We start from the raw sequence: 54,429 nt of genomic DNA, 5'->3' as shown, positions 1-54,429 counted from the left end.
GAGCCCGTCCCGGTAGCCGCTCGCATCCGCGCGGCAGGCGTGATTCCCTCCAGGGATGCCGAAGACCTTTCGCCCTTGGCGACGTGGATCAGAGCTGGCTGCTGCCACCCTCGGCGCACGAGTTGGTGCCGCCCGGGCACCTCGCGCACTTCGTCCGCGACACCGTGCGCGAGGCGCTCGACCTCTCCGCCATCCTCGCCGCGTTCGACGAGGAGCGCGGCTACCCGCCCTACCGCCCGGGGATGATGGTGGCGCTGCTGCTCTACGCCTGTTGCCGCGGCGTCTACTCCTCGCGGCAGATCGCCAGGGCGTGCGAGGAGCGGGTCGACTTCATGGCGGTGACCGGGCTGCAGCGGCCGGACTTCCGCACCGTGGCGGCCTTCCGGCGTCGCCACCTCCCGGCGCTCGCCGACCTGTTCGGCCAGGTGCTGCGGCTTTGCCGCGCGGCGGGCCTCGTCCGGCTCGGCCATGTCGCCATCGGCGGGACGAAGCTGAAGGCCAACGCCTCGCGCCACAAGGCGATGAGCTACGGCCGCATGGCGCAGGCCGAGGCTGCGTTGGCCGCGGAGGTGTCGAGATGGCTGGGCGAGGCCGAAGCGGCCGACGCCGAGGAGGATGCCCGCCACGGCCCCGACCGGCGCGGCGACGAGATGCCGGACTGGGTGGCCGACAAGGCGCGTCGGCTCGCGCGCATCCGGGCGGCGAAGGCGGCGCTGGAGGCCGAGGCGGCCGCGCCGCCTGCGCCGGACGGCGAGGATGGCCCGGGCCCATCGTCGGGCATGCGGCGGCAAGGGCGGCCACTGCGTGCCAAGGGCGGCGGCCCGCCGAACCGGGCGCAGCGCAACTTCACCGACCCCCACAGCCGCATCCAGCCGACGCGGGACGGCTTCATGCAGGGCTACAACGCGCAGGCTGCGGTGGACGCCGAGAGCCAAGTCATCGTCGCCCAGCGCCTCGTCTCCGGACCGGCCGACCACCCGCGCCTCGTGCCGCTCATCGACCAGGTGCGCGACCGCTGCGGGCGCCGCCCGCGCGAGGTCTCGGCGGATGCCGGGTTCTGCACGGAAGCCAACCTCGCGGCGGCGCAGGAACGCCGCATCGCGGCCTACATACCGTCCGGGCGGGCCCGGCACGGCGAGGCGAAGCCGCTCGCCATGGCCATGGCGGCGAGGCTGCGCCGCGCCGGACGACGGAGCCGCTACCGGCTGCGCAAGCAGACCGTCGAGCCGGTGTTCGGCCAGATGAAGCACGCCAGGGGCTTCCGGCCGTTCCTGCTGCGCGGCCTCGACAAGGTACGGGGGGAGTGGGCGCTGCTCTGCACCGCCCACAACCTCCTCAAGCTCGCCAGGGCCGCCGCGGCCTGAACTCGCCGCAGCCCGCGCCGTGCTGCCGACGCACCCGTCGCCGACACCAAACGGCGTTACCAGGACGGGCTCCTAGGCGGGGCCGTCCCGGACCTGCGCATGGAGCGATGCCTTGGCGCTGAAGGCGTGGTACGCCCGGTGGCCCGGGGCGTGCCGATGGACCAAGCTCACGAGGCGCCGGGCGGGCGCTTGCCAAACGCAGGGCGCTGCCAGGTCTGCGCTTCGAGCGGGCCGGCCAGGCCTCGCCCTCAATCCACCCGCACCACCAGCTTGCCGAAGTTGGCGCCCTTGAGCAGGCCGATGAAGGCCTGCGGCGCGGCGCGCAGGCCGTCCACCACGTCTTCGCGCCACCTCATCCGCCCGTCGCGCATCCAGCCGAGCATCTCCGCGCGGAACCGCCCGTAGCGCTGCCAGCCGCTGTCGCTGACGATGAAGCCCTGGATGCGCAACCGCTTGCGCACGCAAGCCATGAGGTTCGGCCCCGGTCTCGGGCTGGCGTCGTTGTATTCGGCGATCATGCCGCACATCACCATGCGGCCGAAGTCGTTGAGGCGCGGGAACACCGCGGCCTGCACCGCGCCCCCGACGTTCTCCCAGTACACGTCGATGCCGTCCGGGCAGGCGGCTTCGAGTTGCGCCTTGAGGTCGCCCCGGTGGTCCACGCAGGCGTCGAAGCCCAGTTCGCCGGTGACGAAGTCGCACTTGGCCTTGCCGCCGGCGACGCCCACCGCGCGGCAGCCGCGTATCTTCGCGATCTGCCCGACCACCTGCCCCACCGCGCCGGAGGCGGCCGAGACCACCACCGTCTCGCCGGCCTTGGGCTGGCCGATGTCTTCCAGCCCGACCCAAGCCGTCAGCCCCGGCATCCCGAGCACGCCGAGCGAGGCGGAGAGCGGCGCCTCGTCCGGATCGACCTTGAACAGCCGCGCCGCCGGCACCGCGGAGAAGCGCTGCCAGCCGAAGCCGCCTAGCACCGTGTCGCCCGGCGCGAAGCCCGGTGCGCGGGACGCGACCACCTCGCCCGCCGTCTGCCCCTCCATCACCGCGCCGATCTCCACCGGCTTGGCGTAGGATTTCGCGTCGGACATGCGGCCGCGCATGTACGGGTCCAAGGACAGGAAGCGGGCGCGCACCAGCACCTCGCCCTCCGCCGGCTCCGGCGCCGGCGCTTCGCGGATCTCGAAATCGTCCGGCGTCGGCTCGCCCTGCGGGCGGCGGCGCAGGAGGACTTGCAGGTTGGTCTCGGCCACGGCGTCGCTCCCGTTCGTTTCCCGTGGGAAGCAGCATGGCGAGGGCCGGGGCGGCTGGCGACCCCCGGCGCGGCGCTTCGGCCCTCGCTAGGCGCCATCGCCGGACGATCCAGCGCCGGCGTGCCCACAATCTTAAGTAGTTTCATATGTTGTGTGATAGAATACAATAGTTGTAGCTTCTCGGGGTACGTGGGGTGGCGGCGGACAGCGTTTCCCATGGCTCGCCCATCGGCCGAGAGCCCACCCCGGCCGCTGCGCCGAAGCGCTCCGGGTTCCTGCGCAAGGTTTGGCGCCTCGCCGCCGCCTACTACGGGTCCGAGGAGCGGCGCTCGGCTTGGGCGATAACGGCCGCCGTGGTCGGCCTCACCCTGCTCCAGATCGCGGTGCAGGTGCGCCTCAACATCTGGAACCGCGACTTCTTCGACGCCCTCGACAAGCGCGACCACGACCGCTTCCTGGCGCAGATGGGCGTCTTCGCCGTCTTGGCGCTGGCCGGCACCGCCGCCGCGGTGTCGCAGACCTGGGCGCGCCAAACCCTCCAGGTGTGGTGGCGCGACTGGCTGGTGCGGCACCTGCAACGCCGCATGCTCGCGGGCTCCGCCCACTACCGGATGCAGTTCATCGAAGGCTCCGCCGACAACCCGGACCAGCGCATCGGCGAGAACGCCCGGTGGGCGACGTCCATCGCGGTGGACATGGCCGTGGGGCTTCTCCACTCCGTGCTGCTGCTGGTGTCCTTCGTCGGCATCCTCTGGACGCTCTCCGGCCCGCTGACCCTGGCGGTGGCGGGCCGGGAGGTGGAGATCCCCGGCTACATGGTCTTCGCCGCGTTGCTCTACGCTGCGGCCGCGGCGGGCGCGACCTGGCTCGTCGGCCGGCGGATGCCGGGCATCAACGCCCGCCGCAACGAGGCCGAGGGCGACCATCGCTTTGCCCTCGTCCGCCTGCGGGAGAACAGCGAGGGCATCGCCATGATCCGCGGCGAGGCCGACGAGGAGCGCGGCCTGAAGCGCGCCTTCGGCCGCGTCACGGCCGTCATGCACGAGCTGAACCGGGCCGAGCGGAATTTGGCGGGGCTGTCCTCGGCCTACGGGATGGTGACGATGGTCTTCCCGATCCTGGTGGCGTCGCCGCGCTACTTCGCCGGCGCCATCACCCTCGGCGTGCTCATGCAGGTGGGCTCGGCCTTCGGCGAGGTCACGCGGGCCTTGAACTGGTTCATGGACAACTACCCGCGGCTGGCCGACTGGACCAGCCATGTGGACCGTGTGGTCGAACTGGAGGACGGCATCGAAGCCGCGGGCTGCATCGACCGGGAATGCGCGCTGGAGATCGAAGAAGGACCCGGTCCGGACGGCGAGGAGGTGGTGGCGTTCCAAGGCGTCGCCGTCGCAACGGCCGACCGCAAGCCCCTGGTGCGGCAGGCGGACGCCGTGATCCGCCCCGGCGAGCGGGTGCTCATCCAGGGCGAGAGCGGCACCGGCAAGTCCACGCTGTTCCGAGCCCTGGCCGGGGCTTGGCCGTGGGGTGCGGGACGCATCCGCGTGCCCGAGCGCGGCGCCTCGATGTTCCTGCCCCAACGGCCCTACCTGCCGCTCGGCACGCTGCGCGCCGTCCTCGCCTACCCCGCCCCGGCCGAGGCCTTCGACGGAGAGGCCATGGCGGCGGCGCTGCGGCGGTGCGGTTTGGACGATCTGCCGGGGCGTTTGGACGAGGAGGAGCGCTGGGATCGCACCCTGTCGCTCGGCGAACAGCAACGCTTGGCCTTCGCGCGCGCGCTGCTGCACCGCCCGCGCTGGATCTTCCTGGACGAAGCGACCGCCGCGCTCGACGAAGAGAACCAGGACGCGATGATGGAGATGCTGCGCGAGGAGCTGCCGGAGAGCGCGGTCGTGTCCATCGGCCACCGCCCCGGCCTCGACCGGCACCACGACCGCGTCCTGGTGCTCGAACCGTCGCCCGAAGGCGCCGTGCTGGGTGACACCGATGGCGGGGGGGCGGGCGACGTATCGCCGGGCGGAAAGACCGGCCGAGAGCCGGCGGAACGGGGCTTTCTGGCCGGTTTGCGCCAAGCCTTGTCGCGTCGGCCCGGCTGAAAGCGCCCCTGGATGAGCGGGTCACGGGGATGCCCACGCTTGGCCGTGGGCCGCCGGTGGGCTTCCCGGTCAGTCCGGCTTGATCCCCACCGCCTTCACCAGCGCCGTCCAGCCCGCCAGTTCCCGGTCCACCCGCGCCTTGAGCGTCGTGGGGTCCTCGAAGCGTGCGAAGGCGCCGGCTTCCAGGGCGCGGTTCGCCACCGCGGGCTCGGCCAGGACGGCTTCCACCTCGCGGGCGTAGCGGGCGATGATCTCGGGCGGCGTGGCGGCCTGCGCGAACAGGCCGAACCAGGCCTCGGCCGAGTAGTCCGCCAGCCCCGCCTCCGCCGTGGTCGGCACGTCCGGCAAGGACGGGTGCCGGCGAGGCCATGGCGATGGCGCGCAGCTTGCCGTCGCGGATGGAGGTCAGCACGGGCGGCGGCGTGGTCATGTAGAACTGCAACCGCCCGGACAGGAAATCCGCCATCGTCTCGCCGGTGCCGCGATAGGAGACGTGCAGCAGGTCGATGCCCGTGCGATGCTTCAGCAGTTCCGTGCCGAGGTGCTGCAGGGACCCGTTGCCGGAAGATCCGTAGGCGAGCTGCCCCGGACGCGCCTTTGCGTAGGCGATGAATTCCGGGAGCGTGTTCACCGGCACCGAGGGGTGCACCATCATCACCTGCGGCGCCTCCGTCAGCAGGGCGATGGGCACGAAATCGCGCTGCGGATCGATGTCGGCGGTGCCGCGCACCGGCGGCCAGCCGGTGATGGTGCCGGAGTAGCCGACCAGCAGCGTGTGGCCGTCCGGCCGGGCCCGGGCCGCGTGCTGCACGCCCACCACACCGGCGCCACCGGGCCGGTTCTCCACCACCACCGGCACGCCGAGGCGGGCGGACAAGGGCTCGGCCACCAGACGCGCCGAGAAGTCGGTGCTGCCGCCGGCAGGCGAGTTCACCACCAGCGTCACGGGGCGGCTCGGCGCGAAGCCGCCGCCACCCGTTTGCGCCCTCGCCGCGCCCGCGATGCCTAGCGCCGTGCCGCCGAACAGGAAGCGGCGGCGCCCCGGCCGCCGAAGCGCGTCACCCATGCTGCCCAGCCTCCGTAGAAGACACGACGCCGGACGCGGCCAGCGCCGCGATCTCGCCGCCGTTGAAGCCCGCCTCCGCCAGCACCTCGGCCGAATGCTCGCCGAGGCGCGGCGGCTGGCGCGACAGGGTCGCGCGGGCGCGGTCGGCGCCGAATTCCAGCGGCAGGTTCGGCAGCCCCACCGCCTCGCCCCCGCCCATCGCGGCGATGGCGGTTTGCAAAAGCCCGCCCCCGGCCAGCAAGTGCGGGTCGGCGAAGAGGTCGGCGGGCCGGCCGACCGGCGCCCAGGAGATGCCGGCCGCCTCGCAGCGGCGCGCCACCTCGTCCTGCGGCAGCGCCGACGTGACCTCGCCGAGCGCCGGTATCAGCCATTCGCGCGCGGCGGCGCGCAGCGCGTTGGTGGCGAGGCGCGGGTCCTCCGCCATCGCCGCGAGGCCGAAGGCGTCGCAGAAGCGGTGCCACTGCGGGTCGCTGGTGACGCCGATGAAGATCTGGCCGTCCCCGGCGGTGGCGAACACGTCGTAGACGCCCCAGGCGCCGCGCCGCGCCGGCATGGGCGGCGGCGGTTCGCCGGTGGCGGCGAGGCCGGCCATGTGGCTGCCCATCAGGAACGCCGCGCTTTCGAACAGGGCGCTGGACACGCGCTGGCCCTTGCCCGTCGCGTCGCGCTCCCGCAGCGCCGCCAGCGCCGCGGCCACGCCGAAGACGGCGCCCAGGATGTCGATGATCGAAGCGCCGGCGCGCAGCGGCCGCCCCGGTGGCCCGGTCATGTAGGCGAGCCCGGCCTGGAACTGCACCACCTCGTCCAGCGCCGGCCGGTGCTCGTACGGACCGGCGAGGAAGCCCTTCAATGCCAGGTAGACGAGGCGCGGATTGGCGGCGCAAAGCCTCTCCCAGCCGCAATCGAGGCGCTCCATGGTGCCCGGCCCGTAGTTCTCCAGCACCACGTCCGCCCGCTGCGCCAGCCGGTGCGCCACCGCTTGCCCTTCCGGCCGCTTGAGGTCCAGGGCGAGGCTGCGCTTGTTGCGGTTGAAGCAGGCGAAGAAGCCGGAAGCGAAGCCTGGCAGGCGGCGGGTGTGGTCGCCATCCGGCGCGGGCTCCACCTTCACCACCTCGGCGCCGAGGTCGGCCAGCACCATCCCGGCGCAGGGGCCCATGATGGTGTGGCTGAACTCCAGCACCTTGAGCCCGGCGAGCGGCCGAGGCTCGGCGCCCGGCTCCTCTCCCGCCCGGTCGTTCGCCACGGTCCGGACCGCACCGAGCTGCACGACGTTGCCGCTGTCATCCGCCGGATCGCTCACGCCGCTTGCTTCCGGCGGAAGGCGTCGAGGCTGCCGGCGCGCAACAGCTCGCTCGGCAGGGCGTGGCCGACGATGCGCTCGGCCATGCGCCCCACCTCGATCAACGCGTCGAGGTCCACGCCGGTGCGGACGCCCATCTCCTCGCAGAGCAGCACCAGCTCCTCCGTGCAGATGTTGCCCGCCGCGCCCTTCTGCCCGGCGAAGGGGCAGCCGCCCAATCCGCCCACCGTTGAGTCGAAGCGGTCCACGCCGAGGCGCAGCCCCGCGTGCGCGTTGGCCACGGCGAGGCCGCGCGTGTCGTGCAGGTGCAGGCCGATGCGGAGGTGCGGCCAGCGCTCGCGCACGGCGCCGACGCCGCGCTCGATGCGGGTGGGCGTCGCCCAGCCCATGGTATCGGCGAGGGAGACGTCGGCGATCGTCTCGCCCGCTTCCTGCGCCACGGCGAGGCCGTCGGCCACCGTCCGCACGACCTGCTCCGGCAGGATGTCGCCCTGGTAGTTGCAGCCGAAGGCCGCCATGACGCCCACCCGCGTCACCGGCACGCCTGCCGCCTTGTGCACCGCCGTCATCCTGCGCATGGCGTCGAGGTTGGCGGCGTGGTCGCGGTTCAGGTTTTTCACCGAGAAGGCGTCGGAGGCGGAGAGCGACACCGAGCCTGTGATCGACAGCCGGTCTCGGAAGGCCAACGCCCGCTTGAGGCCGTTCTCGTTGAACCAGAGCGCCGCGTAGCGGACGCCTCCGCGCGGCGAGAAGCCCGCCGCCACCGCTTCCGCGTCCGCCCAGCCCGGCACCAGCTTGGGGTTGACGAAGGAGCAGACCTGGATGTGGCGCAGGCCGGTCGCGGAAAGGGCGTCGATTAAAGCCACCTTGTCGGCGGTCGGGATCGGGCCGGGTTCGATCTGGAACCCTTCGCGAGGGCCTTCCTCGGCGATCTCCACGCGCTCCGGCAGATCCGCCATGCGGCGCCTCCTCCTCCGTCGTTCTCCCGATGGTGCCCCCGGGGGCGCCGCCGCGCCAGCGCCCTTGCCCGCCCGCCGCCCGCCCCGCACATAGACCCGGCGATGGGAAGGACGTGCCGATGAGCGCCGCAGCCGAGACGCAGGCCGAGACCGCAGGCGCCGTGCCGAGCCTCGCCGTGGAGGGCGCGCGCGCTACGATCCGGCTCAACCGGCCCCGGCACATGAACCGCATCGAGCCGGATGACATCCCGGTCCTGTTGCGCCTGCTGGACACGGTGGACTCGACCCAACCCGTGCGGGTGCTGGTGCTGACCGGCACCGGCCGCGCCTTCAGCGCCGGCTACCACCTCGGCGACCTAGCGGACCAAACGGAGGGCGGCGGCAGCGACGCCGGCGTGCCCAGCTTCGAGGCGCTGACGGTCCGCCTGGAAGCTTGCCGGGTGCCGACGATTTGCCGGCTGAACGGTGGCGTGTACGGCGGCTCCACCGATTTGGCGCTGGCCTGCGACTTCCGCATCGGTCATACTGGCATTGAAATGTTCATGCCGGCCGGGCGGCTGGGCGTGCATTATTACGAAGCCGGGATGCGCCGCTACGTGTCCCGGCTCGGGCTCAATGCCGCCAAGCGGCTGTTCCTGACGGCGGAGCGCGTCGACGCGGCCGAGATGCTCAGGATCGGCTACCTGACGGAGTTGGCGCCGCCGGAGGAGTTGGACGCGCGGGTGGACGCCCTCGCCGAACGGATCGCCGAGATGGCGCCGCTCGCCGTGCAGGGCATGAAGCGGGCGCTGGACGAAATCGCGCGCGGGGAACTGGACCGGGTGATGCTCGAAGCCCGGCAGGCCGCGTGCGGGGAGAGCGAGGATCTGAAGGAAGGCCTGCGCGCCTTCCGGGAAAAGCGGAAGCCGGTGTTCCAGGGGCGCTGACGAGCGGCGCCCCGGGCGCCTCCGGCGACCGGCGGCAGGGGAACGATGGACGAGTTCGATTGCGTGGTGGTGGGGGCCGGCGTCGTCGGCTTGGCGGCGGCGCGCGCCTTGGCGCTCGACGGGCGCGAGGTGCTGGTGCTGGAGGCGGCCGAGGGCATCGGCACGGAAACCTCCTCCCGCAACTCCGAGGTGATCCACGCCGGCATCTACTACCCGGCCGGCAGCCTGATGGCGCGCGCCTGCGTCGAGGGCAAGCGCATGCTCTACGAGTACTGCCGGGAGCGCGGCGTGCCGCACGCCAACTGCGGCAAGCTGATCGTGGCGACCAGCGAGGAGGAAGCGGGCAAGCTGGAGGCCATCAAGGGCCGCGCCGCCGCCAACGGCGTGCCCGACCTGCGCCTCCTGTCGCGGGGGGAGGCGCTGGAGATGGAACCGGCGCTGTCCTGCACCGCCGCCCTCCTCTCGCCCTCCACCGGCATCATCGACAGCCACGCCTACATGCTCTCCCTCCAGGGCGACGCGGAGAACGCCGGAGCGGTGTTCGCCTTCCACGCTCCGGTGACGGCCGGGCGCGTCGGTGCCGACGGCATCGAGATTGAGGTCGGCGGCACCGAACCAATGGCGTTGCGCTGCCGCACCTTGATCAACTCGGCCGGGCTGCATGCGCCTCGCCTCGCCCGCACCTTGCGAGGCATGCCTGAGAAGGCCGTGCCCGGCGCTTGGTACGCCAAGGGCAACTACTTCACCCTCACTGGGCGCAACCCTTTCTCTCGGCTGATCTACCCCGTGCCGGTGCCGGGCGGCCTCGGCACGCACCTGACGATCGACCTAGGCGGGCAAGCGCGGTTCGGGCCGGATGTGGAATGGGTGGACGGCATCAACTACGACGTGGACCCGCGCCGAGGTGAGGGCTTCTACGCCGCCATCCGCCGCTACTGGCCCGGGCTACCGGACGGCGCGCTCGCCCCGGGCTACTCCGGCATCCGGCCCAAGACGGTCCCCCAAGGCGCGCCAGCCCAGGATTTCGTGGTTCAAGGCCGAAGCCAGCATGGCGTCCCTGGGCTTATCAACCTCTTCGGGATTGAGTCGCCCGGATTGACCGCATCGCTTGCATTGGGGCGAATGGTAAGTCATATAGCGCGGGCTTGATGATCGTTGCGATTTCAATCAGGTCCTGCGCCCGCTCAGGTTGCGAAAGGGTCATGTGCCTGTGATGGATCGGACCGGCCTCTTCAGGCATCTCATCTAATGCAAGAAGAGGGTTCGGGATGTCGGGCGAGATGGGTGTGCTCACATACCTGACGGACGCGACGGAGTCCCACCCCGGGGAAGGCGCGCTGTGCGTGGGAGACCCTGTGGTGCTGCGGCAAGGCCGCAGGGGCGGGAAGCTGGAAGCTTGGTCAGCGAACGGGCGCCGGCTCGGCGCCCTACCGCCGGCCGAGAGCGAGGCCCTTTCCGGGTTGCTGACCGGCGACAACGACCGCTTGCGCGGGCACATCGCCGCTCTCGTCCCGAGGCCACGGCTGACGGGACCGGGCCGCATCCACATCCGGGTGATCGAGCAAGGTTGACGGGCCGCGTCGCTGGGGCGGGCCACGCCAGCGCGGAGCCGAGCGAGCGAAGATGCCCGGAAGATGCCCGCAAGAGCGACGAGCTAAAAAGGACCGCTGACCGGACACGACGGTCAGCCTAGGCGTGGCCAAGCCTCGGGAGAACGTGCGCCACGCCCGGTCGGCGCGTCCTCGGCAAGGCGAGACTGCCCTGCCGCCCACTGGCGCGCCTCCTCCGATTCGGCTCCAGCCCCGCCACGAAGCCGGCGGCGCCGCGGACCGGCGACCGGTTTTCCGGGGCAGGTCCTCCACCGTCACCGCCTAATTACGCGCCGCGCCGCCGTCGGGAGTCGCCGCCGCCCCTGCGTCCGTTTTGCACGCCACAATAAGGCCGCAACCGAGTCGCAATCCGGCGCCGCCCCGGGAGGAACATGCCTCCTGACCGAGACTCGCTCGGGGAACGAACGCCGCGCCCTGACGACGCGCGGCGAGACAGGAGATCAGAGGTTGGCCATGCTCGGCGTGGAAGCTTCCAGTGCCTTGAGCCCCCAAGCGGCCGGGCACGTGGCGCCCATGGCGACGCCCCGCGTCGTCGCCGTGCCGGCCCGGTCGGGGCGGCCATCCGCGGGAACACGCCAGCGTTTGCCCGCGGCGCTGCGCCCGGCGCTGAAGCGCCTGCTCGACATCGCCGGCGCCCTCGCCTTGCTGGCGGCGCTGCTGCCGGTGTTGCTCTTCATCGCGGCCCTGGTCAGGGCGGACGGCGGCCCGGCGCTCTTCGCGCACGAGCGGATCGGCCGCGGCGGCCGCCGCTTCGGCTGCCTCAAGTTCCGCTCCATGGTGACGGACTCGGCCGAGCGCCTGGAGGCGCTGCTCGCCGCGAGCCCGGAAGCGCGGGCGGAATGGGACGCCACCCGCAAGCTGAAACGCGACCCGCGCGTCACGGCCTTCGGGCGCTTCCTGCGCGCCAGCAGTCTCGACGAGTTGCCGCAGCTTCTCAACGTGCTGCGCGGCGAGATGAGCCTCGTCGGGCCGCGGCCGGTGCAGGCGGCGGAACTCGCCGAGCACTACGGCCCCGCCGCCGCGGCGGAGTACGCTTCCGCCCGCCCGGGCATCACCGGGCTGTGGCAGGTGAGCGGGCGGTGCGAGACGAGCTACGCCGCGCGGGTGGCGCTGGACCTGCGTTACCTGGCCAATCCCAGCTTGCGCGAAGACCTCCGGATCTTGCTGAAGACCCCGTCCGCCGTGCTGGCGCGCCGCGGCGCCTTTTGAATGGCGCCCGGTCCACGAAGCCCGGCGGCGCCCTCCTCCCGGCTCAGAACGTGAAGGACCACGAGGAATCTTCCATGGGCGACTCCCAACTCCGGCCGGCCGGGGCGCGCTCCATGGTCGCGGGGGTGGCTTGGAACGCCGCAGGCCGCGGCCTGCCGCTGCTCCTCGCGCTGCTCCTCACCCCCGTCCTGATCGGCCAGCTCGGCACCGAGCGCTGGGGCTTGTTCACCTTGGCCCTGGCCATGGTGGGCGTGTTCGGTGTGTTCGACCTGGGTGTGGGCCAAGCCCTGACCCGCACCCTCGCCGAGCGGATCGGGGCCGGGCGTGCCGACGAGGGCGCGGAACTGGTGGGCGCGGCGCTCGTGCTCCTCCTCGGCGTCAGCTTCGCCGCCGCCGCCACCCTCTGGTTGTGCGTGCCGGCGCTGGTGGAGCGGGTGCTGCTGGTGCCGCCCGCCTTGCGGGAACAAGCCGTGGGCGGGCTGCGCGTGCTGGCCGCGGCGGCGCCGCTGGTCGTGGTGAACGCGGCGCTCTGGGGCGTGCTGGCGGCGCACCGGCGCTTCCGCGAGGCGAACCTCGTCACCATTCCGGTGAGCATCTTCTATTATCTGGGCCCGGTGCTCGTGCTCCTGGTTTGGGACAGCCTGACGGCGGTGATGCTGGCCCTCGTCGCTTGCCGCTTCGCCAACACCGTGTCTTACCTCTGGTTGGCGCGGCCGTTGCTGCCGGGCCTGTTCCGGCGCCTGCCGCGCCTCGCCCCCGCCCTGCCCCTGGTGCGGATGGGGGGATGGATGACGATGTCCGGCATCACGACCCAGGCCCTCGTTTACGCCGACCGGTTCTTGATCGGCGCGCTGCTGTCGCTCGCCGCCGTCGCGTACTACGCCACGCCGCTCGACCTCGTGCTCCGCGCCTGGATCCTGCCGGTCGCGGTAGCGCAGACCATGCTGCCCGCCATCGCCGCGAGCTTCGCCGCCGACCCGTCGGAAGCCGCGGCGCTGCTCCGGCGCGGCGCCCTGCTCGTCATGGCGCTGGTGCTGCCGGCTTGCCTCCTCCTGGTCGGCGGGGCACGGGAGGTCTTGTGGCTCTGGCTCGGCGGGGAGTTCGCGGAGAACGGCGCCGGCGTGCTGCGCATCCTCGCCGTCGGCATCTTCTTCAGTTGCGTCGCCTTCGCGCCGGCGGCCCTCCTCGACGCCATCGGGCGGCCGGACGCCACGGCGCTGCTGTCGCTCGCGGAAGCGGCGGTGTTCCTGCCGCTCTGCGCCGCGCTGCTCCTCGCGGCTGGCATCGAGGGCGCGGCCGTCGCCTGGGCGTTGCGCGCGGCCGTGGACTGCGGGGCCAAGCTGGTGCTGGCGGCCAAGCTCTATCCGCCGGCGGCGGAGGCGGCGGGGCGCGTCATCGCGCCGCTCGCGGGCGCCGGTGCGGGCCTCCTGGCGCTTCTCGCCGCGGCGGCTTTCGCGCCCCATGGCATCCGCATCGCCGCCCCGTTCGCGGCGGGCGGCTTGGCGCTGGCCGGCTTCGCACTGCTCGCCTTGCGCGCGCTGGACACCGAGGAGCGGGCCTTGCTGCGGCGACCCGCTGCACTCCTTCGCCCCCGCCGCGCGGCCGGGCACCTGCCGTCGTGAGCCCCGTCGCCATCAACGGCCGCTTCTTGACGCAGCGGACCACCGGCGTGCAACGCTTCGCCGCCGAGATGACGGCCGCCTTGGACCGCATGGCCGCGGCGGGCGCCTGCAAGCCGCTGCGGCTGCTCGTGCCGTCCGGCGCCGACGCTTCGGCCTTCCCGCACCTCGCCGTGGAGCGTTTCGGCCGGTTGCGCGGCCAAGCCTGGGAGCAAGCGGAGCTGCCGCGGCGCGCCGGCGACTCGGTGCTGGTCAGCCTTGGCAACACGGCGCCGCTGCTGGCGGGCAGGCGCCAAGCGGTGGTGATCCACGACGCCGGGGTGTTCGACACGCCGGGCTCGTACTCGAAAGCGTTCCGGGCGTGGTACCGCGCCCTACACCGCGCCTTGCCCCGCTGCGGCGCGCGGCTGCTCACCGTGTCCGAGTTTTCGCGTTGCCGCATCGCGTACACCCTCCGCATCGATCCCGGGCGGATCGGTGTGCTGCCGGAAGGCGCCGAGCACATCTTGCGCGAACCGGCCGAAACCGCCGTGTTGGCGCGGCACGGCCTGGAGCCGGGACGCTTCGCGCTCGCGGTCGGCACGCGGGCGGCGCACAAGGGGCTGAACGTGTTGTCCGAGGTGGCGGCGACTCTGTCTATGGAGGGAATGCGGCTGGCGGTGGCCGGCGCGGCCGACCCCGGGGTGTTCCGCAACGCGGCCGACCCATCCGGCGAAGCTGTGGTGGCCCTCGGGCGGGTGACGGACGCGGAGCTGCGCGCGCTGTACGAGGCGGCGCTCTGCCTCATCTTCCCGTCGCGTTACGAAGGATTCGGGTTGCCGCCGCTGGAAGCGATGGCCTGCGGCTGCCCGGTGCTCGCCGCCACCGCCGGAGCGGTGCCGGAGGTCTGCGGCGACGCGGCGCTGTGGTTCGACGCCGCGGGCGGACACCCCCGCCCCGCGGAAGCATTGGAGCGGCTGCTGCGGGAGCCCGGCTTGGCGCAGGATCTGCGCCGCCGCGGCTTGGCGCGCGCCGCGGGGTTCTCTTGGCACGCCGCTGCGGAGCGGCTGCTGGCGTTGTTGCCGACGGGATCGGCGGAGGCGGGACGATGAAGGTCGCGGTCGTTCACGAGTGGCTCGATTGCTATGCGGGCTCCGAGCGCGTGCTCGAGCAGCTCCTGGAAATCTGGCCGGAGGCGGACCTCTTCGCCGTGTGCGACTTCGTGCCCGCGGGCGAGCGCGCCTTCCTCCGCGGCAAGCCGGTGCGCACCACCTTCATCCAGCGCCTGCCCTTCGCGCGCCGGTGCTTCCGGATGTTCCTGCCGCTGATGCCGTTGGCGATCGAGCAGCTCGACCTTTCCGGCTACGACCTCGTGGTGTCCTCCTCGCACGCGGTGGCCAAGGGCGTGCTGACCGGGCCGGGGCAGCTCCACGTCAGCTACATCCACAGCCCCATGCGCTACGCCTGGGACCTGCAGCACCAGTACCTGCGCCAATCCGGGATGGAGCGCGGGTTGAAGGGCGCGCTGACGCGGCTGCTGCTGCACGGGCTCCGCATCTGGGACCGCAGCTCCGCCGCCGGCGTGGACGTGATGGTGGCGAATTCTGGCTACATCGCCGACCGCATCCGCAAGGCTTGGCGGCGCGAGGCGCTGGTGGTGCATCCGCCGGTGGACGTCGCGGGCTTCCCGCCGAACGGGGCGCGGCGGGGCGACCATTACGTCGTCGCCTCGCGCATGGTGCCGTACAAGCGGGTGGACCTGGTGGTGGAGGCGTTCCGGGCCATGCCCTCGCGCCGCCTCGTCGTGCTGGGCGATGGGCCGGAATGGAAGCGCGTGCAGGCGGCCGCCGCGGGCGCCCCCAACATCGAATTGCGCGGCCGCGTGCCGCAAGCGGATCTGGTGGAGGCGGTGCGCACCGCGCGGGCGTTCGTCTTCGCCGCCGAAGAGGACTTCGGCATCGCCATGGTGGAGGCGCAGGCCTGCGGCACGCCGGTCATCGCCTACGGCCGGGGCGGCGCGCGCGACATCGTCCGCGCCCCGCCGGACCCGGAGCCGACCGGCCTGTTCTTCGCGGAGCAATCGGCGGCGGCCATCGCCGCGGCGGTGGAGCGGTTCGAAGCGCTGCCTCGCGGCATCTCCGCCGCGGACTGCCGCGCCAACGCGCAGCGCTTCGGCCGCGAGCGGTTCAAGAACGCGATGCGGCGCATCGTCGCCGACCACATGCTGGACCAGACATGCGATTCTCCCTCATCGTGGCCACCCGCGGCCGCAGCGGCGAAGTCGGAGCCTTTCTCGACTCTCTTGCCTCGCAGGGCCGCGCCGATGCCGAGGCCATCGTCGTCGACCAGAACGAGGACGACCGCCTCGCCCCGGTGATCGCGCGCCACGCCGGCCGCGTGCCGCTCGTGCGGCACCGGTCGGACCGCGCCAACGCCTGCCACGCCCGCAACCTCGGCCTCTCCCTGGCGCGGGGCGCCATCGTCGGCTTCCCGGACGACGATTGCGTCTACCCGCCGGGCGTGCTGGCGCGGGTGGACGCGGCCTTCGCCGCCGACCCCGCGCTGCGCGTCCTGACCGGTCCGGCCGCCTCGCCGGAGGGCGGGCTCGGCTCGGGCCGGTGGCGGCGGGACGGCGGGCCGATCACGCCGGCCAACGCCTGGACCAGCGTGATCGAGTTCAACCTGTTCCTGCGGCGCGAGACCGCGCTGGCGCTGGGCGGCTTCGACGAACGGCTCGGCCCTGGGACGCCCTTCGGCTCGGCCGAGGGCAACGACCTCGTGCTGCGCGCGGTCGCCGCCGGCCACAAGGCGCTCTACGACCCGGAACTGCGCGTCGCGCATCCCGACAAGCGAATGACCGCGGCGGCGGCGGAGCGGGCGCGGCTCTACGGCACCGGCCTCGGCTTCGTGCTGCGCCGGCACCGTGTTCCGACTTCGGTCTGGCTGCCCTTCTTCGTCCGCCCGGTCGGCGGCGCGGCGCTCGGAGCCCTCCACGGCGATGCGGTGGCGGTGCGCCACCATCTGGAGAGCTTGCGGGGGCGCTGGGCCGGCTTCACCGCGCCGGGAAGCGGGGAGGGCGTGCCTTTGCCGCCCCTTTCCGGCCAACCGGCGTGACCGCTATGCGCATCGCCGTCGGCATCGCCACCCGCGGCCGCGCCGCCGTGCTGGCGGAGACGCTGGCCGAGATCGGCCGGCAGCGGCGCGCGCCGGACCGCGTCATCGTCTGCCACGTGGTGCCGGAGGACGTCGCGGGCGTCACCATGCCCGGCGCGGAGTTCATCACGGCGCCCGCAGGCCTGCCGCGGCAGCGCAACGCCATCCTGGACGCCGCCGGCGACTGCGACGCGGTGCTGTTCCTCGACGACGACTTCCTGCCCGCGCCGGACTACCTCGCGGTCACGGAGGCGGTGTTAGAGGCCCGGCCGGACGCGGCGGTGACGGACGGCGCCGTGGTCGCCGACGGCGCGAAGGGGCCGGGCCTCTCGGTCGCGGAAGGCCGCGCTCTGCTCGCCGCCGACCGCCCGGCGCCCGACCCGCTCGCCTGCGCGCCCCACTTCAACGGCTACGGTTGCAACATGGCGGTGCGGATGGCGCCGGTGCGCGCGCACGACCTCCGCTTCGACGAGGCGCTGCCGCTCTACGCCTGGTACGAGGACATAGACTTCACCCGCCGCCTCGGCCGGCATGGCGCCATCCTGCGCCTCCAGGGCGCGCGGGGCGTCCACCTCGGAGTCAAGTCCGGGCGGGTGCCGGGGCGGCGGTTGGGTTACTCGCAGGTTGCGAACCCGATCTATCTCGCGCGCAAGGGCAGCTTCCCGTGGAGCCACGCCCTGCCGAGCGCGCTCCGCCACCTGGCGATGAACGCCGCCCGCGCCGCCTGGCCGGAGCCGCACGTGGACCGCGCCGGGCGGCTCCGGGGCAACCTGCTGGCGTTGGGCGACCTGCTGCGCGGCCGGGCCTCGCCGGACCGGATACTGGAGCTGTGACCGACCTCCTCTTCGTGCTGTCCAAGCTGTTCTGGCTGGCGCTTCGCCCCGGCACCTTCGCCTTGCTCGTCGCGCTGGTCGGCTTGTGGGCCGTGTGGCGCGGACGGCGTTGGGGCCGCTGGCCGATCGCGGCGGGGCTCGGTTTCTACCTGGCGCTGCTGCTGCTGCCGCTGCACATCTGGGTGCAGATGCCGCTGGAGGACCGCTTCGCGCGCCCGGCCGAAGAGCCGGCGCGGGTGGACGGCATCGTGGTGCTGGGCGGCGCGGTGGAGCAAGACCTGACCGAGGCCCGCGGCATCCCGGCGCTGAACGGCGCCGCCGAGCGCATGACGGAGCCGGTGGCGCTGATGCGCCGCCACCCCGGAGCGCGCCTCCTCTTCACCGGCGGCCAGGGCGCGTTGCTGCACGGCGGGCTCACGGAGGCGGACGTGGCGCGGCAGCTCTGGACCGGCATGGGCGTGCCGCCCGAACGCATGATCTTCGAGACCGGGGCGCGCAACACGCACGAGAACGCGGTGCTGAGCCACGCTCTCGCCAAGCCCCGGCCGGGCGAGACCTGGCTCCTCGTTACCTCGGCGAGCCACATGCCGCGCTCCGTCGGCGTGTACCGGCGCGCGGGGTGGGACATCGTGCCGTGGCCGGTGAACTACCGCACCGGGAAGGGGCTCCACGTCTGGTACGCCGCGTCCTTTCCAGGCCGCCTCAGCGAGTTCGAGTGGGGCTTGCGCGAGTGGATCGGCATGGCGGCCTACCGCGTGATGGACCGGACGGACGCCCTGTTCCCGGCGCCGTAGCGGGCTGGCAGCCTACTGCGCGAGGCCGTAAGGCCCCCCGCGCTCCAACGCCGCTTTGTAAGCGGGGCGCGCGTGCAAGCGCGCGACCCAAGCCTCCACGGCCGTATAGCGCGCCCGCTTGCCGAGCTTGCCCGCCAGCTCCGCCACGAAGCTCATCTGGACGTCTGCGCCGGTGAGGCGATCCCCCATGAGGTACTCGCGCCCCCGCAGCGACGCGTCGAGGTGGCCGAGGTGGTTGGCGATCTCGCCCTCGATGCGGGGCGCGAGCGGCGCCCCGGCCTCGCCCAAACGCGACACGTAGAGGTGCAGCATGAGCGGCAGCATGGCCGAGCCCTCGGCGTAGTGCAGCCACTGCACGTACTCGTCGTAGGCGGGCGTCGCCGGGTCAGGCTGCAGCCGCCCGCCACCATGCCGCCGGATCACGTGATCCACGATCGCGCCGGACTCCATGACCCGCACGCCATCGTCGGTGATGACGGGCGACTTGCCGAGCGGGCTCACGGCCTTCAGCTCCGGCGGCGCCAGCCGGGTCTGCGCATCCCGCTGGTAGCGCACGATCTCGTAAGGCAGGCCCAACTCCTCGAGCAACCAAAGGATGCGTTGCGACCGGGAGTCGTTGAGGTGGTGGACGACGATCATGGCGGTTCCTCTGCGGCGGTCGCGGCGCAGCCTAGACGAAGCGGGCCGCGATCCAAGGCGGGGCCGGGTCATGACAACGCGCGGAGCGCTCGCGCCAAACGCGCCTTTGACGAGGCGAAATGATCGCTGATTGCTATACCGGTTGCATGGCGGAGAAGGCAACCATGACGGAAGCGCGAGGCTACAACGCCGGATGGTTCGTGTATTCAGCGATGCACATCAACGAAATCTTCATAGCGTCTTTGTGCATCGTTTGCGCGGGCTTGTGGATGAGCTCCACCAACGTCCTCGTGTCTTCGTCGTGGCGCGAGCGAGGCCAAGTGCTCTCCTGCGTGTACTTCAACGGCTTCCAAGCGAAGGAGCATCAATACGGCAACACGCCGAAGCAGAGTGACCTCGCCTGCCCGATGCTCAAGCTGGGCTGAGCCTCCCCGCGCCGCGCCCGGGGCCCCTGGCGGGGCGCGGCGGCGCGGGCGAAGCTGCGTCGCAAGGAGCGCCGACGCATGGGCAGGAAGCTGTACGACTTGGTGGGCGAAGATCCGGCTTGCCGCTTCAGCCCCTTCTGTTGGCGCAGCCGGCTGGCGCTGGCGCACAAAGGGCTGGACGTCGAGACGATCCCCTGGCGCTTCACCGAAACCGAGCGCCTCGGCTTCTCCGGCCAGGGCAAGGTGCCGGTGCTGGTGGACGGCGACAGCGTCGTGCCCGACTCCTGGGCCATCGCCTGTTGGCTGGAGGACCGCTACCCCGACCGCCCTTCGCTCTTCGGCGGCGAGGGCGGCAAGGCCGTGTCCCTCTTCACCAACAGCTGGGCGGACGGCGTGCAGCACCCGCAGGTCTCACGCATGGTGGTGGCCGACATCCCGCCCCTGCTCGCCCCCGCCGACCGCGCCTACTTCCACGAAAGCCGGGAACGCCGCTTCGGGATGCCGCTGGAGCAGGTCTCCGCCGACCGGGCGGAGCGGGTGAAAACCTTCCGGCGCGAGGTGCTACATCCGCTGCGCGTGACGCTGGAGCGGCAACCCTGGCTCGGCGGCGACGCGCCCCGCTACGCCGACTACATCGTGTTCGGCGCCTTCCAATGGGCGCGTGTGTGCAGCGCCTTCGAGTTGCTGGAGGACGGCGACCCGGTGGCCGAATGGCGGGAACGGGTGCTGGACTTCCACGGCGGCCTCGCGCGCGCGACGCCGGCCCGCCCCGCGCCCGGCTTGAAAGGAGCCGCCGCATGACGATGGCCGAAGCGACCACCCGCCCTGCCGCCGGCGCTCTGTCGCGCATCGACGTGGTGTCCGACGCCGTCTGCCCGTGGTGCTGGATCGGCAAGCGGCACCTGGAGGGCGCGTTGGCTCGTCTCGCGGACGGTGGCGAGCGGTTCGAGGTGCATTGGCGTTCGTTCCAGCTCAACCCCGACATGCCGCCCGAAGGCCTGGATCGCGCCGCCTACCGCGCCGCGAAATTCGGCAGCCTCGAACGGTCGCGGGAGTTGGACGCGCAGGTCGCGGCGGCCGGCGCCGCGGTGGGTCTTGAGTTCCGCTTCGACCGCCAACGCCGCACGCCGAACACGATGGAAGCGCACCGCTTGGTCCGCCATGCCGGCGCGGTCGGCGGCCCGGCGAGACAGGGCGCCGTTGTGGAGGCCCTGTTCCGCGCCTACTTCCACGACGGCCGCGATATCGGCGACCCTGCGGTGCTGGCCGGGGCCGCGGCGGAGGCCGGCCTGGACGGCGCCGCGGCCTTCCTCGCGTCTGGTGAAGGCGCGACGGAAGTGCGCGAGGAGGACGCCGGTTTCCGCCGCCTCGGCATCCCTGGTGTGCCGAGCTTCGCGCTGGCCGGCCACGTGCTGTTCTCCGGCGCGGTGTCGGCCGACCGGATGGCCGACGCCTTCCGCCGCGCGTTGGCGATCCTGCGCGAGCGGCGCGTCGCTCAATAGGTCGCCCGGCCGCCGCTCACGTCGAACACGCCGCCGGTGGAGAAGCTGCACTCCTCCGTGCCGAGCCAGCAGGCCAGCGCCGCGATCTCCTCCACCTCGGCGAAGCGCCCGGCGGGGATTTTGGAGAGCATGTAGGCGATCTGCGCCTCGGTCATCTGCTTGAAGATGTCCGTCGCGGCCGCGGCTGGCGTCACGCAGTTCACCCGCACCCGCGTCGCGGCCAACTCCTTGCCGAGCGACTTGGTGAAGCCGATGACGCCCGCCTTGGCGGCGGAATAGGCGGCGGCGTTCGGGTTGCCCTCCTTGCCCGCGATGGAAGCGATGTTGACGATGCGGCCGTAGTCCCGCGCGCGCATACCGGGCACCACGGCGCGGCAGCACAGGAACACGCCGGTCAGGTCCACCTCGATCACGCGGCGCCAAGCCTCGACCGGGTACTCCTCCACCGGCGCGTTCGGCCCGGTGATGCCGGCGTTGGCGAACAGGATGCCCACCGGGCCGAGCGCCGCCTCCGTCCCGGCGAGCGCTTCCGCGATCGCCGCCTCGTCCGCCACGTCCACCCGTGCGGCGTGCCCGCGGAGGCGTTCGGCGACCTTCCGCGCCTCCGCCCCGTCCATGTCCCAGACCGCCACGCGCGCGCCGCTCGCCGCCGCGCGCTCGGCTATCGCCAAGCCGATGCCCCGCGCGCCGCCCGTCACGACCGCGACGCGCCCTTCCATGTCGAGCTTGTTCACGCGCTGCTCCCTTCGCCGAAGGCGGGCGATCCGCCTGGCGGTCCGCGCTCCGGCAGCGGCGCCGCCGGCACCGCGGAGATGACCACCACCGCGTTCGCGTAAGGGTACTCGTCCGTCATGGTCAGCGCCACCTGCGCCGTGTGGCCTGGTGGTGTGATGGCGGCCAAGCGTTCCGCGGCGCCACCCGTCAGCTTCAGTGTCGGCTGGCCGCTGCGGAGGTTGACCACGCCCAGGTCGCGGAAGAACACGCCGTCGCGGAAGCCGGTGCCGAGCGCCTTGGACGCCGCTTCCTTGGCGGCGAAGCGCTTGGCGTAGGTGGAAGCGCGGACGCGCTCCGTGCGCCGCTCCGCCTTGGCGCGCTCGACGGGCGTGAACACCCGCTCGACGAAGCGCTCGCCGTGCCGCTCCAGGGTGCGCTCGATCCGGCGGATGTCCACGGTGTCGTTGCCGATGCCGAGGATCATCCGCGCGCCCGCTCCACCCGCAGGTTCTCCACCGGCGCCCGGAGCGTCGCCATGATGCGCTCCAGGTGCCGCAGGTCCGCCACCTCGATGTCGAGCGCCACCTCGCAGCTGTCTTCGTCGCGGTGCAGCACCTTCAACCCCGTCACCACGCCGTCCTGCTTCGCAACCGCGTCGGTGAGGGCGGAGAGCGCGGAGGGCCGGCTGCGCGTTTCCACCAGCACGCGGCCGGTGCGCGCGCCGGCCGCGGTCTCGTCCCAATCCACGTCGAGGAAGCGTTCCGGCGTCTGCGAGAAGGCTTCCAGGCTGTGGCAATCCGCCGCGTGGACCGTCACGCCCTTGCCCGTGGTCACGATGCCGATGATGCGCTCGCCCGGCAGCGGGTGGCAGCACCCGGCGAAGTGGTAGGGCATGCCGCTGACGAGTCCGGTGATGGGCAGCCCGCCCGGCCCCGGCGTCGGACCGCCCCGTGCCGTCGCCGCCCCGGGCCGCTCCGCCGCCCGCCCCAGCAGCGGCCCAGCGCCGATCCGCCCGCGCGGCCGGGCCAGCGGCGACGTGTCGTTGATGCGCGGCGGGCTCCGCAGTTCCGGCACGGCGGCGTGGACCACCTCGCGCGGCGTCAGCGCGCCGGAGCCGACCGCGACGTACAATTCCTCCAGCCCGGGCTGCTTCAACGCCTTGAGCGCGCCTTCGAGCAGCTTCTCCGAGATGTCGAGCCCTTCCTGCCGCGCGGCCTTGACGATGGCGGAGCGGCCGTTCTGCGCGTGCTCTTCCCGTTGCCGGGCGTGGACGAAGCGCCGGATGCGCGCCCGCGCCTTGCCGGTGACGACGAAGCGCTCCCAGGCCGGGTTGGGCGAGCCGCCGCGGGCGGTGATGATCTCGACCTGGTCACCGTTCTCCAGGTGGTGGCGCAGCGGGACGATCTTCCCGTTCACCTTGGCGCCGACGCAACTATCGCCGACCTGGCTGTGGACCTGGTAGGCGAAGTCCACCGGCGTCGCCCCGCGCGGCAGTTCGATCAGGTCGCCCTTGGGCGAGAAGCAGAACACCAGCTCGCGGTGCAGTTCGAGCTTGGTGTGGTCCAGGAAGTCCTGCGGCCCTTCGGCGTTCTCCAGGATGTCGAGCAGCGCGCGCACCCAAGGGTAGCGCCGCGGCGCCTTCTCGTCGCCGCCGACCTGCTTGTAGATCCAATGGGCGGCGACGCCGTACTCCGCCACCTCGTGCATCGCGCGGGTGCGAATCTGTACCTCGATCTTGGCGTTGCGCCGCTCCGGCACCGTGACGCCGGTGTGGAGGGACTGGTAGCCGTTCGATTTCGGCGTGGAGATATAGTCCTTGAAGCGCCCGGGGACCACTCGGTAGGCGTCATGGATGGCGCCGAGCGCCGCGTAGCACTGCGCCCGGTCCTCGACGACGACACGGAAGGCCATGACGTCCGAGAGCGCCTCGAACCCCACGTTCTTCTTCTGCATCTTGAGCCAGATCGAGTAGGGCGCCTTCTCCCGCCCCACCACGTCGAGCACCGGCACGTCGTGCGCGGCCAGCACGCGCCGCAGGTCGCGCTCGATGTCGCGGATCAGGTCCGCGCCCTGCCCGCGCAGGAAGGCGAGGCGCGCGGCGATGGTCTGCCGCGCCTCGGGGTGCAGCTCCTGGAAGGCGAGCGTCTCCAGCTCGGTCTTCAGCGCGTCCATGCCGATGCGCTCGGCCAGCGGCGCGAACAACTCCAGCGTTTCGCGCGCCGTCCTGCGGCGGCGCTCCGGCTGCGGGACGAAGTGGAGCGTCCGCATGTTGTGCAGCCGGTCGGCGAGCTTGACGAGCAAGACGCGGATGTCCTCGCTCATCGCCAGCACCAGCTTGCGGAGGTTCTCCGCCTGCTTGGTGCGCTCGCTCTGCAGCTCGATGCGCGTCAGCTTGGTGACGCCGTCCACCAGACGCGCCACCTCCGCGCCGAACTGGCGGCCGATCTCCTTGAGCCCGACCGCCGTGTCCTCCGCCACATCGTGCAGCAGGGCGGTCGCGATGGTGGCGGTGTCGAGCCGGAAGCCGGCGAGTATGCCGGCGACCGCGAGCGGGTGGGTGATGTACGGGTCGCCGTTGTCGCGCGCCTGCCCTGCGTGGGCTTCGGCGGCGAGGAGGCCGGCCCGCTCGATCAGCGCGGCGTCGGCACGAGGGTCGTAGGCGATGACCCGCGCCGCGAGGTCGGCCGCCTCGGCGACACCGGTCGGCGGCGCTTGCGCGACGGACGGGGCGGATGCCGTGCCTTCGGGCGCGCGCGGCAACGGGGCCGAAATCCCCCCGGTGCCGTGCGCGGTCAATGCTTCCCCCTCAGCGGCGGCCCGCGCCGCCGCCGAGTTCGGCCGCGATCGCGGCCTCGATGTCGTCGGGCGACAAGTCCTCGGCCGCCGCCTCGGCGGGCAGCTCGTCGCTGACGTCCATGACGCCGAAAATGTTCTCGTCGGTGGCGATGAGGTCGAGCACCTCCTCCTCCGCCGGCTCCGGCTCGGGGGCGCGCTGGAGCGATTTGATGAGGTCGGCCTCGACGGCGGCGAGGTCGATGGTGGTCTCCGCGATTTCGCGGAGCGCGACCACCGGGTTCTTGTCGTTGTCCCGGTCGACGGTCATCTCTTCGCCGCGGCCGATGTTGCGGGCGCGTTGCGCCGCGAGCAGGACCAGCTCGAATCTATTCGGAATTTGGACGATACAATCTTCAACCGTCACGCGCGCCATGGGGACCTCGCAAGAACTGGGGCGCGTTGGGAGTCGCGCCAATGGCGGGAAACCAAGGAGATAGCCATCGCCCGGCGGTCACGCAAGGCGTTCGGCCGCACCGCAGCATGGCCGGAGGGATGCCATCTCACCCCGGGATCGGTTTCGGGAGGTTCGAATCCGGCAGGTCGGCCAGCAGATCTTCGACGGTGCGTCCGAGGACTGGATGCCGCCAGCCGGGCCAGATATCGGCCAATGGCTGCAACACGAAGCGGCGCAGGTGGGCGCGCGGGTGCGGCAAGATCGGGGGAGGCGCCTCGCGCTGAAGACCGTCCATGGCGATGAGATCGAGGTCCAGGGTCCGGGGCGCGTTCGGGAAGGGACGCGCCCGGCCTGCGGCGTCCTCCAAGGCGTGCAGCGCAGCCAGGAGTCGCGCCGGATCGGCATCGCCACCGCCCCCCTCGTGTTCCAAAAGCGCGACGCCATTGACGAACGGCGGCGCACCCGGCAGGGGAGGCTCGGGAAGCGTCCGGTACCAACGCGAGCGCATCGCCAGCCTCCAGCCCGGCAACCGAGCGAGGGCCGCGACGGCACTCTGGCAGGTCTGGAGCGGGCTGGAACCGTCGGCGGCGGCTAGGTTCGAACCGATCGCAACGATAGCCGCATTTTTTCGCTCGCGTATTATAATGATTGTTCTATCCTGCGTGGGACGGACGCTTTGACCCGCATTTCGAGAGCCACGGCCTTGCCCGAAGAACGCACCGAACGCCTAGGCGTTTTCATCGATGGCGCCAACCTCTACGCCGCATCCCGCACCTTGGGATTCGACGTGGATTACAAGAACCTGCTCGCCCACCTCCGGCGGCAGGGCTACTTGGTCCGCGCCTACTACTACACCGCCCTGCTGGAAACGGACGAATACTCGCCGCTCCGTCCGCTCGTGGACTGGCTCGGCTACAACGGCTACGCCGTCGTCACCAAGCCAGCCAAGGAGTTCACGGACGCCACCGGTCGCCGCCGGGTGAAGGGCAGCGTGGACATCGAGATGGCGGTGGACGCGCTGGACCTGTCGCCGCACCTGGACCATGTCATGCTGTTCACCGGCGACGGCGACCTCCGCCGCTTGGTGGAGTCGCTGCAACGGCGCGGCCTCCGGGTGACGGTGGTGTCCACCATCCGCACCCAGCCGGCCATGATAGCGGACGAGTTGCGCCGGCAAGCCGACATGTTCCTGGACCTCGCGGACTTGGCCGAGCACATCACCCGCCGGCAGGTGGAACCGCGCCCGCGCCTCGCCACGTCCCGAGGGTCCGCCGCCGCGGCGATGGCCGCCCCCGCCTCGACGCGCGCCACGCCGGCTGAGCCCTTCCGGGACATAGACCTGCCGGAGTAGCTCTTCCGCCGATGGCAGGCGCCGACCAGTCCACCGATCCGGGCCGCGATTGCCCGCTCTGCCCGCGGCTGGTCGCGTTGCGCGAGGCCAACCGCGCGGCGGAGCCGGCTTGGCACAACGCGCCGGTCCCGTCCTGGGGACCGAGGGGGGCGGCGCTGCTGGTGCTCGGCATGGCTCCGGGGCAGCGCGGCGCCAACCGTACTGGGCGGCCTTTCACCGGCGACTACGCGGGCCGTCTGCTCTACGCGACCTTGCTCAAGCAAGGCCTCGCCGAAGGCGGTTACGAGGAGCGGCCAGACGACGGGCTTGTGCTCACCGGCTGCCGCGTGACCAACGCGGTGCGCTGCGTGCCGCCGGCCAACTTGCCGCAGCCGGTCGAGACCCGGACCTGCAACCGCTTCCTGCAAGCCGAGTTGGCGGCGATGCCGGCGCTCAAAGTCGTGCTGGCGCTCGGCACCTTGGCGCACGGGGCGCTGCTGCGCGCGGTCGGGCTTCCGGTGAGCCGGCACCGCTTCGCGCACGGCGCGGCCTACGCGCTGCCGGACGGGCTGGTGCTGGCCGACAGCTACCACGTCAGCCGCTACAACACCTCCACCAAGCTGCTCACGCCGGAGATGTTCGAGGCGGTGGTGGCGGAGGCGAAGCGGATCGCCTACGGAGCGTCCGAGTAGCGCTCCTCCTTCCAGGGGTCGGCCTCGTTGTGGTAGCCGCGGACCTCCCAGAAGCCGGGACGGTCGGCGCCGAGCAGTTCGATCCGCGTGACCCACTTCGGGCTCTTCCAGAAGTAAAGGCGCGGGATCACCACGCGCACCGGGCCGCCGTGCTGGCGGGTCAGCGGCGCGCCTTCCCAGGAATGGGCGAGCAGCGCCTCCTCGCGGGCGAACTCGGCCAGCGGGACGTTGGTGGTGTAGCCGTCGTAGCTCGTGAAGGAGACGAAGCGCGCGGCCGGTTTTGGCCGCGCCAAGTCCAGCAGGGTGGAGGCGCGGACGCCCTGCCAGCGGTTGTCGTAGCGGCTCCATTGGGTGACGCAGTGGATGTCGTTCACCGCCTCCGCCTGCGGCAGCGCCATGAAGGCGTCCCAGTCCAGGCGGAGCGGCGCTTCCACCAGACCTTCCAGGCGGAGGCGCCACTTCTCCTTGGCGATGTCGGGCTGCACGCCGAGGTCGAGCACCGGCCAATCCTGCACGAGGCGCTGGCCGGGCGGCAGGCGGTCGCGCGACGGGTCGGCGGTCTGGCCGGTCAGCAACCGGCCCTCGCGCGCCCACTCCTGCTTGGTCTCGACCAGCTTCTCGCGGACGCGGCCGGTCAGCGGAATCTTGTCGTCCTCGTCGTCCATCGCGCTTCTCCTGCCACGATGGAATACCCGGCGCCGCTGAGGGTTGCCACGGGCCGCGCCCTCACCCTTGCGGCGGAACGCGGTCGAGGAAGCCGGTGACGTCGCGGAGGCGCCCGTCGGCGGAGACCACCGCGAAGTCCGTCCCCTCCACCACCCCCTCGCCGCCCGCTGGGCCGAGCGACCAGGAGAAGCGGACGCGGTCGCCGTGGCCGTCCGCCCGGCCCTTCGGCGCAAAGCGGAACTCGGGGAAACGGGCCTGCACGCCCTCGATGAGAGCCCCGATCCCGGCGTGGCCCTCGCCCCGCATCAGCGGGTCCGCGTAGACGGCGTCCTCCGTCCAGAGTGCGGCGACCAAGGCCTGGCGGCGCTCCACGTCGCGCTCGTTCCAGCAGGCGATGTAGCGGTCGGCGATGGCTTGCGCATCGTGCGACATGGTTTCGCTCCGCGTGTTCCGCCGGGCGGAATCGCGCGGCATCGCCGGGGAAGCTGCCGGAGGGCGCGGCGGCAGGCGATTACGCGCGGGGTAAGCGCACTCGAGATCTCGGTTGCGCATCCGCGCGAGGCTTGCGCGCCAGAGGCGACGGCGTCAGTTTGCCGCGCCGCAGCAGGGGGCGCCGATGGCCGGGCACTACGAGATCACCACCACCAGCAGCCGCGTCGCCTACGAGAACCGCTGGATGCGGGTGCGCGAGGACCGCATCGCCTACGCGGACGGCACGCCCGGCCTCTACGGCGTGGTGGAGAAGCGCGACTTCGTGCTGGTGGTGGCGCGCGACGGCGACCGGATGCATCTGGTGGAGCAGTACCGCTATCCGATCCGCGCGCGGCAGTGGGAGTTCCCGCAAGGGCTGATGGAGGCCGGCGAGACCGACCACACCGCCTGCGCCCGGCGCGAGCTGCGCGAGGAGACGGGCCTCGACGCGGCCTCCCTGGTGGAGGCGGGCGAGTTGTTCCTCGCCGCGGGCTTCTGCACCCAGCCCTTCCGCGTGTTCCTGGCGACCGGCCTCAGCCCTGCGGAGGGCGTGCGCGACCCGGAGGAGCAGGGCATGGCCACGCGCGCCTTCGCCATCGCCGAGTTCGAGGCCATGCTGCGCGACGGGACGATGCGCGACGGCGTCAGCGTCGCCGCCTTCGGGCTGCTGCGGGCGCGGGGGATGCTGTGATGACGGACGACGAAGCTTGGCGCGCCGAGGAACGGTTCTGGACCGGCGGCGAGGACCACTACAGCGGGGCGCTCGATCCCGAGTGCGTCATGGCCTTCCCGGCGCCGGCCGGGATCATCCAAGGCCCAGGCATCGCGCAAAGCCTGGCGGGCGCGCCGCGTTGGTCCTCGGTCGAGATGGCTGAACGGCATGTCGGCCGCCCCGCGGCGGACCTGCTCGTGCTCGCCTACGAGGCGCGCGGGCTGCGCGACGGCGCCGTGCGCTACCTCGCCTATTGCACGTCCACCTACCGCCGGGACGGCGACCGCTGGCGCTTGGTCCAGCACCAGCAGACACCCGTTTGAGGCGCGCCGCCCGCTTCGCGACCGCCCCGAGCAACCGAGGCAGCCAAGGACGGCCACAACGCCCCTCCCCTGGCATATCGTTGTGGTCGCCGGGCGGTTCAGGGGAATGGCGAAGCGGCGCGCGCGGCGATCCACTCGCGCACGCGCAGGTCCAGCGCCTGCCAGTCCGGCTCGTCATAGATCTCGCGCGGGAAGCGGTACCTGACCCGCACGCCCACGCGCGGCGCATCGAAGGTCACTCGGCAGAAATGCGACGCTGGACCACGGCCCGGTTGCGGCGGGTCCGGCCAGCGCCCGGTGTCACACTCCACCAGCAGCGGCCCGAGGGCTCCGGCTCCTTCGCCGATGCGAGGCAACCTATAGGTCGGGTATCCGCCGTCCAGGTCGGGACGGCTCGGCACTGGCGCCCGCAGTTCCTCGTTCCCGAGCGGCGTCTGGCGCCGGATTGTCAAGCGGCGGAGGCGGTCGTCTTCGCCGCCGTTCACGGCGGCAGCGGCGGGCCGCTCCCAAATGCTGACGTCGTAGGGCAGCCCGAGCACGAAAAAGCCGCGCCCGGCGCGCAGTCCTTCCGGCGTGTCGGCGCAGGCGGGCCCGCCCGCGCCGGGCGGCTCGCCGGCGCGCAAGCACCCCGTCGGCAGGCCGCTGATCGACTGGATGTAGAGGTACAGCCTCGTCACCCCGATGACGCGCCCGTCGCCGCACCGGGGGAGGTCATACGGCCAAAGCAGTTCCCGACGATTCAGCGGATGGGCCGACCAAGGAACTTCCGGCCCGAAGCGAAGGGCGAGAGCGCTAACACGGAACATATAGTGGGCGTCCGCAGCGCAGCCCGACCCTTCCGATTTTGGGTTGGGGCGCAGTGGCCAAGGCTCGCGGCGCACGACGCCAGGTAGGGCGCTGTCGGGCTGTACTGGCGGCTGGGCCAAGGCAGTACCGGCGAAGGAGAGGCAGAGCGCAGCGATGGCTGCGCTCCGTTGTCGCGGACGCATTGAGGTGGGGCGCGAGCGCGGCGCGGGCGCCACCCACCCCTACCCCTTGTCCCGCATCAGCCGCGCCTTGTCGCGCTGCCAATCCCGCGCCGCGATGGCCGCGCGCTTGTCGTGCTTCTTGCGGCCCTCGGCCAAGCCCAGCAGCACCTTGGCCACGCCGCGGTCGTTGAAGTGGATCTGGAGCGGCACCAGCGTCGTGCCCTCGCGGGTGACGGAGCCGGTCAGCTCGCGCACCTGCTTGCGGTGCAGCAGCAGCTTGCGCGGGCGGCGCGGCTCGAAGCGGGCGACGACGCTGCCGGCCTGCCATTCGGGGATGTAGGCGTTGAACAGCCACATCTCGCCCTCGCGCTCGCCGGCCCAAGCGTCCACCAGGGTGGCGCGGCCGGCGCGCAAGGACTTCACCTCCGGACCGACCAGGGCCATGCCGGCCTCAATCGTGTCGTTGATGGTGTAGTCGTGGCGCGCCTTGCGGTTCTGCGCGGCGACGCCGTGCGAGATCAGCGACTTCTTCTTTTTCTCGGCCATGGTCCTACTGAGCGAAACGCCTCAATTGAGCAGCCCGGCGCCCACCATCGCCTCCCGCACCCGGCCGCGCGTGGCGTCGGCCACGGGCGCAAGCGGCAGGCGGCAGCGGGCGGTGCCGTGGCCGAGCAGGGAGGCGGCGTACTTCACCGGGCCGGGTGAGGTTTCGGAGAACAACGCGTCGTGCAGCGGCGCCAGCCGGTCTTGGATGGCCATCGCCTCCGCGACGTTGCCGGTGCGCCATGCGCGCTGCATCTCGGCGCAGAGCCGCGGCGCGACGTTGCCGGTGACGCTGATGCAGCCGTGGCCGCCGGCGGCGTTGAAGGCGATCGCGGTGTGGTCCTCGCCCGTGAGTTGGATGAAGTCGGGGCCGCAGCCGCGCCTGGTGTGCAGCGGGCGGACCAGGTTCGCGGTCGCGTCCTTCACGCCGACGATGTTCCGATGCTTGGCGAGCCTCGCCATGGTGTCGGGGGCGATGTCTACCACGCTGCGGGACGGGACGTTGTAGACGACCATCGGCAAGTCCACCGCGTCGGCGATGGCGGTGTAGTGGAGGTACAGCCCTTCCTGGGTCGGCTTGTTGTAGTAGGGCGCGACCACGAGGCAGGCGTCGGCGCCGGCCTGCTTGGCGTGGCGGGTGAAGTCGATCGCCTCCGCGGTGCTGTTGCTGCCGGTGCCGGCTACCACGGGCACGCGCTTGCGCGCCACCTCGACGCAGATCTCGACGACGCGCTTGTGCTCCTCGTGGGTCAAGGTCGGGCTCTCGCCGGTGGTGCCGACGGGGACCAAGCCCTCGGTGCCTTCGGCGATCTGCCATTCGACGAACTCGGCGAACGCCTTCTCGTCCACCGCGCCGTCGTCCCGCATGGGGGTGATGAGCGCGACCAAAGATCCCTGGAGCATGTGCTGCGCCTTCCTCCATGCTGCCCGCCCACCGTGGCGCGGCGGCGGGAACGTCGCGGAAGGGGAACCCGGCGGCGGCGGGACGCGGCCCGGCCGGCCTTTGTTCCTTACTTCCTTACTATCTTGCCATCCTACTATAGTACTATCTTACTTCTTTACCGGCCTCGCCCGCCGCTTTCCGGACAAAGGGCGCGGCTCGGCCTTTGGCACCGCCAATGTAGCAGTTTTGTTCCGAATTTGCGAGGCTGCCGGCCCCGACGATAGCGCGGGAGGGTCGGCTGTCCACCGCGTGTCGGGACAGACAACGACGCTGGATTTCGTATAAACCTACTGGATGAAACGCCGCTCCGCTCTTCGCCTCTCCGCCGGGTTGCTGGCCGCTTCGGCAGCGCCGGCCTTGTCGCAACCGGCTGCCAGCCGGATCGCCGTCGCCCAGGCCCAAGCCGGGCGTTGGGGGGAGGCCGAGGCGGCGGCGCAGGTGGCGTCGCCGCTGGTGCGCAAGCTCGTGGCGTGGATGCGATTGCAAGCGCGGGGCAGCGGCGCTTCGGCCGGCGAGATAGCCGCCTTCGCCCTCGCCCACCCGGACTGGCCGGCGCAGGACGCCCTCACCCGCCGGTTCGAGGAGGCCTCGGCGAACAACGGGGACGACGCCTTGGCGCTGGAGTGGTTCGCGGCGCGAGGGCCGCGCACCTTGGAGGGTTTCCAGAGGTTGGCCGAGGCGCTGGCCCGCGCCGGCGAAGGCGCCAAAGCCGCCGAGGTGTTGCGCGCGGGCTGGGCGGAGGCGCCGGCCGACGCCCAGGTCGAACCGACCTTCCTCGGGCGCTACGGCGCGCATCTCGGCCCGGACCAGCATTGGCGGAGATTCGACCGGCTGTCCTTGGCGCGGGAGCCGGGCTCGGCGGCGCGGGCCGTGCCTCACCTGGACCCGGTGCGGCAGGGCGTCGCGGCGGCGCGGCTCGACTACGCCGCCGACCGGGCGGACGCCGACAGCCAAGCCCAGGCGGAGGCGGCGCGGCGCGAGGCCGGCTTGGCCTTCGAGCGCGCCCGCTGGCTGCGGCGCCGCGACCGGGACGCGGAGGCGGTCGCGGCCTGGGAGGCGGGCCGCCCGGCATCGGCGGAGGCGGCGCGGGTCTTCTGGAGCGAGCGGCAGGTGCTGGCGCGCAAGCTGCTGCGGCTGGGCGAGCCGCGCGCGGCCTACGCCGTCGCGGCCGGGCACGGCGTTTCGGAGCCGGGCGAGGCGCGGGGCGAGGCGGAGTTCCTCGCCGGCTTCGTCGCGCTGCGCCGGCTGGGCGACCCGGCGCTGGCCGAGAAGCACTTCGCGCGCGTGGGCGAGGGCAGCCGCAGCGCCATCACCCGGGCACGGTCCTTCTACTGGCAGGGTTTGGCCGCGGCGGCACGGTCCAGGGGCTCGGCGCGGGCCGGCGAGTTCTTCGCGGCGGCGGCGGGGCTGCCGGTGGCGTTCTACGGCCAGCTCGCCTCCCTGGCGCTCGGCGAGGACGGGGCCGTGCTGGCCGCGCGCATCAACGCCATGCCCTCGCCGGAGGCGCGGCCGCCCGCGGTGGCGGGGGCGGAGATCGCCGCGGTGCCGGCGGCGCTGGCCGAGATCGGCGAGGGGCGCCGGGCCCGCGCCTTCTTCCTGCGGATGGAGGAGTTGGCCGCGGACGCCGCCGAGAAGGCTTGGGTGGTGCGCCTCGTCTCCCGCAGCGGACAGGCGGACCACGCCGTTTGGGTGGCGCGGCGCGCGGGGGCGGCCGGGGTGGTGATGCCGGTGGAGGGTTGGCCCGCGCCTTATGGCCTCTACCCATTGGGGGCGGGCGCGGAGCCGGAGCCGGGCCTCGTCAACGCCGTGACGCGGCAGGAGAGCAACTTCGACCCGGAGGCGATCTCGTCGGCCAACGCGCGCGGGCTGATGCAATTGCTGCCGGGGACGGCGGAGGCGGTGGCGAAGCGCCTCGGCCTGCGGCACCGGACGGCGATGCTGCTCAACGACCCGGTCCACAACATGCGGCTCGGCGCCGGCTACCTCGACCAGATGCTGGCGCGCTTCGGCGGCGCCCTGCCCCTCGCGGTGGCGGCGTACAACGCCGGGCCGAACCGGATCGACGAATGGTTGGGAACCTTCGGCGACCCGCGCGGCGTTGACGTGCCGATGCTGGACTGGTTGGAAATGATTCCCTTCACCGAGACCCGGAACTACGTGCAGCGCGTGATCGAGAACATGCCGGTTTACCGGGCGCGCGATCCCGCCATGGCTTCGATGGAGCACCCGATGGCCCGCTGGTTGCGGGGCAACGGCTGATGGCGCCACCCCTGCGCCGGGGCTTCTCGGCGCGCGACGGCCTCCGCCTCTCGGCGCTGGAGTGGCCCGGGCCGGAGGGCGGGGAGCGGTTGCCGCTGCTCTGCCTGCCGGGCGTGGCCCGCACCGCGCTCGATTTCATGTCCATCGGCGAGCGCTACGCGGGGACGCGGCGGGTGGTGGCGTTCGAATACGCCGGGCACGGGGAGAGCGAACGCGCCTCGGACGCCGGCCGCTACCGGGTGGAGGTGGCGCTGCGCGACCTGTTGGACGGGATGGCGGCGTTGCACCTGCACCGCGTGGTGCTGCTCGGCACCAGCTTCGGCGGCATCCTGGCCATGTCGCTCGGCGTGCTGCGGCCGGGCTGCCTGGCGGCGGTGGCAATGAACGACGTCGGCCCGCGGCTGGAATCGGCGGGGCTGGACGTCGTGCGGGAGGTGATCGGGCGCGACCCGGCCTTCGCCTCCATCGAGGACGCTTCCGCCTTCCTACAGCGCACCTTGCCGCCGATCGCTGCCGACGAGGCGGACTGGCGCGACTTCGCCGAGAAGACCTACGCGCGCGGCGAGGACGGCCGCTACCACCCGCGCTGGGACATTCGGGTGGTCGAGGCGATGCGGCGGGAGGACCCCGGCGCCACCGAGCTGTGGCCGCTGTTCGGCGCGCTCGCGCACGTGCCGCTGCTGCTTTTCTGGGGACAAGAGAGCGCGCTGCTCACCGCCTCCACCGTGCAGCGGATGCGGCGGGAGCGGCCGGACATGGCGGTGCAGGGCCTGCCGGGCATCGGGCACGCGCCGCGGCTGGTGGAGCCTTTGGCGCTGGCGGCGCTGGACCGCTTCCTGGCGGCGCAGCCTTGAAGCCGGTGGCCGTGAAGTCCGCCGCCTGGACGCCGGCGCGCGTGGTGGCGACGCTCGGCGGCATCGGCTACGTGCGGCCGGCGCCGGGCACCTGGGCGGCCGCCTTCGTGCTGCCGCTGGCCTGGCTGGGGCCCCTGCCCTGCCTCGGCTTGGCGGTGCTGCTGATGCTCGCGGGGTTCTGGGCGGTGCGACGCCTGTCGCGAGAGGGGGCGGAGCGCGACCCCGGCTGGGTGGTGGTGGACGAGGCGGCGGGGCAGCTGCTGGCGCTCGCCGCCATCCCGGCGGGGGCGCCGTGGCTGTGGGTGGTGCTGGCCTTCGCGCTGTTCCGCTTCTTCGACATATTGAAGTGGGGCCCGGTGGGCTGGGCCGACCGGCGGAAGGGGTTCTTCTGGGTGGTGGTGGACGACCTGATCGCGGGCGCGATGGCGGCGGCGGCGCTCCTCGCGCTGCGCGCGGCGCTGCTACCGGAGGGGTTGTTCTGATGCTGCCGCAGGCGACCTTGGACGCGGCGCGCGACCTGCTGGCCGCGCTGGAAGCGCGCGGCATGACGCTCTGCACCGCGGAAAGCTGCACCGGCGGGCTGATCGCGGCGGCGCTGACGGCCATTCCCGGCTCCTCGGCCGTGGTGACGCGCGGCTACGTCACCTACTCCAACGACGCCAAGCAGGAGATGCTGGGCGTGCCGGCCGAGCTGTTGCGGACGGTGGGAGCGGTGAGCGAGGAGGTGGCGCGGGCAATGGCGGAGGGCGCGCTGCGCGCCTCCGGCGCGGACTTGGCGCTGAGCTGCACCGGCATCGCCGGCCCGGGCGGGGCAACGCCGAACAAGCCGGTGGGGCTGGTGTTCATCGGCTGCGCGGCGGAGGGGGCCGCCGGGCCGGCGCGGGTGGCGCGGCACCTTTTCCCCGGCGACCGCGCGGCGGTGCGGGCGGAGACGGTGGCGGAGGCTTTCGCGTTGGCGCGCGCGGCCCTGGGCTGAGCCGCGCGCGCCCTCACCCGATTCGGCTCAGTTGCTGGCGAGCCAGGCGCGGGCCGTCGCCAAGTCCTCGCGCGGCATCTCGGCTCTGGCGGCGATCTCCAGCAGGTTGCGGTAGTGCCGCCGGGCCGCGTCCTTGTCGCCGGCGAGTTCGGCGCTGCGGCCGGCGCCGTGGACGGCGTGGAAGCGGCGCGGCTCGGTCTGCTGCACGGCCTCGAACTCGCGCTGCGCCTCGGCGTGGCGGCCCATGAGCAGCAGCATCTCCGCGAGTTGCTCGCGCGCCGGCATCAGCGGGCCGGGCGTGACGGGGTGCTTGTCGGTGCGCGCTTCGCGCTCCGACGCCTCGCGGAGCAGGGCTAGACCCCGGTCGCGCTCGCCGCGGGCGAAGGCCACCCAGCCGTCGGCGGCGATCCGCTGGATCTCCACCTGCTCCTGCCAGTAGGCGTCGCGGCCTTGCAGGGCGGCCGAGGCGGCACGCAGCGCCTCGACATGGGCCGCGGCGGCATCGGGGCGACCCGAGCGGGCGGCGCCTACGGCGCGCGCGAAATGCGTGATCGCGTCCACGTAGGGCACGCCGAAGCGCCGCGTGTCGAGCGCCGCCGCTTCTTCCCAGGCGCCGCGTTCCAGCGCGTAGCGGGCGGGCATGGCGGCCAGGGCGTAGTAGCCGATCGGGGTCGGCGCCTGCCAGTTCGCGTAGCGCTTGGCCTCTTCCAGCACGGCGCGCGCCGCCGCCGGCCGGCCGAGCTGGAGGTTGGCGTAGACCATGTAGTCCAGCGCGTGCACCTCGTCGAAGACCTCCTCGCGCGCGCGAGCGATCTCGGCCGAACGGCGGTTGGTCTCGATCGAGTCCTCCCAGCGCCCGACGCGGGTGAAGATGTGCGAGGGCATGTGCAGCGCGTGCGGCGCGTCCGCCGCGATGCCGGCGTAGCGCTCGGCGGCCGGGACGCCGCGCGCGGCGAGCGCCGGCGTGTCGTAGTTGTGGATCAGGTAGTGCGCCACGCCGGGGTGCTGCGGCTTGCTGGCGAACTCGCGCGCCAGGATGTCGCCGGCGCGCATCTGGTTCGCGTAGGTCTTGTCGGTCGGCGGCGCGGCCATGATGAGCGCGAGCGCGGTGAAGATGCCGACTTCGGAGTCGGCCGGGAAGCGGCGGTGCAGGTCGTCCATGGCCTGCGCGTAGCGGGTGATGCGGGCGCGGTGCTGCGCCGGGTCGTCGTCGGCGAACAGCACGGAAAGGGCGTCGATGAAGCCGGCCTCGCGCTCGGTCTTGGCGCCGATGCGCTTCGCCTCCTCCAGCAGCGCGCGGCCTTCGCGCAGCCGAGCGGGGACCGGGGGCGTGAAGGGGTTGATCAGCATCGTCAGCGCCCGGCCCCAATAGGCCATGACGCAGTCCGGGTCGCGTTGCAGCACGGTGCGGTGGGCCTGGTCGGCCGCTTGGTACCAGAAGGAGTGCTGCAGCTTCATCGCTTCGTCGAAGGCGGCCTGCGCCTCCGGCGTGCAGGTGACGGGGAAATGCACCTCGCCGAGCACCGGGCCGTGCCCGGCGTGGGAATGCTGCTGCTGCGCGGCCGAAGGCGCAGCGGCGAAGGCCAAGCCCGCCACGACGGCGAAGCCGGCCAGGGTCGGTTGGTTCATGTCGGTTCCCTCCTGGCGGGACTCTACGCCCGCCGGGCCTGCTCCCGGTGTGACAGGGGTCACACAGCGCCCGGTGGCGGAGCGCCGCCCCGCCTCAACCGTCGCCGAGGCGGAAGGCATCCGCGACGCGCCGCACCGTGCCGTCGGCCGCGACCAGCAGCACGTCGAAGCGGATGCCGGCCCCGCCCCGGCCGGGGTTCTCGGCGAGCCAACACTCGGCGGCGGCGAGCAGGCGGGCGCGCTGGCGGGGCGACAGGGCGGCGGCGGCTTCGGCGAGGCTCGGGCGGGCCTTCACCTCGACGAAGGCGAGAAGGCCGTCGCGCTCGGCGACCAAGTCGATCTCGCCCGCTTCCGTGCGGACACGGCGGGCGAGGATGGTCCAGCCGTCGCCCGCCAGCGCCGCTTCGGCCGCTTCCTCGGCGCGGCGGCCGGCGGCGTCGGCGCGGGTGCCGCGGAGGCGCTTGCCGTGCGACGGCTCGCCCGTCAGCGCTCCAGCGCCTCTCGGATGGCGGCGACCGCTTCCTCGACCATCGGCGCCGTCACGTCGAGGTGGGTGCAGGCGCGGACGCGGCCGCCGAGGCCGCTGACGGCGATGCCGCGCAGCAGCAGGTGCTCTTGCAGGGCCTCGGGCGTCGTGCCGGCACCGCGCACGTCGAAGAAGACGAGGTTGGTGTCGGGCTCCTCCACCTCGACGCCGGGTATCTGGCGGAGGCCGCGCGCGAGGGCGCGGGCGTTGGCGTGGTCCTCTGCCAAGCGGTCCACGTGGTGGTCGAGGGCGTATGCGCAGGCGGCGGCGCAGATGCCGGCTTGGCGCATGGAGCCGCCGAGGCGCTGCTTCCAGCGCCAGGCTTGGCCGATGAACTCGTTCGAGCCGCAGAGCACGGCGCCGAGCGGGGCGCCGAGGCCCTTGGTGAAGTCGAGCCAGACGGAGTCGAAGCCGGCGGCCATTTCGGTGGGCGGGATGGCGGCGGCGACGCAGGCGTTCATCATGCGCGCGCCGTCCATGTGGGTGTTCCAGCCCTGCTCGCGGGCCACCGCGGCCACGGCGTTGAGCTGCGCGAGCGGCCACACGGCGCCGCCGCCAATGTTGGCGGTCTGCTCCACCTCCAGGAGCCGCTGCGGCGGGGCGTAGCGGGTGCGCGGGCGGATGGCGGCACGCACGTCGTCGGCGGTGAAGGCGCCGCGCGGGCCTCGGAGGGGCAGGATCTGGACGCCGGTGAAAGCCGCGTGCGCGCCGCCCTCGGAATGGAGGATGTGGCTGGTCTCGTGCGCCAGCACCTCGTCGCCGCTCCGGCAGTGGGTGAGGATCGCCACGACGTTGCACATGGTGCCCGACGGCAGGAACACCGCGGCTTCCTTGCCCATCAGCGCCGCCATGCGGTCGCAGAGTTCGTGCACGGTGGGGTCGTCGCCGTGCTGCTCGTCGCCGACCTCGGCGCGCATCATGGCGTCCTTCATGGCGGCGGTCGGGCGGGTCTGGGTGTCGGAGTAGAGGTTGATGCGGACGGGCGGCGCGCCCTTCGGCGGGCGCGGCGGGGCGTGGACCATGCGCGGGTTGTTCCTCGGCGGTGCTTCGGTCGGCGCGCATGGTGGCAGCGGGCGGCGGCTGCGCAACCCCCGCGCGGGATCAGCCGCCCGCCGGGACCGCGAAGTGGCGGCGCCACGCGGCGCCAGCGGCGGGGCGGAGCGCGACGGCGCGGGCGAGCGCTTCGATGCGCGGGCAGTTGGCGGGCATCCAGTCCTCGTTGCCCATCCAACGCGAGAGCACGGAAAGGTAGAGGTCGGCCGCCGAGAAGCGGGCGCCCAGGACGAAGGGCGACGGCGCCGCTTCCCGTTCGATGACGCGCCAGATGTCGCGCGCCATCTCCCCCGCGCGCTCGCGGATGGCCGGCGCATGCGTGGGGTCGGCGCTGAAGCGCTCTGGGTAGTCGGAGCGGGTGACACACGGGTAGATCTCGCCGGCGGCCAGTGCCATCCAGCGCAGCGCCACCACGCGGGCGGGATCGTCGGGCGCGGGCAGCAACGCGGCTTCCGGATGGCGGCCTTCGAGCGTCAGCAGGATGGCCAGAGACTCCGTCACCACCGTGCCATCCGGCAGGATGAGCGTGGGAACGCGGCCCATCGGGTTGACCCGGCGGTACTCTTCGGCGAGCTGGGCGCTGTCGTCGAGCGGCACGGGCCGCGGCTCGAAGGGCGCGCCGATCTCTTCCAGCGCCATTTCCACAATGGCGGAGCCGGAACGGCGGTCGCCGTAAAGGACGTATCCCATGCCGCGAGCTTGCCACTACAGGGTGGCGCGGGCCAACGCAAAGCGTTGATACCGGGCATCATCGCCCTTGAAGGAGCGCCCTACGCGGTGGGCGTGGCGGGCGCGGGCGGTGGCGGGGCGGCTTCGGCGCGCGCGGTGTTGCGGCCGTATAGGATCATCGCCCGCCGCTCGAAAGCGCGGACCATGACGCGGACGGCCTGCTCGAACACCGTGCCGATCACGGCTTGCAGCAGGCGGGAACGGAACTCAAAGTCCACGAAGAAGCGCACCTCCGTGCCCTGTTCGTGCGGCAGGAAGCGCCAATGGTTGTTGAGGTAGCGGAAGGGGCCGTTCAGGTAGCGGACGTGGATGTGCTCGGGCCGCTCCATCGTCACTTGGCTACGGAAGCTCTCGCGGAACATCTTGAAACCGATGGTGAGGTCGGCCACCACCTCCTTCTCCGAGCGGGAGACGATGCGGGCGCCGACGCACCAGGGCAGGAACTCCGGGTAGCGGCGCACGTCCGCGACCAGGTCGAACATCTGCTCGGGCGTGTAGCGGAGGAGTCGCTTCTCGGCGTGGGTCGGCATCAGGCAGCGGTAACGGCCGAGGCGAGGCGGCGTTCGCGGGCGGCGCGCAACTCCGCGAAATCCCGGTCTGCGTGGTAGGAGGAGCGGGTCAGCGGCGTGGCCGAGACCAACAGGAAACCTTTGCCGCGCGCCATGCGGGCGTAGTCCTCGAATTCCGCCGGCTCCACGAAGCGGTCCACCGCGGCGTGCTTCACCGTGGGCTGGAGGTACTGGCCGATGGTCAGGAAATCCACCTCGGCGCTGCGGAGGTCGTCCATCACCTGGAGCACCTCGCCCCAGGCTTCGCCCAGGCCGACCATGAGGCCGGACTTGGTGAAGATGGAGGGGTCGAGCTCCTTCACCCGGTCCAGCAACCGGAGCGAGTGGAAGTAGCGGGCGCCGGGCCGGACGGGCAAGTAGAGGCGCGGCACCGTCTCCAGGTTGTGGTTGAACACGTCGGGGCAGGCTTCGACCACCACCTCAAGGGCGCCGTCCTTGCGTAGGAAGTCGGGCGTGAGGACTTCGATCGTGGTGCCGGGCGCGGCGGCGCGGACGGCGCGAATCGTCCGCGCGAAGTGCTCGGCGCCGCCGTCCGGCAGGTCGTCGCGGTCCACGCTCGTCACCACCACGTGGCGCAGGCCGAGGGTGGCGACCGCGTCCGCCACGCGACGCGGCTCGTCCGCGTCCAGCGCCCGGGGGATGCCGGTCGCCACGTTGCAGAAGGAGCAGGCGCGGGTGCAGGTGTCGCCCATGATCATCATGGTGGCGTGGCGCTGCGACCAGCACTCGCCGATGTTCGGGCAGGCCGCCTCCTCGCACACCGTGACCAAGCGGTTCTCGCGCATCAGCGCCCGGGTCTCGTGGTAGACCGGGTGGGTGGGCGCCTTGACCCTGATCCAGTCCGGCTTGCGCCGGATCGGGTTGTCGGGGCGGTGCGCCTTTTCCGGGTGGCGGAGCACGGCGGCCCCGCCCTCCCGGTGATCGACCACGATTCGGGTCGCCATGCCGCGATGATCCTGTCGCTTCGTTCGCTTCGTTCGCTTCTAGATGTGGATCACCCGGCCGTAGGCATCAAGGACGGCCTCGTGCATCGCCTCGGACACGGTCGGGTGCGGGAAGACGGTGTTCATCAGGTCCGTCTCGGTGGTCTCGAGCGTCCGAGCGACGGTGTAGCCCTGGATCATCTCCGTCACCTCCGGCCCGGCCATGTGGGCGCCGAGCAGTTCGCCGGTCTTGGCGTCGAACACCGTCTTCACCATGCCCTCCGGCTCGCCCATGGCGATGGCCTTGCCGTTGCCGATGAAGGGGAAGCGGCCGACCTTGACCTGCTTGCCGGCCTGCTTCGCGGCCTCCTCCGTCATGCCGACGGAGGCCACCTGCGGGCGGCAGTAGGTGCAGCCGGGGATGTTGCCGACGTCGAGCGGGTGGACGTCGTTGAGGCCGGCGATCTTCTCGACGCAGATGACGCCCTCGTGGCTCGCCTTGTGCGCGAGCCAGGGGGCGCCGGTGAGGTCGCCGATGGCGTAGACGCCGGGCTCGCCGGTGCGGCACCACTCGTCGATGACGACGTGGGTCTTCTCGACTTTCACGCCGGTGCCCTCCAAGCCGATGTCCTCGACGTTGCCGACGATGCCCACGGCGGAGATCAGGCGGTCGGCCTTGATCTCCTGGACCTTGTTCCCGGCCTCGACGACGGCGGTGAGGCCGTCGCCCTCCTTCCTGACGCCCTGCACCTTGGCGGCGGTCAGGATCTTCATGCCCTGCTTCTCGAAGCTCTTGCGGACGAAGGCGCTGATCTCCGCGTCCTCCACCGGCAGGATGCGGTCCAGCACCTCGATCAGCGTCACCTCGGCGCCCATGTTGAGGTAGAAGGAGGCGAACTCGGCGCCGATCGCGCCGGAGCCGACCACCACCAGCTTCTTCGGCATCCGGGGCGGCACCATCGCCTCGCGGTAGCTCCAGATGAGCTTGCCGTCCGTCTCCAGGCCGGGGAGCTGACGGGCGCGGGCGCCGGTGGCGAGGATGATGTGCTTGGCCGAGAGGTCGGCCACCGCCTTGCCGTCCTTGGCGACGGCCAGCTTGCCCTTGCCGGCGAGCTTGCCGTGGCCGTCGAACACCGTGACCTTGTTCTTCCGCAGGAGGTGCTTGACGCCGCCGGAGAGCTGGTTGGCGACGGCGCGGGAGCGCTTCACCACCTTGCCGATGTCGAAGCGGATGTTGTCGGCGCCGAAGCCGTAGGCGTCGAGCGTGTGCAGGAGGTGGTTGATCTCGGAGGAGCGGAGCAGCGCCTTGGTGGGGATGCAGCCCCAGTTGAGGCAGATGCCGCCCAGGTGCTCGCGTTCCACCACGGCGGCCTTCATGCCGAGCTGCGCGGCGCGGATGGCCGCCACGTAGCCGCCGGGGCCGCCGCCCAACACGATGAGGTCGAAGGTCTGCTCGGCCATCTCTCTTCCCTTCGGTCCCGCCGCCGGGGCGGGCATGCCACGAGGTTGTCGGTGTTTATCTAGTGCCTTGATGCCGGTTGTGCAGCGAGGCAGGGAACGCGCGCATCAGGCAGCGGCGGCGCCGGCGAGCGCGCCCAGCGCCGGTTGGGTGAGCACGCGGAGCGTCCAGCCTTCGCGCGGGCGGGAGCCGATGCGGTCGTAGAAGGCGATGGAAGGCGCGTTCCAGTCGAGCACCGACCACTCCATGCGGTCGCAGCCTTCGGCGAGGGCGCGGCGGGCGAGGTCGGCGAAGATCAGGCGGCCGAGGCCGGAGCCGCGGCGCTCCGGCTCCACGTAGACGTCCTCGACGTAGAGGCAGGGCAGCGCCTGGAAGGTGCGGAAGCTGTAGAACCAGAGCGCGAAGCCGGCCGCTTCGCCGCCCGGGCCCTCGGCGATGAGGGCGAAGGCTCGGGGCGGCGTGCCGAACAGGGCGCGGCCGAACAACTCTTCCGTGCCGCGGGCGAGGTGCTCCAGCTTCTCGTACCGCGCGAGGGCGCGGACGAGGCGGACCACCGTGGGCAGGTCGCGCGGCTCGGCGTCGCGCAGGAGGAAGCCGGCGTTCAACGGGACAACGCCTCGTTGCACACGGCCTCGACCCGGTTGCCGGCAGGGTCGCGCAAGTAGGCGCCGTAGTAGTGGGCGTGGTAGTGCGGCCGGAGGCCCGGCGCGCCGTCGTCGGCGCCTCCGGCGTCGAGGCCGGCGCGCCAGAACGCGTCCACGGCGGCACGGTCGCGGGCCTTGAAGCACCAGTGGCGGCGCGAGGCGGGCTCCGGCGCAGGCCCGGCGTACAGGGCGATGAAGCACCGCCCTGGGTGCTCCGCGTCGGCCCGCTCGCCGTAGCCGATCCAGCGATCTGTGCGGCCGACGCAGGGCACGCCGAGCGCGGCCATCACCGCGTCGTAGAACCGGGCCGCTGCGCCGAGATCCGGCGCGGTGATGGAGACGTGGTCCAGCACCGCCCCGGCGTCACAGCATCAGGCTCAGCGGGTCCTCGATCACGCCCTTCAGCGCCTGCATGAACTCGGCCGCCAGTGCGCCGTCGATGCAGCGGTGGTCCACGGAGAGGGTGCAGCCCATCACCGTGGCGACGGCCAAGGCGCCGTCCTTCACCACCGGCCGCTGCTCGCCGGCCGCCACCGCCAGGATGCCGGCTTGGGGCGGGTTGATGATGGCCGAGAAGTCGCGCACCCCGTACATGCCCATGTTGGAGATGGAGAAGCCGCCGCCCTGGAACTCCTCGGGTTTGAGCTTGTTCGCCTTGGCCCGCGCGGCGAGGTCCTTCATCTCGCTGGAGATGGCGGCCAGGCCCTTCATGTCCGCCTTGCGGATGATGGGCGTGATGAGGCCGGTCGGCGTGGCCACCGCCACCGAGACGTCCACGTCCTCGAACTGGAGGATGGCGTCGTCCGTCCACATGGCGTTGACGTCCGGGTAGCGCCGGAGCGTGGTGGCCACGGCTTTGATGACGAGGTCGTTGACCGAGAGCTTGAAGGCGCCCTTCTCCTTCGGCGACTTCGCGTTCAGGTCGGCGCGCAGCTTGAGCAGCGCGTCGATGTGGAAGTCCATCGAGACGTAGAAGTGCGGGATGGTCTGCTTCGACTCGGACAGGCGCCGGGCGATGACCTTCCGGATGGAGCTGTTCGGCACCGCCTTGTGCGGGGCGGAGGGCGGCGGCGCGGCGGGCCTGGGCGCCGGTTGCGGGGCGGGCGCCGAGACCGGCTGGGGCGCTTGCGCGGCCGGGGCTTGCTGCGCCGCGGGCTGCTGCGGGCCGCGGGTCATCGCCGCTTCGATGTCGGCTTTGACGATGCGGCCGTTCGGGCCGCTGCCCTGAATGCGCTGGAGGTCCAACCCGGCCTGCTGCGCCATGCGGCGCGCGAGGGGCGAGGCGAAGACCCGCTCGCCGCCCTCGCCCGCATGGCCGTTGGGCTTGGGCGCCGGGGTTTGCGAAGGCTGCTGCTGCTGCTGGCCGCCGCCGCCGGACGGCATGGAGACGGGCTGCTCCGCGGCGCCGGCCACCTTGCCGCCGCTGGCCGCGACGCCTTCCGCCGCCGCGCCTTCGGAGGCGGATTGCGCGGGCGCGCTGGCCTGCGCGGTTTCGCCGCCGCCGTCCTTTGGCGCCTTGGCTTGCGGGACGGGGGCACCGCCGCCGTTGCCTTCCGGCACCGCCTCGCCCGGCTCCACCAGCACGGCGATGGGGTCGTTGACCTTCACGCCTTCCGTGCCATCGCCGACCAGGATGCGGCCGAGGACGCCCTCGTCCACGGCTTCGACCTCCATGGTGGCCTTGTCGGTCTCGATCTCGGCGATCACGTCGCCGGCCTTGACCTCGTCGCCTTCCTTCTTGAGCCAGCGCGCGAGCGTGCCCTCCGTCATGGTGGGCGACAGGGCGGGCATCAGGATGTTGGTTGCCATGGTCCCGCCCTTACTGCTTGTAGGTCACGCGCTTGACGGCATCGACGATCTGCGCCGGCGAGGGCAAGGCCAGCTTTTCCAGGTTCGCCGCGTAGGGCATCGGTATGTCGAGGCCCGTGACCCGCACCGGGGGCGCGTCGAGGTAGTCGAAGGCGGCCTCGACCACCTGCATGCCGATCTCGGCGCCGATGCCGGCGAAGGGCCAGCCCTCCTCCACCGTGACGATGCGGTTGGTCTTGCGGACGGACTCGGCGATGGTTTCGCTGTCCAGCGGGCGGATGGAGCGGAGGTTGATGACCTCCGCCTCGATGCCCTGCTTCGCCAGCTCCTCGGCCGCCTGCATGGCCCAGGTCACGGAGACGGAGAAGGCGACGATGGTGACGTCCTTGCCCTTGCGCTCCACCTTGGCCTTGCCGATGGGCAGGATGAAATCCTCCGCGGTCGGGCACTCGAAGGACTGCCCGTAGAGGATCTCGTTCTCCAGGAAGATCACCGGGTTCGGGTCGCGGATGGCGGCGCGGAGCAGGCCCTTGGCGTCGGCGCTCGACCACGGCGCCAGCACCTTGAGGCCAGGGACGTGGGCGTACCAGGAGGCGTACTCCTGGCTGTGCTGCGCGGCCACGCGCGCGGCGGCGCCGTTGGGGCCGCGGAAGACGATGGGGCAGCCGAGCTGGCCGCCGCTCATGTAGAGCGTCTTGGCGGCGCTGTTGATGATCTGGTCGATCGCCTGCATGGCGAAGTTGAAGGTCATGAACTCGACGATCGGCTTGAGGCCGGTCATCGCCGCGCCCACCGCCATGCCGGTGAAGCCGTGCTCGGTGATGGGCGTGTCGATCACCCGTCGCGGGCCGAACTCGTCCAGCAGGCCCTGGCTGATCTTGTAGGCGCCCTGATACTGGGCGACCTCCTCGCCCATCAGGAACACGTCCTTGTCGGCGCGCATCTCCAGCGCCATGGCGTCGCGGAGCGCCTCGCGCACGGTGACGGGCTTGGTCGGGCCCCAATCCTTCTCCGGCTCGACGATCCGCTCGCCGGCGCCGGTCTTGGCGGCGCCCTCGCCCTTCTCGGCGCCGCGGGCGGCGACCGCGCCGTGGTCCTCGGCCTGCTTCGCCACTTGGCCGGTCTCGCCGGGCTGCGCGGCGGCAGGCGGCGCCGGGTGCTGCGGCATGTTGGTGTCCGAGCCGGGCGCCTGCGGCCGCGCCGCCGCCTCGCCGCCGCCGTTCAGCTCGGCGATGGGGCTGTTGACCGAGACGCCTTCCGTGCCCTCCGGGACGATGATGCGGGTGAGCTTGCCCTCGTCCACGGCCTCGACTTCCATCGTGGCCTTGTCGGTCTCGATCTCGGCTATCACGTCGCCGGCGCGGACCTCGTCCCCTTCGTGCTTGAGCCAGCGCGCCAGCTTGCCCTCCGTCATGGTGGGCGACAGCGCCGGCATCAGGATCTGCGTGCCCATCTCAGCGCGCCCCTTGCTCGATCAGCACGTCGGTCCACAGCTCCTTCTCGTCCGGCTCGGGGCTGGATTGGGCAAAATCGGCGGCGTCCTGCACGATCGCCTTGATCTCGTCGTCGATCTTCTTCAGCTCGGCCTCGTCCGCGCCGTTCCCCAGCAGGTGCTTGCGGACCCGCTCGATCGGGTCGGACTGCTCGCGCATCTGCTGCACCTCCTCCCGCTTCCGGTACTTGGCCGGGTCGGACATGGAGTGGCCGCGGTAGCGGTAGGTCTTCATCTCCAAAAGGTATGGGCCGTTGCCCTCGCGGCAGTGGGCGGCGGCGCGCTCGCCGGCCTCCTTCACCGCCATGACGTCCATGCCGTCCACCTGCTCGCCGGGGATGCCCCAAGGCTCGCCGTTCTTGGACAGGTCGCGGGAAGCGCTGCCTCGCTCCAGGCTCGTGCCCATGGCGTACTTGTTGTTCTCGATGATGTAGATGCAGGGCAGCTTCATCAGAGCGGCGAGATTGAAGCTCTCGTAGACCTGGCCCTGGTTGGAGGCGCCCTCGCCGAAATAGGTCAAGGCGACGTTGCGGCCTTCGCGGTACCAGTTGGCGAAGGCGAGGCCGGTGCCGAGCGAGACCTGCGCGCCGACGATGCCATGGCCGCCGTAGAAGCCCTTTTCGCGGCTGAACATGTGCATGGAGCCGCCCTTGCCCTTGGAGTAGCCCCCGGAGCGCCCTGTCAGCTCCGCCATCACCCCGCGCGCCTCCATGCCGGTGGCGAGCATGTGGCCGTGGTCGCGGTAGGAGGTGATGACCTGGTCGCCCGGTTCCAGGCAGGCCTGCATCCCCACCACGATGGCTTCCTGGCCGATGTAGAGGTGGCAGAAGCCGCCGATGAGCCCCATGCCGTAGAGTTGGCCGGCCTTCTCCTCGAAGCGGCGGATCAGGAGCATGTCGCGGTAGGCTTGGCGGAGCTGCTCCGGCGCCATCACGGGGCTTCTGCCTTCCGCGGCGCGTTGCGGCCGGCGCCCCTTGTTGGCGGTGGCGGTCTCCGCTGCCTGGGCCATGACCCCGTCTCCTCGTTCGTTCACCCCGACTTATGCGCCGCGCGCGCGGCGCGCAAGCGAGCGGCGGCCGTAACGGCTTGCGGCGGCAGCGCGGCGGGCGCCATACCCGCCGCCCGCGGGGCCGGCACGCCCGTTCGCCGCAAAGGGGGCGCTCGCTCGGCGAGCGCGCGGTGCCCCGCCCAACCGCCCACCGGCCGCGGGCAGCCCTTGCCCCGGGGAAGGCCCATCCCGGCTGCGGCCTCCGCGGTGCCCGGCGCCTCAGCGGGTCCGTCGGCCCGGTTTGCCCCTCATCGGAGCCGCCGCCCGCCGCAGGGCCGCCGAACCTCGGTGCTGTGGCCGGTTATTCCTTGCCCCAATGCGCCCTCGCCCCTGACGAAACGCACGGCTCGGGCGTCGACGGGCGATGCGCGGCCTACTCGCTCGTCTGCCCCGTTTCGACGGTGAGTATCGGATGGTCGATCCCTCCCGCCCACGTTGCGCGCCAGTTTTGGTCGCCAGCGGACGGCGTGTACGGGCGATCCGCCGTGGTGCCGTTCGGCCGAACGCTCCAGTCCACGACCCTGCCGGGGTCGCCGCGCCCACCGACGCGCTGGACGCGAGCGAGAGTCCAGGCTTAGCCCCGGCCGCCGCCCTGTCATTCCACCCGTGCCCCCGAAGCCAGGATCAGCGGCCGCAGCGCCGCTTCCTGGGCAGTGCGGTACGCTTCCAGATCCTCCGCCGCCGTCCACCACGGAGCAGCGCCGAGGTCGGCGAAGCTCCGGCGCAATTCCTCGCCCGCGAGCGCTTGGCGCGTCAGCGAATTCATGCGCGCCGCCATGCCGGGCGGCAGGCCGGCCGGGGCCGCCAGGCAGGTCCAGGACACGATGTCGAAGCCGGGCAGGTGCTCGGCCAGCGCCGGCACGTCGGACGCGGCGGCGTTGCGCTCCTTGCCCGTGACGGCGAGCGGGCGGACCTTGCCTTGGCGGGCTTGGGCGAGGGCACCGGGGATGTTGTCGAAGATCATGTCCAAGCGGCCGGCGATCACGTCCACCATCGCGGGCGCGCCGCCGCGGTAAGGGACGTGCAGCATCGGCGCGCCGGTCATGTGCGCGAACATCGCGCCCGAGAGGTGCAGCGTGGTGCCGGCGCCCGCGGAAGCGCAGGAAAGCTGGCGGCCGCCGGGGCGCGACTTCGCCACTTCGATCAGTTCCGGCACCGTGCGCGCCGGCAGGTCGTTGTTCACCACCAGCATGTTCGGCAGCCGCCAAAGGCCGGAAACCAGGGCGAAATCGCGCCGGTGGTCGAAAGGCAGGCTGGCGTAGGGCGTGGGCGCGATGGCGTGCGACGCGATGCCGCCGAGACCGACGGTGGCGCCGTCCGGCCGCGCTTTGGCGATGGCGTCGGCGCCGACGTTGCCGGCGGAGCCGCTGCGGTTCTCGACGACGAATTGGTGGCCGGCGATCTCGGCCATCTTGGCGCACCAGATGCGCGACAGGATGTCGGTGCCGCCGCCAGGCGGGAAGATGCCGATGAAGCGGACGCAGCCCGTGGGCCATGCGGCCCCGCCGCGCTGGGCGCGGGCCTCGGCGCCGAGTAGGCCCGCCGCGGCGAAGCCGCCCAAGCCGCCCTCCGGCGCATGGCACCGCTGCCCGCAGGCGCGGGCCGCTTGCTTTCGACCATCGAAGACCTCCCTTCGCGGCCGTTCGTTGCGCCGGCTCGCCGTTGGGGCGTGGCACGGGAAGGCGAGCCCCTGGAAGCGCCGCCGCGGGGGTCGCGCCCGCCGCGCAACGTTCGCGGCGTGTTGAACCGGACGTTGAAGGGGGCGGCGACGGCCGCCATGTGTCGCTCGACCCATGCTGTTCCGCTTCTTCGAATCCCTCCTCGACCCGGTCGCCCCGCCCGGCCGCCACGCGGCCAGGTTCCTCGGCAGGCCGGTGCCGGAAACGCCGCCGCCGCGCACGCTGGCCGGCTTCTACAAGCACTTCGTCGGCCAGGCGCGGGGGCTGTTCGCCGCGCTCTTCGTCGCCGGGCTGCTGGTGGCGCTGGTGGACGCCGCCATCCCGACCATGATCGGCACGCTGGTGTCGCTGCTCTCGACGCACGCGCCTGACCGGCTGTGGGACGAGGCCTGGCCCGTCCTGCTGGGCATGGCGGCGCTGCTGCTGGTGGGGCGGCCGCTGGCGCTCCTGCTGCAGAACCTGATCACGCAGCAGGGCATCAACGCCAACGTCACCTCCATGATCCGCTGGCAGAGCCACTGGCACGTCATCCGCCAGGGGCTGCCGTTCTTCCAGGAGGACTTCGCGGGGCGGATCGCCAACCGGGTGATGCAGGCCGGGCCGTCCCTGCGCGAGAGCGTGGTGCAGGTGGTCAACGCCGTCTGGTACATCTTGGTCTACGGCACCGCGGCGCTGCTGCTGCTCGGCGACGCGGACTGGCGGCTCGCGCTGCCCATCGTCGCGTGGTTCGCCCTCTACGCCCTGCTGCTCCGCGCCATCGTCCCGCGGATGCGCGACCGTTCGCGCGAGGCCTCGGCGCAGCGCAGCGCGCTGACCGGGCTGGTGGTGGACAGCTACACCAACGTCCAGACGGTGAAGCTCTTCGCCCGCGCGCGGGAGGAGGACGCCTACGCGCGGGACGGTGTGCTGGCGCTCACCGAGGCGTTCCGGCGGCAGATGCGGCTGGTGACGCTGAACGGCTTCGCGCTGGCGACGCTCAACGCCGCCCTGGTCACGTCCACGGCGGCGGTGGGGGTGTGGCTGTGGACGCAGGGCGAGATCGGCGTCGGCGCGGTGGCGACGGCGGTGCCGATGGCGTGGCAGATCGCCAACATCTCCGGCTGGGTGGCATTCAACGTCACCTCGATCTTCGAGAGCATCGGCGTGGTGCAGGAAGCGATGGGTTCCATCGCCGTCCCGCCCACCGCCCCGGACCCGCCCGGCGCGGTGCCGCTGCGCGTACCGCACGGCGAGATCCGGTTCGAGGCGGTGCGCTTCGGCTATGGGCGCGAGGGCATAGGCGTGCTGGACGGGCTGGACCTCCGCATCCGGCCCGGCGAGCGCGTCGGCCTCGTCGGCCACTCCGGCGCTGGCAAATCAACCCTGGTGAACCTGCTGCTCGGCTTCTTCCGACCGGAAGAGGGTCGCATCCTGGTCGATGGGCAGGATGTTGCGGGGGTGACGCAGGAGTCGCTCCGGGCCTCCATCGGCGTCGTCACACAGGACACGGCGCTGCTGCACCGCTCCGTCCGCGACAACATCCGCTATGGGCGGCCGGACGCGGCAGAGGCGGAGATCGAAGCGGCGGCCGAGCGGGCGGCGGCGGACGGCTTCATCCGCGAACTGCGCGATTGGCGCGGGCGCGCGGGCTACGACGCCCATGTGGGCGAGCGCGGCGTGAAGCTCTCCGGCGGGCAGCGCCAGCGGGTAGCGATCGCCCGCGTGCTGCTGAAGGACGCGCCCATCCTGGTGCTGGACGAGGCGACCAGCGCGCTCGACTCCGAAGTGGAGGCGGCGATCCAGGAGCGGCTCGACGAGTTGATGGCGGGCAAGACGGTGATCGCCATCGCGCACCGGCTTTCGACGCTCTCGCGCATGGACCGGCTGGTGGTGCTGGAGCGTGGCCGGATCGCGGAGGAAGGGACGCACGCGGCGCTGCTCCGGCGCGACGGCGCCTACGCGCGGCTGTGGCGCCAGCAGAGCGGCGCCTTCGCCGCCGCGGACGCCGCCGCAGCAGCGCAGTGAAGGGCGCGCGGTCGGGCCGGCCGCTTGCTTGACACGCCGCGGGGCGGGGCTTATCCGCCCCCTGCCTTCCGGCGGAGAACCGGCGGGGGAGAGAGTTTGGGCGACGAGCGCGACGGCTTCGAGCGGCGGCTCCGGGAAGCGCGGGCCCGACAGGGCTTGGACAAGCCGGCCGGTTCCTCCGGCGGCGGCCTCCCGACCGGCCCTTGGGGCATCGGCTTCCGCGCGGGCGTGGAGGTGGTGTCGGCCTTGGTGGTCGGCATCGTCATCGGCCTGTTGCTGGACCGCTGGCTCGGGACTTGGCCCTGGCTCTTCCTGTTGTTCTTCGTGGCGGGCTCGGCGGCCGGGATCCTGAACGTGTACCGCTTGTTCAGTCCGCGGCGCGGCCGACGCGAATAGACGCACCCTGGAGAGTCCGCCCGTGGCCGCCGAAGGCAAAGCGATCGACGCCCTGAGCCAGTTCGAGCTGGTGCCCGTGCTCGGCGCTGTGGGCCGTTCCGTCGGCTTCAGCCAGGCCAGCGCGCACATGCTGCTGGCGGTCGGTTTGATCACTGGGCTGATGATCTGGGGCATGTCGCGCCGCGCGGTGGTGCCGGGGCGGCTCCAAGCGGTGGCGGAATCCGCCTACGAATTCGTCCACGACTTGGTGGTGGGCCAGGTGGGCGACGAAGGAAAGCGCTTCTTCCCCTTCGTGTTCTCGCTGTTCATGTTCGTGCTGTTCGGCAACCTGCTGGGCATGCTGCCCTACGCCTTCACCTTCACCTCGCATATCGCCGTCACCTTCGCGTTGGCGGCGGTGGTGTTCATCCTGGTGACGGTTGTGGCGCTGGCGATCCACGGCACGCACTTCTTCTCCTACTTCTTCCCCGAGGGCGCGCCGAAGCTGCTGGCGCCGCTCATCATCCCGATCGAGATCATCTCCTACCTTTCGCGGCCGGTGAGCCTTTCGGTCCGCTTGTTCGCCAACATGGTCGCCGGCCACGTGATGCTGAAGGTCTTCGCCACCTTCGTGGTGATGATCGGCTCCGCCGCCGGGATCGTCGGCATCCTCGGCGCGGCGCTGCCGCTCGCCGTCAACGTCGCCCTGGTCGGGTTCGAGTTGCTGGTGGCCTTCCTGCAGGCCTACGTGTTCGCCATCCTGACCAGCATCTACCTGCACGACGCGGTGCATCTGCACTGACGTCCGCTGCGGCCCTTCCCCCTCTACCCACCCCAAGAAAGGACTTGCCATGGATCCCGCCGCTCTCGTGGCCGCTTACAAGGCGCTCGGCGCCGGCATCGCCGTGATCGCCCTCGCCGGCGTCGGCATCGGCATCGGCAGCATCTTCTCCGCCATGGTCTCCTCCGTCGCCCGCAACCCGGGCGCCCGCGACGCCGTGTTCCCGATCGGCATCCTGGGCTTCGCGCTGACGGAAGCGGTGGCGCTGTTCGCGCTGCTGATCGCCTTCCTCATCCTGTTCACCTGAGGAGGCGGGCGGTCGTGCGGCAAACGCCGACCGCCCGGACAACGGGCATGAGGAACGGCATCCGGCTCGTCGCCGCGGCCGCCGCCATCGCCGGCTTGGCGCTGCTCGCCGCCGTGCCGGCGGCCTTGGCGCAGGTCGCGGAAGAGCACCCCGGCGCCACGGGCGGCGGCATGCCGCAGCTCAACTTCGGCCACCCGCTGGTGATTTCCCAGGTGGTGTGGCTGCTCATCATCTTCGGCCTGCTCTACGTCGTCATGCACCAAGTGGCGCTGCCGGGCGTGGCGTCGGTGCTGGAGGAGCGGAAGCGGCGCATCGACGGCGACCTCGAAGCGGCGCAGGCCGCCAAGGCGCGCGCCGACGAGGCCATGGCTGAGCACCGCGCCGCCACAGCGAAGGCGCGCGCCGAGGGCCAGGCGGCCATCGCCGAGGCCGTGCAGCGTGCCCAGGCCGAGGCCGCGGCGCGCTCGGAGGAGGCGAACGCCCGGCTCAACGCGCAGATCGAGCAGGCGGAGAAGCGCATCGCCGCGGCGCGGGACAGCGCCATGGGCGCGCTGCGCCAAGTTTCGGCGGACACGGCCGAGGCGCTGGTGTCCCGCTTGGTCGGCGCCGGGACGGACCGGGCCGCGGTGGAACGTGCCGTGGACGGCGAACTAGCCGCGCGGGGACGGGCCTGATGGAACACCACTACGAGCACTTCTGGCTCGACCCGAAGTTCTGGGTCGCGGTCAGCTTCGTCCTCTTCCTGCTGCTGGTCGGCCGCAGGATCTGGACCGCGTTGACGGACGCGCTCGACGCGCGCGCCGAGCGCGTCCGGGCGGAACTCGCCGAAGCCTCGCGGCTGCGGAGCGAAGCGGAAGCCATGCTGAAGCAGGCCGAGGCCGACCGTGCCGCGGCGCTGCGCGAAGCGGAGGCGATGGTGGCCAGCGCCAAGGCCGAGGCCGAGCGGGCCGGCGCTTCCGCCGCGGCGGAAGCGGAAGCCGCGGCCAAGCGGCGCGAACGCATGGCGATGGAGCGGATCGGCGCCGCGGAAGTCAGCGCCCTGGCCGAGGTGCGCGCGGCGGCGGCCGAAGTCGCCACCGCCGCGGCGCGGACCGTGATCGCCGAGCGGTTGGACGCCAACGCCGACGCGGCGCTGATCGACCGGGCGGTGGCGGATCTGCCGCGGGCGCTGCGGGCGAACTGACGTCCGCGACCCTCCGCGGTCAGGCGAAGGCGATGCCGTCACTGACGAGGGGCATCAGCTTCTGGGTCATCTCGTCACTGTAGGCGAAGCCCTGCACCACGTCGCGGCGTGAGAGCGCGCTGTTGTCGAGCGCGGGAGGTCCACGCCGCCAGCCCCGGGACCTCCGCCGGGAGATCGAGCGCGGCGGGGTACATCCGCGCCACGAAATCCTGATTCGACAGCGCGTCGAAGCGGGACTGGAACTCCGGCGAGCTGATAAAGGCGTTCACCATGCCGGCGTTCCGCGCGGCGGTCCAGTTCGCCAACCCGTCCGCGTCGGGCAGGCGGTCTAGGATTGTGGCGTAAGTGTCCGTTCGAGAAGGGCGGCCGGGGGCTTCCCCTGCCCGAGGAAGCGGCGGCCCCACGGCGCCGCGACGGTCGGGGCGGAGGGGCAGGGAAGCCCCGGGCCGCCACGACCTGAAGGAGCCGCTGGCCGTCGGCGCGCGCCAAGGATCGGCGGGCTCGGCGGAGGCGGCGCGGCCCGGCCGGCCGGGCGGCCATCGGGACCGGGCGGCCGAGTGCGGCCACGGCCGCCATGGGCAGCGTCGCGGTGCCAATCGCCCCCAGCGCCAGGGCCCCGACGCGAACGCCGTCGGCCGTGCCCGACCCGAAACTTCCGGCCGCGGATGCCTTGCGGCGGCCCGGCCGGGGGCGCTCCGAGCCCGGGATGTGGGCCCGAGGGGCCCGAAGCCGGACGGCCGGGCTTGGCCGGAAGGCGAAGCGCTGCCCGCCTGACTTGGCCGGCGAGGAACGGGCGCGCGCGGATCGAGCCGCTG

Annotated in this window: 56 protein-coding genes and 3 pseudogenes; 29 read left to right on the top strand and 30 right to left on the bottom strand. The window is 72.3% G+C overall.

The window, feature by feature from the left end:
* Window positions 1–55 precede the first annotated feature (55 nt).
* Window positions 56–1,364 (top strand): annotated as a pseudogene (locus ABD067_RS14570) (IS1182 family transposase).
* A gap of 248 nt (window positions 1,365–1,612) precedes the next feature.
* Here the strand turns inward: ABD067_RS14570 and ABD067_RS14565 are convergent.
* Window positions 1,613–2,614, bottom strand: a complete 1,002-nt coding sequence (locus tag ABD067_RS14565; RefSeq protein WP_343896042.1) for an NADP-dependent oxidoreductase — start codon at window positions 2,612–2,614, stop codon at window positions 1,613–1,615.
* A 194-nt stretch (window positions 2,615–2,808) separates the two neighbouring features.
* On the opposite strand from ABD067_RS14565, the gene ABD067_RS14560 reads away from it, so the two are divergent.
* The gene (locus ABD067_RS14560) at window positions 2,809–4,710 is read left to right on the top strand and encodes an ABC transporter ATP-binding protein/permease (protein ID WP_343896041.1); all 1,902 of its coding nucleotides are present in this window, start codon (window positions 2,809–2,811) and stop codon (window positions 4,708–4,710) included.
* 69 nt (window positions 4,711–4,779) lie between these two features.
* On the opposite strand, the gene ABD067_RS26445 is transcribed toward ABD067_RS14560, so the two are convergent.
* From ABD067_RS26445 to ABD067_RS14545, 4 genes and pseudogenes are all read right to left on the bottom strand, one after another.
* Window positions 4,780–5,058, bottom strand: a complete 279-nt coding sequence (locus ABD067_RS26445) for a tripartite tricarboxylate transporter substrate-binding protein (protein ID WP_408871559.1) — start codon at window positions 5,056–5,058, stop codon at window positions 4,780–4,782.
* 76 nt (window positions 5,059–5,134) lie between these two features.
* Window positions 5,135–5,776, bottom strand: a pseudogene (locus tag ABD067_RS26440) (Bug family tripartite tricarboxylate transporter substrate binding protein); the annotation flags it as partial.
* Window positions 5,769–7,076, bottom strand: coding sequence for a CaiB/BaiF CoA transferase family protein (locus ABD067_RS14550; protein WP_343896039.1), 1,308 nt, complete (start codon window positions 7,074–7,076; stop codon window positions 5,769–5,771). The gene ABD067_RS14550 and the pseudogene ABD067_RS26440, both read right to left, overlap by 8 nt.
* A complete protein-coding gene (locus ABD067_RS14545) occupies window positions 7,073–8,035 on the bottom strand; it encodes a hydroxymethylglutaryl-CoA lyase (protein WP_343896038.1) in 963 nt (320 codons plus the stop codon). Before ABD067_RS14545 ends, ABD067_RS14550 begins: the two co-directional genes overlap by 4 nt.
* A gap of 119 nt (window positions 8,036–8,154) precedes the next feature.
* On the opposite strand from ABD067_RS14545, the gene ABD067_RS14540 reads away from it, so the two are divergent.
* The 10 genes and pseudogenes from ABD067_RS14540 (at window position 8,155) to ABD067_RS14495 (ending at window position 18,158) form a co-directional block, all read left to right on the top strand.
* The gene (locus ABD067_RS14540) at window positions 8,155–8,961 is read left to right on the top strand and encodes an enoyl-CoA hydratase/isomerase family protein (protein WP_343896037.1); all 807 of its coding nucleotides are present in this window, start codon (window positions 8,155–8,157) and stop codon (window positions 8,959–8,961) included.
* Between the two features lie 45 nt (window positions 8,962–9,006).
* Window positions 9,007–10,110, top strand: a complete 1,104-nt coding sequence (locus tag ABD067_RS14535) for an NAD(P)/FAD-dependent oxidoreductase (protein WP_343896036.1) — start codon at window positions 9,007–9,009, stop codon at window positions 10,108–10,110.
* Window positions 10,111–10,241: 131 nt separating this feature from the next.
* On the top strand, window positions 10,242–10,532 hold the full coding sequence (locus ABD067_RS14530) for a hypothetical protein (RefSeq protein ID WP_343896035.1): 291 nt from the start codon (window positions 10,242–10,244) through the stop codon (window positions 10,530–10,532).
* Window positions 10,533–11,153: 621 nt separating this feature from the next.
* Complete coding sequence (locus ABD067_RS14525; protein WP_343896034.1) at window positions 11,154–11,780, top strand: sugar transferase; 627 nt, start codon at window positions 11,154–11,156, stop codon at window positions 11,778–11,780.
* A 74-nt stretch (window positions 11,781–11,854) separates the two neighbouring features.
* On the top strand, window positions 11,855–13,402 hold the full coding sequence (locus ABD067_RS14520; RefSeq protein ID WP_343896033.1) for a flippase: 1,548 nt from the start codon (window positions 11,855–11,857) through the stop codon (window positions 13,400–13,402).
* The gene (locus ABD067_RS14515) at window positions 13,399–14,490 is read left to right on the top strand and encodes a glycosyltransferase family 4 protein (protein WP_343896032.1); all 1,092 of its coding nucleotides are present in this window, start codon (window positions 13,399–13,401) and stop codon (window positions 14,488–14,490) included. The genes ABD067_RS14520 and ABD067_RS14515 overlap by 4 nt, the downstream gene beginning before the upstream one ends.
* Window positions 14,487–15,755, top strand: coding sequence for a glycosyltransferase (locus ABD067_RS14510; protein ID WP_343896031.1), 1,269 nt, complete (start codon window positions 14,487–14,489; stop codon window positions 15,753–15,755). Before ABD067_RS14515 ends, ABD067_RS14510 begins: the two co-directional genes overlap by 4 nt.
* A pseudogene (locus ABD067_RS14505) lies at window positions 15,677–16,492 on the top strand (glycosyltransferase family 2 protein); the annotation flags it as partial. The gene ABD067_RS14510 and the pseudogene ABD067_RS14505, both read left to right, overlap by 79 nt.
* 5 nt (window positions 16,493–16,497) lie before the next feature.
* Entirely contained in the window at window positions 16,498–17,364 is an 867-nt protein-coding gene (locus ABD067_RS14500; protein WP_343896030.1) for a glycosyltransferase family 2 protein, read from the top strand.
* Window positions 17,361–18,158, top strand: a complete 798-nt coding sequence (locus tag ABD067_RS14495; RefSeq protein WP_343896029.1) for a YdcF family protein — start codon at window positions 17,361–17,363, stop codon at window positions 18,156–18,158. Before ABD067_RS14500 ends, ABD067_RS14495 begins: the two co-directional genes overlap by 4 nt.
* A 12-nt stretch (window positions 18,159–18,170) precedes the next feature.
* Here ABD067_RS14495 and ABD067_RS14490 read toward each other — a convergent pair whose 3' ends face one another.
* Window positions 18,171–18,797, bottom strand: a complete 627-nt coding sequence (locus ABD067_RS14490) for a glutathione S-transferase family protein (protein ID WP_343896028.1) — start codon at window positions 18,795–18,797, stop codon at window positions 18,171–18,173.
* A 164-nt stretch (window positions 18,798–18,961) separates the two neighbouring features.
* Between ABD067_RS14490 and ABD067_RS14485 the strand changes: the two genes are divergently transcribed.
* The 3 genes from ABD067_RS14485 to ABD067_RS14475 all read left to right on the top strand — a co-directional run bounded on the left by ABD067_RS14485 (window position 18,962) and on the right by ABD067_RS14475 (window position 20,724).
* Window positions 18,962–19,222: a hypothetical protein gene (locus ABD067_RS14485; RefSeq protein WP_343896027.1), complete on the top strand. Its 261-nt coding sequence runs from the start codon at window positions 18,962–18,964 to the stop codon at window positions 19,220–19,222.
* Between the two features lie 78 nt (window positions 19,223–19,300).
* Complete coding sequence (locus tag ABD067_RS14480; protein ID WP_343896026.1) at window positions 19,301–20,023, top strand: glutathione S-transferase family protein; 723 nt, start codon at window positions 19,301–19,303, stop codon at window positions 20,021–20,023.
* Entirely contained in the window at window positions 20,020–20,724 is a 705-nt protein-coding gene (locus ABD067_RS14475) for a DsbA family oxidoreductase (protein WP_343896024.1), read from the top strand. Before ABD067_RS14480 ends, ABD067_RS14475 begins: the two co-directional genes overlap by 4 nt.
* Here ABD067_RS14475 and ABD067_RS14470 read toward each other — a convergent pair.
* The 5 genes from ABD067_RS14470 to folK form a co-directional block, all read right to left on the bottom strand.
* Window positions 20,718–21,458 carry an SDR family NAD(P)-dependent oxidoreductase gene (locus ABD067_RS14470; protein WP_343896023.1) on the bottom strand — a complete coding sequence of 247 codons (741 nt, stop codon included), beginning with the start codon at window positions 21,456–21,458 and terminating at the stop codon, window positions 20,718–20,720. The two genes, ABD067_RS14475 and ABD067_RS14470, sit on opposite strands and share 7 nt — an antisense overlap.
* Complete coding sequence (gene acpS, locus ABD067_RS14465) at window positions 21,455–21,922, bottom strand: holo-ACP synthase (protein WP_343896022.1); 468 nt, start codon at window positions 21,920–21,922, stop codon at window positions 21,455–21,457. Before acpS ends, ABD067_RS14470 begins: the two co-directional genes overlap by 4 nt.
* Entirely contained in the window at window positions 21,919–24,198 is a 2,280-nt protein-coding gene (locus ABD067_RS14460) for a RelA/SpoT family protein (RefSeq protein WP_343896021.1), read from the bottom strand. Before ABD067_RS14460 ends, acpS begins: the two co-directional genes overlap by 4 nt.
* A 46-nt stretch (window positions 24,199–24,244) precedes the next feature.
* Window positions 24,245–24,646 (bottom strand): DNA-directed RNA polymerase subunit omega, encoded by a 402-nt coding sequence (gene rpoZ, locus ABD067_RS14455; protein WP_343896020.1) that lies wholly within the window; start codon window positions 24,644–24,646, stop codon window positions 24,245–24,247.
* Between the two features lie 127 nt (window positions 24,647–24,773).
* A complete protein-coding gene (gene folK / locus ABD067_RS14450) occupies window positions 24,774–25,274 on the bottom strand; it encodes a 2-amino-4-hydroxy-6-hydroxymethyldihydropteridine diphosphokinase (RefSeq protein ID WP_343896048.1) in 501 nt (166 codons plus the stop codon).
* A gap of 96 nt (window positions 25,275–25,370) precedes the next feature.
* Here folK and ABD067_RS14445 point away from each other — a divergent pair, with 96 nt between their 5' ends.
* Together ABD067_RS14445 and ABD067_RS14440 are read left to right on the top strand one after the other, a co-directional pair.
* A complete protein-coding gene (locus ABD067_RS14445; RefSeq protein ID WP_343896019.1) occupies window positions 25,371–26,018 on the top strand; it encodes a LabA-like NYN domain-containing protein in 648 nt (215 codons plus the stop codon).
* Window positions 26,019–26,029: 11 nt separating this feature from the next.
* A complete protein-coding gene (locus tag ABD067_RS14440) occupies window positions 26,030–26,689 on the top strand; it encodes a uracil-DNA glycosylase (RefSeq protein ID WP_343896018.1) in 660 nt (219 codons plus the stop codon).
* On the opposite strand, the gene ABD067_RS14435 is transcribed toward ABD067_RS14440, so the two are convergent.
* Both ABD067_RS14435 and ABD067_RS14430 read right to left on the bottom strand, forming a co-directional pair.
* Window positions 26,671–27,354 carry a sulfite oxidase-like oxidoreductase gene (locus ABD067_RS14435; RefSeq protein ID WP_343896016.1) on the bottom strand — a complete coding sequence of 228 codons (684 nt, stop codon included), beginning with the start codon at window positions 27,352–27,354 and terminating at the stop codon, window positions 26,671–26,673. The genes ABD067_RS14440 and ABD067_RS14435 overlap by 19 nt on opposite strands.
* A gap of 61 nt (window positions 27,355–27,415) precedes the next feature.
* Window positions 27,416–27,787: a nuclear transport factor 2 family protein gene (locus ABD067_RS14430; protein ID WP_343896015.1), complete on the bottom strand. Its 372-nt coding sequence runs from the start codon at window positions 27,785–27,787 to the stop codon at window positions 27,416–27,418.
* A 184-nt stretch (window positions 27,788–27,971) separates the two neighbouring features.
* Between ABD067_RS14430 and ABD067_RS14425 the strand changes: the two genes are divergently transcribed.
* Both ABD067_RS14425 and ABD067_RS14420 read left to right on the top strand, forming a co-directional pair.
* Complete coding sequence (locus ABD067_RS14425; protein ID WP_343896014.1) at window positions 27,972–28,517, top strand: NUDIX hydrolase; 546 nt, start codon at window positions 27,972–27,974, stop codon at window positions 28,515–28,517.
* Window positions 28,517–28,861 carry a DUF4440 domain-containing protein gene (locus ABD067_RS14420; protein ID WP_343896013.1) on the top strand — a complete coding sequence of 115 codons (345 nt, stop codon included), beginning with the start codon at window positions 28,517–28,519 and terminating at the stop codon, window positions 28,859–28,861. The genes ABD067_RS14425 and ABD067_RS14420 overlap by 1 nt, the downstream gene beginning before the upstream one ends.
* Window positions 28,862–28,959: 98 nt before the next feature.
* On the opposite strand, the gene ABD067_RS14415 is transcribed toward ABD067_RS14420, so the two are convergent.
* The 3 genes from ABD067_RS14415 to dapA form a co-directional block, all read right to left on the bottom strand.
* Window positions 28,960–29,538, bottom strand: a complete 579-nt coding sequence (locus ABD067_RS14415) for a hypothetical protein (RefSeq protein WP_343896012.1) — start codon at window positions 29,536–29,538, stop codon at window positions 28,960–28,962.
* A gap of 351 nt (window positions 29,539–29,889) precedes the next feature.
* Window positions 29,890–30,375 (bottom strand): SsrA-binding protein SmpB, encoded by a 486-nt coding sequence (gene smpB, locus ABD067_RS14410; protein WP_343896011.1) that lies wholly within the window; start codon window positions 30,373–30,375, stop codon window positions 29,890–29,892.
* Between the two features lie 21 nt (window positions 30,376–30,396).
* The gene (gene dapA, locus ABD067_RS14405; protein WP_343896010.1) at window positions 30,397–31,275 is read right to left on the bottom strand and encodes a 4-hydroxy-tetrahydrodipicolinate synthase; all 879 of its coding nucleotides are present in this window, start codon (window positions 31,273–31,275) and stop codon (window positions 30,397–30,399) included.
* Window positions 31,276–31,609: 334 nt separating this feature from the next.
* Between dapA and ABD067_RS14400 the strand changes: the two genes are divergently transcribed.
* From ABD067_RS14400 to ABD067_RS14385, 4 genes are read left to right on the top strand one after another with little or no spacing between them, the layout of a single operon-like run.
* Complete coding sequence (locus tag ABD067_RS14400; protein ID WP_343896009.1) at window positions 31,610–33,574, top strand: lytic transglycosylase domain-containing protein; 1,965 nt, start codon at window positions 31,610–31,612, stop codon at window positions 33,572–33,574.
* On the top strand, window positions 33,574–34,428 hold the full coding sequence (locus ABD067_RS14395) for an alpha/beta fold hydrolase (RefSeq protein WP_343896008.1): 855 nt from the start codon (window positions 33,574–33,576) through the stop codon (window positions 34,426–34,428). The genes ABD067_RS14400 and ABD067_RS14395 overlap by 1 nt, the downstream gene beginning before the upstream one ends.
* Window positions 34,429–34,433: 5 nt before the next feature.
* Window positions 34,434–34,910: a phosphatidylglycerophosphatase A family protein gene (locus tag ABD067_RS14390; protein WP_343896046.1), complete on the top strand. Its 477-nt coding sequence runs from the start codon at window positions 34,434–34,436 to the stop codon at window positions 34,908–34,910.
* Entirely contained in the window at window positions 34,910–35,404 is a 495-nt protein-coding gene (locus tag ABD067_RS14385) for a CinA family protein (protein WP_343896006.1), read from the top strand. Before ABD067_RS14390 ends, ABD067_RS14385 begins: the two co-directional genes overlap by 1 nt.
* 27 nt (window positions 35,405–35,431) lie before the next feature.
* Here ABD067_RS14385 and ABD067_RS14380 read toward each other — a convergent pair whose 3' ends face one another.
* The 13 genes from ABD067_RS14380 to ABD067_RS14320 form a co-directional block, all read right to left on the bottom strand.
* Window positions 35,432–37,033 (bottom strand): hypothetical protein, encoded by a 1,602-nt coding sequence (locus tag ABD067_RS14380; RefSeq protein WP_343896005.1) that lies wholly within the window; start codon window positions 37,031–37,033, stop codon window positions 35,432–35,434.
* A 94-nt stretch (window positions 37,034–37,127) separates the two neighbouring features.
* Window positions 37,128–37,520, bottom strand: coding sequence for a YraN family protein (locus ABD067_RS14375; RefSeq protein ID WP_343896044.1), 393 nt, complete (start codon window positions 37,518–37,520; stop codon window positions 37,128–37,130).
* Complete coding sequence (locus tag ABD067_RS14370) at window positions 37,517–38,581, bottom strand: threonine aldolase family protein (RefSeq protein ID WP_343896004.1); 1,065 nt, start codon at window positions 38,579–38,581, stop codon at window positions 37,517–37,519. The genes ABD067_RS14375 and ABD067_RS14370 overlap by 4 nt, the downstream gene beginning before the upstream one ends.
* A gap of 79 nt (window positions 38,582–38,660) precedes the next feature.
* Window positions 38,661–39,302 (bottom strand): glutathione S-transferase family protein, encoded by a 642-nt coding sequence (locus tag ABD067_RS14365; RefSeq protein WP_343896002.1) that lies wholly within the window; start codon window positions 39,300–39,302, stop codon window positions 38,661–38,663.
* 80 nt (window positions 39,303–39,382) lie between these two features.
* A complete protein-coding gene (locus tag ABD067_RS14360; RefSeq protein ID WP_343896000.1) occupies window positions 39,383–39,871 on the bottom strand; it encodes a type II toxin-antitoxin system RatA family toxin in 489 nt (162 codons plus the stop codon).
* A complete protein-coding gene (gene lipA / locus ABD067_RS14355; protein ID WP_343895999.1) occupies window positions 39,871–40,854 on the bottom strand; it encodes a lipoyl synthase in 984 nt (327 codons plus the stop codon). The genes ABD067_RS14360 and lipA overlap by 1 nt, the downstream gene beginning before the upstream one ends.
* A 39-nt stretch (window positions 40,855–40,893) precedes the next feature.
* Window positions 40,894–42,294, bottom strand: a complete 1,401-nt coding sequence (gene lpdA / locus ABD067_RS14350; RefSeq protein WP_343895998.1) for a dihydrolipoyl dehydrogenase — start codon at window positions 42,292–42,294, stop codon at window positions 40,894–40,896.
* Between the two features lie 105 nt (window positions 42,295–42,399).
* Window positions 42,400–42,897, bottom strand: coding sequence for a GNAT family N-acetyltransferase (locus ABD067_RS14345; RefSeq protein WP_343895997.1), 498 nt, complete (start codon window positions 42,895–42,897; stop codon window positions 42,400–42,402).
* Window positions 42,894–43,289: a VOC family protein gene (locus ABD067_RS14340; RefSeq protein WP_343895996.1), complete on the bottom strand. Its 396-nt coding sequence runs from the start codon at window positions 43,287–43,289 to the stop codon at window positions 42,894–42,896. Before ABD067_RS14340 ends, ABD067_RS14345 begins: the two co-directional genes overlap by 4 nt.
* A gap of 10 nt (window positions 43,290–43,299) precedes the next feature.
* The gene (locus tag ABD067_RS14335) at window positions 43,300–44,745 is read right to left on the bottom strand and encodes a pyruvate dehydrogenase complex dihydrolipoamide acetyltransferase (protein WP_343895995.1); all 1,446 of its coding nucleotides are present in this window, start codon (window positions 44,743–44,745) and stop codon (window positions 43,300–43,302) included.
* 10 nt (window positions 44,746–44,755) lie between these two features.
* Window positions 44,756–46,198, bottom strand: coding sequence for a pyruvate dehydrogenase complex E1 component subunit beta (locus ABD067_RS14330; RefSeq protein ID WP_343895994.1), 1,443 nt, complete (start codon window positions 46,196–46,198; stop codon window positions 44,756–44,758).
* A 1-nt stretch (window position 46,199) separates the two neighbouring features.
* Window positions 46,200–47,168: a pyruvate dehydrogenase (acetyl-transferring) E1 component subunit alpha gene (gene pdhA, locus ABD067_RS14325; protein WP_343896043.1), complete on the bottom strand. Its 969-nt coding sequence runs from the start codon at window positions 47,166–47,168 to the stop codon at window positions 46,200–46,202.
* 712 nt (window positions 47,169–47,880) lie between these two features.
* The gene (locus tag ABD067_RS14320; RefSeq protein WP_343895993.1) at window positions 47,881–48,846 is read right to left on the bottom strand and encodes a Bug family tripartite tricarboxylate transporter substrate binding protein; all 966 of its coding nucleotides are present in this window, start codon (window positions 48,844–48,846) and stop codon (window positions 47,881–47,883) included.
* A 232-nt stretch (window positions 48,847–49,078) separates the two neighbouring features.
* On the opposite strand from ABD067_RS14320, the gene ABD067_RS14315 reads away from it, so the two are divergent.
* From ABD067_RS14315 to ABD067_RS14290, 6 genes are all read left to right on the top strand, one after another.
* A complete protein-coding gene (locus tag ABD067_RS14315; protein WP_343895992.1) occupies window positions 49,079–50,968 on the top strand; it encodes an ABC transporter ATP-binding protein in 1,890 nt (629 codons plus the stop codon).
* 96 nt (window positions 50,969–51,064) lie between these two features.
* Entirely contained in the window at window positions 51,065–51,364 is a 300-nt protein-coding gene (locus tag ABD067_RS14310; protein WP_343895990.1) for an AtpZ/AtpI family protein, read from the top strand.
* Window positions 51,365–51,386: 22 nt separating this feature from the next.
* A complete protein-coding gene (locus tag ABD067_RS14305; RefSeq protein ID WP_343895989.1) occupies window positions 51,387–52,145 on the top strand; it encodes a F0F1 ATP synthase subunit A in 759 nt (252 codons plus the stop codon).
* A 49-nt stretch (window positions 52,146–52,194) separates the two neighbouring features.
* Window positions 52,195–52,431: an ATP synthase subunit C family protein gene (locus ABD067_RS14300; protein ID WP_343895988.1), complete on the top strand. Its 237-nt coding sequence runs from the start codon at window positions 52,195–52,197 to the stop codon at window positions 52,429–52,431.
* A 47-nt stretch (window positions 52,432–52,478) separates the two neighbouring features.
* Window positions 52,479–53,105, top strand: coding sequence for a F0F1 ATP synthase subunit B family protein (locus tag ABD067_RS14295; protein WP_343895987.1), 627 nt, complete (start codon window positions 52,479–52,481; stop codon window positions 53,103–53,105).
* Window positions 53,105–53,614 carry a F0F1 ATP synthase subunit B family protein gene (locus tag ABD067_RS14290; RefSeq protein ID WP_343895986.1) on the top strand — a complete coding sequence of 170 codons (510 nt, stop codon included), beginning with the start codon at window positions 53,105–53,107 and terminating at the stop codon, window positions 53,612–53,614. Before ABD067_RS14295 ends, ABD067_RS14290 begins: the two co-directional genes overlap by 1 nt.
* Window positions 53,615–53,688: 74 nt before the next feature.
* Here the strand turns inward: ABD067_RS14290 and ABD067_RS14285 are convergent, their stop codons facing one another.
* Complete coding sequence (locus ABD067_RS14285; RefSeq protein ID WP_343895985.1) at window positions 53,689–53,886, bottom strand: DUF4214 domain-containing protein; 198 nt, start codon at window positions 53,884–53,886, stop codon at window positions 53,689–53,691.
* Window positions 53,887–54,429 lie beyond the last annotated feature (543 nt).

Origin of the sequence: Craurococcus roseus, assembly GCF_039523795.1 — a bacterium.
GTDB lineage: Bacteria > Pseudomonadota > Alphaproteobacteria > Acetobacterales > Acetobacteraceae > Craurococcus > Craurococcus roseus.
Note: the sequence above shows the minus strand (reverse complement) of the source record. Positions and strands in the feature narration are given on the sequence as shown.

What these genes read in the sequence shown, in the direction of transcription:
- ABD067_RS14545 (WP_343896038.1), bottom strand. Translation starts at nt 8,035, where the DNA reads ATGGCGGATCTGCCGGAGCGCGTGGAGATCGCCGAGGAAGGCCCTCGC.
- ABD067_RS14540 (WP_343896037.1), top strand. Translation starts at nt 8,155, where the DNA reads ATGAGCGCCGCAGCCGAGACGCAGGCCGAGACCGCAGGCGCCGTGCCG.
- ABD067_RS14535 (WP_343896036.1), top strand. Translation starts at nt 9,007, where the DNA reads ATGGACGAGTTCGATTGCGTGGTGGTGGGGGCCGGCGTCGTCGGCTTG.
- ABD067_RS14530 (WP_343896035.1), top strand. Translation starts at nt 10,242, where the DNA reads ATGGGTGTGCTCACATACCTGACGGACGCGACGGAGTCCCACCCCGGG.
- ABD067_RS14520 (WP_343896033.1), top strand. Translation starts at nt 11,855, where the DNA reads ATGGGCGACTCCCAACTCCGGCCGGCCGGGGCGCGCTCCATGGTCGCG.
- ABD067_RS14510 (WP_343896031.1), top strand. Translation starts at nt 14,487, where the DNA reads ATGAAGGTCGCGGTCGTTCACGAGTGGCTCGATTGCTATGCGGGCTCC.
- ABD067_RS14500 (WP_343896030.1), top strand. Translation starts at nt 16,498, where the DNA reads ATGCGCATCGCCGTCGGCATCGCCACCCGCGGCCGCGCCGCCGTGCTG.
- ABD067_RS14490 (WP_343896028.1), bottom strand. Translation starts at nt 18,797, where the DNA reads ATGATCGTCGTCCACCACCTCAACGACTCCCGGTCGCAACGCATCCTT.
- ABD067_RS14485 (WP_343896027.1), top strand. Translation starts at nt 18,962, where the DNA reads ATGACGGAAGCGCGAGGCTACAACGCCGGATGGTTCGTGTATTCAGCG.
- ABD067_RS14480 (WP_343896026.1), top strand. Translation starts at nt 19,301, where the DNA reads ATGGGCAGGAAGCTGTACGACTTGGTGGGCGAAGATCCGGCTTGCCGC.
- ABD067_RS14475 (WP_343896024.1), top strand. Translation starts at nt 20,020, where the DNA reads ATGACGATGGCCGAAGCGACCACCCGCCCTGCCGCCGGCGCTCTGTCG.
- acpS (WP_343896022.1), bottom strand. Translation starts at nt 21,922, where the DNA reads ATGATCCTCGGCATCGGCAACGACACCGTGGACATCCGCCGGATCGAG.
- rpoZ (WP_343896020.1), bottom strand. Translation starts at nt 24,646, where the DNA reads ATGGCGCGCGTGACGGTTGAAGATTGTATCGTCCAAATTCCGAATAGA.
- ABD067_RS14440 (WP_343896018.1), top strand. Translation starts at nt 26,030, where the DNA reads ATGGCAGGCGCCGACCAGTCCACCGATCCGGGCCGCGATTGCCCGCTC.
- ABD067_RS14435 (WP_343896016.1), bottom strand. Translation starts at nt 27,354, where the DNA reads ATGGACGACGAGGACGACAAGATTCCGCTGACCGGCCGCGTCCGCGAG.
- ABD067_RS14430 (WP_343896015.1), bottom strand. Translation starts at nt 27,787, where the DNA reads ATGTCGCACGATGCGCAAGCCATCGCCGACCGCTACATCGCCTGCTGG.
- ABD067_RS14425 (WP_343896014.1), top strand. Translation starts at nt 27,972, where the DNA reads ATGGCCGGGCACTACGAGATCACCACCACCAGCAGCCGCGTCGCCTAC.
- ABD067_RS14420 (WP_343896013.1), top strand. Translation starts at nt 28,517, where the DNA reads ATGACGGACGACGAAGCTTGGCGCGCCGAGGAACGGTTCTGGACCGGC.
- smpB (WP_343896011.1), bottom strand. Translation starts at nt 30,375, where the DNA reads ATGGCCGAGAAAAAGAAGAAGTCGCTGATCTCGCACGGCGTCGCCGCG.
- dapA (WP_343896010.1), bottom strand. Translation starts at nt 31,275, where the DNA reads ATGCTCCAGGGATCTTTGGTCGCGCTCATCACCCCCATGCGGGACGAC.
- ABD067_RS14400 (WP_343896009.1), top strand. Translation starts at nt 31,610, where the DNA reads ATGAAACGCCGCTCCGCTCTTCGCCTCTCCGCCGGGTTGCTGGCCGCT.
- ABD067_RS14395 (WP_343896008.1), top strand. Translation starts at nt 33,574, where the DNA reads ATGGCGCCACCCCTGCGCCGGGGCTTCTCGGCGCGCGACGGCCTCCGC.
- ABD067_RS14385 (WP_343896006.1), top strand. Translation starts at nt 34,910, where the DNA reads ATGCTGCCGCAGGCGACCTTGGACGCGGCGCGCGACCTGCTGGCCGCG.
- ABD067_RS14380 (WP_343896005.1), bottom strand. Translation starts at nt 37,033, where the DNA reads ATGAACCAACCGACCCTGGCCGGCTTCGCCGTCGTGGCGGGCTTGGCC.
- ABD067_RS14370 (WP_343896004.1), bottom strand. Translation starts at nt 38,581, where the DNA reads ATGGTCCACGCCCCGCCGCGCCCGCCGAAGGGCGCGCCGCCCGTCCGC.
- ABD067_RS14365 (WP_343896002.1), bottom strand. Translation starts at nt 39,302, where the DNA reads ATGGGATACGTCCTTTACGGCGACCGCCGTTCCGGCTCCGCCATTGTG.
- ABD067_RS14360 (WP_343896000.1), bottom strand. Translation starts at nt 39,871, where the DNA reads ATGCCGACCCACGCCGAGAAGCGACTCCTCCGCTACACGCCCGAGCAG.
- lipA (WP_343895999.1), bottom strand. Translation starts at nt 40,854, where the DNA reads ATGGCGACCCGAATCGTGGTCGATCACCGGGAGGGCGGGGCCGCCGTG.
- lpdA (WP_343895998.1), bottom strand. Translation starts at nt 42,294, where the DNA reads ATGGCCGAGCAGACCTTCGACCTCATCGTGTTGGGCGGCGGCCCCGGC.
- ABD067_RS14335 (WP_343895995.1), bottom strand. Translation starts at nt 44,745, where the DNA reads ATGGCAACCAACATCCTGATGCCCGCCCTGTCGCCCACCATGACGGAG.
- ABD067_RS14330 (WP_343895994.1), bottom strand. Translation starts at nt 46,198, where the DNA reads ATGGGCACGCAGATCCTGATGCCGGCGCTGTCGCCCACCATGACGGAG.
- pdhA (WP_343896043.1), bottom strand. Translation starts at nt 47,168, where the DNA reads ATGGCGCCGGAGCAGCTCCGCCAAGCCTACCGCGACATGCTCCTGATC.
- ABD067_RS14315 (WP_343895992.1), top strand. Translation starts at nt 49,079, where the DNA reads ATGCTGTTCCGCTTCTTCGAATCCCTCCTCGACCCGGTCGCCCCGCCC.
- ABD067_RS14300 (WP_343895988.1), top strand. Translation starts at nt 52,195, where the DNA reads ATGGATCCCGCCGCTCTCGTGGCCGCTTACAAGGCGCTCGGCGCCGGC.
- ABD067_RS14295 (WP_343895987.1), top strand. Translation starts at nt 52,479, where the DNA reads ATGAGGAACGGCATCCGGCTCGTCGCCGCGGCCGCCGCCATCGCCGGC.
- ABD067_RS14290 (WP_343895986.1), top strand. Translation starts at nt 53,105, where the DNA reads ATGGAACACCACTACGAGCACTTCTGGCTCGACCCGAAGTTCTGGGTC.
- ABD067_RS14285 (WP_343895985.1), bottom strand. Translation starts at nt 53,886, where the DNA reads ATGGTGAACGCCTTTATCAGCTCGCCGGAGTTCCAGTCCCGCTTCGAC.